Below are 41,485 nucleotides of genomic sequence, written 5' to 3'. Positions count from 1 at the left end.
TTAGTTCACTGAACTTAAACGCAGAACAAAGTCTACATGCAGTCCGTAATCATTGGCAGGTTGAGAGTATGCACTGGATGCTAGATATGACTTTTAGAGAAGATGAATCAAGGATTCGTAAAGGCCGAGGTCCACTTGCTTTTAATGTAATGAGAAAAATAGCGATGGGCTTATTTAAACAAGATAAGACAAAGTCGGCGAGTATAGCTGCAAAAAAAAAGATGGCAGCACTAGATGATGGCTATCGCTCAGCCCTTTTAGAATCAGGGATTAAAATGCGCTAGCCGTGGAGGTTGGGTCTGTTTGATTAGTAAAAACTGATAAAAAACGCCTGCTGTGTAATAACAATTACACAGCAGGCGGAATTACTGCAGATTAAACTTCAATGTCTATATGTTTACCCAGATTACCAACAGGCGCCGGCTTCACTGATTCTAATAACTTCACGGTCTGCTCTTCTGCCTGCTTATTGGCTGTTTTAAGTAAACTGACATTAACTTTTTCCAGGGTACTAATTTTAGCCTGCTGGGTCATTACCCCGCCGACAACACTCATATCCATAATCACCTCTTTCGTCACTCAAAACACCAGCAGCAGACAATCTATGATCTGCTTACTTAGATTATAGGAGTTAACCTGCCTAAAACAACTGAAGCCTCTAGACAGGTAACATCAAAGCATTAAATATTTCTGGCAAAGCGAAGATAAATAACCATCGACAGGACTGCACTTAACGCCATCATTGCAACCATAGGCCAGGCAGACGAACCCGGCAGCAGTGATATACAGGCAGCCATCAGCGCACCGGTTCCAAAACGTAATGTACCGGCCAGCGACGATGCGGTGCCGGCAATATGAGGATACTCACTCAGCAGCAGCGCCATACTGTTACTGCCGATAATTGAAATCGTGCTGACGAACATCATCACCGGGATTACTACGCCCCATAAACCAAGATCCAGAACCTGGGCTGCAACTAATAAAATACCGGCCAGCAGCTGAATACTTAAACCGAAACGGAGCATCCAGTGAGATCCCATTTTTTTGACCAGACGCCCGTTAAAGCTGGTCATCACCATCATCAGCAGTACGTTCAAACCGAATAAATACCCCACGTATTCGATAGCAACACCATAAAGTTCGATATACACAAAAGAGCCGGCAGTTAAAAATGCGAACATGCCTGAAAAAGAAAATGCACCGGTAAAAATCAAACCTATCGCTTCAGGGCGGGTAGACAGTTCAAAATAATTACGCAGCGTTGTCTGCAGGCTAAAGGACGGTCTTTTTTCTACTGCAAGTGTTTCCGGGATAACCAGAGTTGAAGCAATAATCACGACTACTGCAATTAATGCCAGCAGCCAGAAAATTGAACGCCAGCCGAACCACACCGCCATATGCCCGCCGATCATAGGTGCCACTAAGGGAGCAATGGTCATCACTAGAGTTATCATCGACATGGTACGGGCGTAGTCTTCTCTTTCAAACATATCCCTGACTATCGCCTGAATAACGACAGCAGAGGCGGCACCGGCAAAGCCCTGCGCTGCACGTACCCACATTAATGCATTAATGCCCTCGGTCGTTGCACTGATTACCGACGCGACAGCAAAACACGCAGTACCAATCAGCAGTACTGGTTTACGCCCGTAACTATCAGCCAAAGGTCCGTGCACCAGCTGCCCTGCTGCAAAGCCGCTTACATAGGCAGTTAAAGTGATTTGAATTGCCCCGGAGCTTACGCCTAACTCCCGGGCAATACTCGGCATTGCCGGCAGGTACATATCAATGGCTAAGGGTGTAAGTGCAGATATTGCGCCTAGTATAATAATCAGCAGTAAACTTAACTTCGATGAAGCGTTTGAACTCATAGAAATTCCTGGGTGGACGAATTTGACAATAGAATAGAAATTAGTGTCTTAGGATAACACGAGCCAGATCACATGAGAGGTTATTTTTACATAGTTCATATACATTTATGTGCAGAAAAGCAAAAACGAAAAAATGTTTGTCAGACACTTTTTCGTTGTGTTTACAAAGCCGTCAATATTATGCGGCAGCTGTGTTTGCCGGCGCCTTTGTAGATTTACGTTTGTGATGGAGCTTTGACAACATATAAACGAGGCATACCTGAGCGGTAAGTGCAGCGGCTAATACCAGCGGGCTTGCAAATACACCGGCTATGATAAAGCTGGTCAGCGCAATACCACCATTCAATAATGCATAAGGCAGCTGCGTACGGAAGTGTTCAAACTGATCACAACCGGATCCCGTAGAAGACAAAATAGTTGTTTCAGATATCGGCGAGCAGTGATCTCCAAATAAACCGCCGGATAAAACGGCACCGATACAAACATAAAGCGGCGCATCAATAGCAAACGCAGTAGGTATCACCAGCGGCATCATAATGGCAAAAGTTCCCCATGACGAACCGGTAGCAAAAGATATAATGCCCGCCAGCAGAAAAGAGACAGCCGGTACTAACCAGTAAGGAAAACCACTTTGTGCCTGTTCAGCGATATAAGCGGCAGTCCCCAGCTCTTTACCAATACTGCTTAATGTCCAGGCAAGGATCAGGATAATCGCCACCTGCATCATATTACCCATGCCTTTTAGATAAACAGAAATACCATTAGACAGATTTCTGACCTTGTACAGTGCCATCAGACAAATCAAGGTAACAGCAGCAAAGAAATAAGCACTGGACAGTGCGGCTCTAAAATCTGCTCCGGAAATTTTCTCAAAAGGGAAACCTAACGGCAGCAGCATACTAAACAGCACAATCGCCATCATCAGAAGCGGTGCCCAGACAAATGAAGCCTTAGCTTTATCATGGGTAAAGGGCTGCAGCGACTCCTTACTACTGCCTGTACTAATGCCCTTCTGAGCATTTTCTTCTGCGGCAGCCATAGGGCCGAAATCTAATTTTTTAAAAGCCACGAGCGGCACGATGAAAATAGCCAGAAAAGCATAAAACTGATACGGAACAGCAGAGATAAATGCCTGCCAGTCACTAATATCCACATTTAATACACTGAACTCCTTATGTAGAAGTCCCATTATATAAACTCCCCAGCCGATAAAGGGAATAAGGATTGCCACAGGCGAAGAAGTTGAATCAAGAATAAATGCGAGTTTCTGACGAGATATTTTTAACTTGTCAAAGATTGGACGAAATACCGGCCCGACAATCAGCGGTGTTCCTAAGTCAGAGAAGAAGATAATAATACCGCCAAACCATGAAGATGTCTGAGCTTTAAATTTTGTACTGACCCAGCCGGTTACTTTAGAGGCAAAAGCAAAACCGCCGCCGGACTGCTCCATCAGTGCCACAAAGCCGCCGATAAACACCAGCAGAACTAATACGCCGGCGTTATAACTGTCAGTCAGCTGCGGCGCAATATAATCTTTAACCATTAAGCCGACATTCTGCAGCGGGTTAAAACCATTTATCATTACCACCCCTGTTAATACACCGCCAAACAGGCCGATCACAACGTTTCTCGTGGTTAATGAAAGCGCCAGAGTGACAACAATCGGCAGCAGTGAGGTTATATCTATTTCTTGCATTTTATTCTCATTCCCAGGTAAAGTTTTCAACAGCTATATTATTAAGACAAACACACAAAGTGAATATTTACACATAAATAGTGAATATATATTTATTTTTGCGTTATGTATAGTAACAACGCTTCTTCAGTCTAACTATTTAATAATAAGCACAAATAACGTAAATGACCTTTTCTTTAGCATAGAGAGGTGCATTAAAATTTGATGTGTTTATGCAGTAAAAGTGACTGGCATTTTTTCTTAAAATGAACTGGATATTTGCTTATACCAATCGGATTAAGTATGTGATCTACTTTTTGCGTAGGAAAAACTGCTTAGTTCAAGGCGTAAATTGATGTAAATGGTTGTTCCCTTTACGAAATTTACAACGAAGAAATAAGCTGTATTAACCAGTAAAACTGATCAGCTATTTATTCCGATTGGTATTAGAAGTAAAAATTAGAAAAATTACACAGAAGAGGAAAACTGCTCAAACGCCTTAACATCAAGCTGGTCAGTAAACGATCATACCGAGAACGTTACAAAATAAAAAAGGGAGCTTAAATAAGCTCCCTTAGCAAGATGTTCACTTAATACAAAACTTAAGCGACTTTCTTCTCTTCTTGTCCGTTAATCGGCGTTACTTCTGCATCAACCTGATTTTCCGGGTTGAATTTATCCACGATCACAGCACAAGCAGCATCACCGGTGATATTTAGTGCCGTACGGATCATATCGAAAATACGATCCAATGCAAATAACAGCGGTAAACCTTCAATTGGAATACCGGCCGCCAGCAGTACTGCAACAACAAGGAAAGAAGGACCAGGTACACCCGCCTGACCGATTGCACCGATAGTTGCGGTGAAAATAATAGCGGCATACGCGGCAAAACCAAGATCTACATTGAATACCTGCGCAAAAAACACTGCAACTAGGCCGTAGTAAATTGCATTACCACTCATATTAATGGTCGCGCCCAGCGGCAGTACAAAAGAAGCGGTAGAGTTAGAAACATTCAGCTCTTTTTCTACTGTATCTAAAGTAACCGGCAGTGTTGCCATAGAAGATGCAGTTGAAAGTGCAACCGCCTGCGGACGTTTCATTGCAGATAGAAAACGGCTCACTGGAACCTCAGAAAACAGTTTGATAAATAGCGGATAAACAACAAAACCAAAGATGAGAATTGCTGCAACGTAAACAACAAACAGCTGCATTACCGTTGTTAATACATCAAAACCAAAGGTGCCTACTGCTTCAGCCATCAGACCGAATACACCAATCGGTGCTATACGCATAACAACATTGATCATCCATACAAACGCATCAACCAGGCCGTTAAGAATGTTTAATAACGGTTCACTGCGTTTCTTTTCAACTTTAGATAATGCAATGCCCAGAAACAGACAGAAAACCAGAATCTGTAGAATATTGGCGTTATTTAACGACTGGAAGACATTCGTCGGGATCATGCCTAAAATCGTATCGAAAAAGCCGGGGACATTACCTTTATCAGCATACTCATTAGAAAATATTCCCTGCATGCTTGATAAATCTACACCGACACCAGGAGTAAACATCTCTCCCATAAAGATTGCTAAGGCAACAGCAATAGCAGAAGTCAGCATGAAGAAGCCGAAAGTGGTAAGACCAATTTTTCCGGCCGCCGGACTGTCACCAAGATTGGCAGCCCCCGTAATAATAGCCACGGCTACTAAAGGGATCACCAGCATTTTGATTAAATGAATAAATATTGCACCCAGCGGCGCAAACATTGATGCGGCGTCGCCCATGTAAACCCCGACAAGGGAGCCTATAACCATGGCAATAACTACCTGCGTCCCTATGTTGGACAAGATTCCTTTATGTTTCGTTAGCACTTTTTTCATCCTTAAGTATTGTATAAGCTAAATTGTATGTTGAGACTATATATGTCTGCGGACGCAGTTTACCTATCCCTTATTCACTGAGCAATACATTAACTTCATATTGTGTCTGTTCTCACATCTCAATACACTCTGTAGGGATTTATTGGTTTTGTGTCAGGGAGTTTTTCTGCTTAACTGTATTACTTCACTTATTTTTTCCTCCGGTCAGCTTCTTACCAATAAGCAGTATCGGTGCGAGGATAAAAATACAGATAACAAACCACTGGAAATTATTAACACCCGCGACTGCTGCTGTCTGCATTTTTAGCTGACCGCTAAGCAGCATAGCGACACGCTCCGGCGTGACCTCCAGCATGGCGTTTTCCAGAATGCGCACCATTGCTCCCTGATAAAGGACAAAAGCCTGATTTGTTTCATTAAAATTCTCACCCAGCACATTAACAGCGGCAGAGGCTTCCAGACTCATTAAGCGGGAAAACAAAGCAGTTCCTGCCAGCCCGCCGAATGTTCTAAACAGATAAAAGTAACTGACTCCCTGAGGGATATGTTTTTTCTCAAATCCGCCAAGAATATAAATGGTCACTGTTACATTAAGCACACCCACACCAAAACCACGCAGCAGCAGCGCTAACCACATATCACTGGCACCGCTGTAGGCATTACTGGTAGAAAGGAAAGCACTGGAGATCAGGATCATCAATACTCCGACAGGGATCACCACATCAGGTTTTAAGGTCGGATGATTACAGATCCAGACACTTACCAGCAGCCCAAGCAGCATGCTGCTGAATGCAGGAACTTGAATCCAGCCCAGTTGACTATGACTGTACTGCAGTACGCCGGCAAGATAACTAGAAATCAGCATAGAAGTCCCTAATACCGCAAAACCTGCTAACGCGCCGTTATACATAGAGACGATATTCTTAGCTGAAGCCAGTACATCGGAGCGGATATATTCCCCCCTTCCCCAGCGTTTTTTAATCGCGAAAACACAAAGCAGGATCAACGCAGATGTTACCACAGCGGCATTAATTATAACTGAGCTGTCAAACCAGTTATAAAACTGACCGCGCATCAGTACAAAAACGCCCCCAGATATTGAAGCCGTTATTAAAACAGCCTGAAGCAGATTAAATGTAACCAGCTGTTTTTGTTCTTTACAGGGAAAAGGACGTAACCAGACCCAGGTCAAAAAGATAATATAAACAAATATCTGCACGGCAAAAGCTAACTGCCAAAGCTGGCTTTCTGCTAACTCAGCTAAAACCCATGGATAAATACCAAAAGGCACTAAGGTGGTCATCAGCAGCATTAGACTTTCAGCATAAGCAATATAACGGACCGATAAATTGCGCAGCACCAGTACCTGAGCGGCAACAATCATAGCACTGGCTGCAATACCGTGTCCGCCCCACGCGATGAAATGCATCAAAGGCGCATGACTAAAAGTACTGACTAGTGTACTGAGCAGACCAATAACCGCCCCGCTAACCAGCAGACGAACAGCGCCGCATCGGTATGTCAGCCAGGAAGCAAAAGGCAGCATTATTAACTGCGCGCCTATATAGAGAATATTGAACCAGGATGTATCATCTGCCGATAGGTGCAGTGCGGCTGCAATCTCAGCCGAGCTGGCATTATAAACCGCTGAAGTGATACCAAAGGGAATCATCAGCAAAGATACCAGCACAATAAGCTCTCTAGACGCTTTCATCATTAAACTCCTGTCGTCGCGGCATGAATAACAACCTGTGCAGAAAGTCCCGGCACAACACGTCCCTGCAGTTCCTGTGGAATATCCAGTTCAATTTTCACGGTGACACGCTGTACCACTTTTACAAAGTTACCCGTAGAGTTGTCCGGCGGCAGCAGGCTGAACTGCGTTCCGGTAGAGGGAGATATACTGCTGACCCGCCCTTTAATCGCTTTACCCGGAAACATATCCAGCAGCACATCAACCGCCTGCCCTGGTTTAACATTTGTTAATTGTGTTTCTTTGTAATTAGCGTTTAACCAAAGCTCATCGACCGGCACTATCGCTAGAATGCCTGTTCCCGCTTTGACAAACTTACCTACCTGCAGAGAACGGTTACCTACAACACCTGTGATCGGCGCGCGGATTTTAGTGTCCTGCAGCGCAAGTTCACTCAATGCCAGCCCAGCCGCCGCCTGCTGCTGCTGGGCAATAATCTGCGCACGTTCGCTTTGTAGGGTCTGGATAGTCTGCTTAGAGGCCGCCAGCGTAAACTTTCCAGCTTCCAGGTTAGCGGCGGCTTTTGTTGTGGTAGTTTTCTGCAGTTCGTACCTGGTTTGACTTACCGCACCGGTTTTAACCAGCCTGGAATAACGCAGGAGCTCGCTTCTCTGCAGTTTATCTTCGGCCTGCAGCGTATCAAGCTGCGCTGATGCCTGTTTAATATTAAGCTCTTGTAATTCAATACGAGACAGGTTGTTTGCTAATGCAGCCTTGACCACAGCTAAGGCTGCACGCGCCTGATCCCGGTGTGCTATATAATCCCGGTCATCAATAACAGCGAGTAGTTCACCGGCCTGCACCAGCTGGTTATCACTAATCAATATTTTAGTAATTCGGCCGGAAGCCTCTGCACTTATCTGGGTAATTTCTCCATGAACATAAGCGTTTTCAGTTTTTACCCGGTTAGCCTGCAAGGCAAAGGTGTAATAAACAGCAGCCGCACAACCACTTAAAATTAAAGCCGTTAGCAGTGTTTTGATTTTGTTGTTCATATCGTATACTCTCCTTATAAACAACGTACCGTACCGGACAGTACGATAAGTCATTATCCAAAACTGATCAAGTTATATTTACAGGCAGCCCGCAGAAACAGCTAAACTGCATCGCAGGTGCACTACTAACAACAGCTGCTCAGAAATTGCATGTCATCAAACTAACTGTTTTAATATGGATAAAAAAGAGGTAGTTATGCGTCCATCAACCCTATTAAAGCGTCAAAAAATTATTGCAGCCGCCACGCAGCTGTTTTTCAAACAAGGATATCCAGAAACCAGTCTGGATCAGATAATTGAACAATGCGGTGGCTCAAAACAGACTCTTTACCGTTATTTCGGTGATAAAAAAGGGATTTTAAATGAAGTCATTACTCAGGGTACTGAAGAAATGAAAAGCGTTTTTCAGTTTCAAAATGATTCAGATATTCCTCTAACAAAGCAGCTCAATGAATTTGGTTATTTATACATCAAAACCCTGTGTTCACCACAGCTGCTGAACATGTACCGCATAGTTATTACGGAATCTCGCCGCGATCAGGAACTGGCAGAATTTTTCTTGAGCCGCGGCCCGCAGCATTTTCATCACCTTTTAACTGAGTTTCTACTGCAGCAGGCAGAGCAGGGAAAACTGCACATAAATAACGCGTCGTTAGCCGCCACCCGCTTATTAGGATTATTAAGAGGTGACTTTTTCCAACAAGCAATGCTAGGAATGCCCAGCCCGAGCGAACAGGAAATGCACAAATCTGCACAACAAGCAGTCAAATTTTTCCTGCAGGGCTGCAGCATTGCAGATTAACTTAACAGGCTCCTTAAAAAGATCAGATGTGCCTATATTTTTAATCAACAACATAGTAACGTGTCGGGCAATACAATACTTACAGCTTAAAAAGGAAAAGTTTAAATGAAAGGTTTAGTTTTATTATTATCATTAATCATGGTTCCATTCAGTCAGGCTAACAGTCTGATCGGCGGAAAAGGCGTAGAAATCTTAGCCGTTGACGGCCAGAAGATAAAAAGTAATTTTTTCACTAGCGCCGATGCACAGTTGACAGAGGGCAGCCATCAGGTGGTGGTCAAATATGTAAACAGTTTTAGAAATAAAGAGCTGATACACAGCAAACCCTATATTTTTGATATCGAGGTTATCGGAGAGACTGAAATAGCAGTTAAAAATTTCAATACTCAAAGCCAGGCTGAAAATGAGATGCGTAAAGGCTTAACTTGGATTGTTAGTAATGAGCAGGAAACTAAAAAAATTGCCGGCAGTGATACATTACATGGAGAAGGTTATCTGCCTTACAGTGATATCGAAAAACTGATCACAGCTTATAATAACGAGCAGGGAATTACTCTAGCAAATGCACCGGCGACGGCAGCAGTAACAACGACACCAGCGACAGCGGGCGAGCCGAATAACAATTTAAACCAGGCAAAATCAGAGCAGCTGATGCAGCTGTACAACTCGGCAAGCAAAGAAGAACGTAAAGCCTTTAGAATCTGGCTGCTTGAACAAGAAATGAAATAACCCTGCCGTTACTTTCACAGAAACCGTAAAAAAAGGTGTCCATTATTAAAGGGACACCTTTTTATATTTATACCCATGATACTTCAAGATTCAAAGTCAGTAAGACAAAATATTCCAAGATGCTAGGCACAATATACCTGTATTTTTTATGAAGGCATAACCGCCAGTTTAGTGCGGATAAACTCATTATGTCCTACATAAATTAACGCGGCGACTTTTCGAATAATAGACTCCTCTATTGGATCTAAATGATTATCTGCATAAGCCACTTCCCACATTGCACTTATTAATCTGATACGACTTTCACTGTCTAAATGGCTTAGCTGCGAGGTAAAATCAAACAATGAATTCGAAGATTTAATCTCTTCTTTACCAATTTCCAGGAGCTCCTGCGCTTTGTCTGTGTCGATATGCAGGAGTTTACTCAAGGTTCTAACTACAGCCTCTTCCTCTTTATCTGCAATCGAATGATTCGCATTACAAACCTCACACAGTAAAGAAACAATCGCGATCCTGTGATCCTCTTCTGAAGCTGATGCATCTGTTTCTATCATTGAATTTAAAAAATCTTTAATCTTTGCAATCATTACTAACTCTTATATTTAGTATTACTAACTTACACCAACCTGCTTAATGTTCTGTTTTAGCCTCACCTCTTGAATTGCGCGGTTAAAACGCACTTCCAGATAAAAAGCAGTTCAGTTAGTTTGGCGAATTGGTATTACACGATTTAACTGGGCAGCCCCCTTTTGGCAGGGCTAGACGAATAAGTTATGGTTAAACTTAGAGCAGAAAAGGACGAATAAGTTCAATTTACATTAAAAATACATACTTAAAAAAACGCATGCGCACAGTCATTCATGTCCATTTTATAACACAAATGTTGATAGGAAGGAGACAAAAGCCGCCAGGTATTTCTGACTGCTGAATAACAGTTTATTTATACTAATTTTCACACAAGCATTGACAAATGTGACAATGATCACCATATTCTCTTTTCAAATCGAATATGAACAAGTGGTTAATGTCGTGCGTAGTGTAAGAAACGTTTTTATTACTTTCTTATTTTTAATGAGCTTCTGTGCTTATGCCGGCTCATACACTCAGTTTAATACACTGCACAAACCCAATCCGGCTGCACAGTTAGAAAGCAGCTTAACTGCGGTAACATCTGTCGATAACCAACATACGTTATTATCGGACAACGGCTCTGTGCAGGAAGTTATCCTGCTCAAACAAAAACTGGTTAAACAAAATACTACTGCAGTTAAACAGGCAGTCAGCACTGCGGTTAAATTGTTAAGTCAAAAATCCCCGGCGTCAAAACAGCAGCCTAAATTAAAAGACGGCATACATGTCGATCCAGGATTAAGCAGAAACGCTTATCTGCTCAGTGACTATCAGCGCCAGCCAGTTTACCAGCTTGAAATTGAGTTTAATCCCCCGCTTGCCCCTACGCAAAAGTCTACACCTTCATTTGCGGCCAATGATTTTCGTCCCTGGTTTTTATCAACCTGCAGCAGCAGCCCGGCACGTATTGCCGGCTGGAAAGAGAGTAACAGCCTTTACAGCGGCTCCATTACCTACCACAGCTAATTACTTTGTTCTCACCAAAGTAATAAAAATCACCGTCGGCGTTAACTAACGCCGCAGACATTTTTGTCGGCTTTTTTGTCGACTAAGCTGGATAGATCTCTTATGAAAGTAAAACCCAAAGCTGTTAACCGCTATTCAAAATGGCAGTACCTTGTACTTATATTTACCATCTTCATGCTGTTTCTCAGCGCATTACCGAATATTTTCGGTCAGAATGCAGCACTCAATATCCGCGGCAGTTCTGATTCCATGATGCCCGCATCTCAAGTTTACCAGCTGCTGCAGGAGCAGAATGTGGCAGTAAAACAAATCGATATTAACAGCAGCGAATTAACCGTGTTATTAAACGACAACAGCCAGCAGGCTAAAGCACAGAAAGTACTGCAGCAGGCACTCGGCCATAACATAACGGTGGCTATGTCAATGCACTCTGCATCACCTGCCTGGCTCAAAAGCTTAGGCCTGGAGCCGATAAAACTCGGCTTAGATCTGCGCGGTGGTGTGCAGTTTCTGCTTAATGTCGATACCGATCAGGCCGTTGCCAACAAGCTGACACAAATGCAGCAAGAGATCCGCACTTTATTACGTGAGTCTCACATCAGAAACAGCAGTGTGCTGATCAACGGACTCGAATCAATCGAAATCAAACTGCCTGCTGTCAGCAGCCAGGCTAAAACCAGTTTAAAAAACAAACTGGCAGAGCTTTATCCTAATTTAAAAACAGCTGTTCATAGCGGCGGAGACATTTCAGTCATCATCCCGGAGACAGAGCAGCATTTAATTCGTCAGCTTACTCTGCAGGAAAACCTGCATACCCTGAGAGGTAGAATTGAAGCTTTAGGCATCACCGAGGCAGTAACCCAGCGTCAGGGGCAAAACCGAATTCGTATTGAACTGCCCGGCGTGCAGGATCCTGCTGAAGCTAAACGTGTGATCGGTGCAACAGCTTCACTGGAATTTTACCCGGTACTGGCAGGCGGCGGTCGACTCATAAAAACAGCGCGCGGAGAAACCATCTCAATTGCACGCCTGCCTATATTAACCGGCCAGCATATCAGCGACGCACGCAGCGGGCGCGATGAATTTGGCAGTGCCCAGGTAAGCCTGACTCTGGATGCAAGCGGCGGTAAATTAATGTCTAACTTTACCCGTGCTAATATCGGTAAACCTATGGCGACTCTGTATACAGAATATCGTCAGGATCAAGATGGAAACTTAATCAAAGAAGGTAAAATAATTAATGTCGCCACCATTCGCGCACATTTGGGGAGCCGTTTCCAGATCAGCGGTATGGAGGACTCTAAAGCAGCTCAGGAATTAGCACTGCTGCTTCGCGCCGGCTCCTTGTCTGCACCGGTTTCCATTATTGAAGAGCGCACCATAGGTCCTTCATTAGGACAGGATAATATTGAAAACGGCTTTGCCGCCCTGCTCCTTGGACTAAGCGCCATCGTAACCTTTATGGCTCTCTGGTACCGCCGCTTAGGCTGGATTGCTAACCTTTCGCTGCTTACTAACCTGGTCATGCTGATCGGTCTGATGTCTTTACTGCCGGGGGCTGTGCTGACCCTTCCCGGCATTGCCGGACTGGTATTAACTATCGGCATGGCGGTCGATACCAATGTCCTTATTTTTGAGCGTATTAAAGAGGAGTCTAAACGCGGCCGCAGTTTAGCCATGGCAGTCGAGGCAGGTTACCGAGGAGCTTTAACTACCATCATGGATGCTAATATCACCACCATGATCTGTGCTGTGGTTTTATTTTCCATCGGTTACGGACCGGTAAAAGGTTTTGCCGTCACGCTTGGCCTGGGTATTTTGACCAGTATTTTCACCGGTGTATTTACTTCCAGAGCATTAGTGAATTTAACTTTATTGAGAAAGAAAAAAACATCACGCAAGCATGTATTGCAGGGGGCAAAATAATGATTACTCAATTAACCCGATTACGTTTTTACGGCTGTGTATTAGGTTTAGTGGCCGTGCTTTTATCTTTTGCCGGCTTATTGACTTTTGGACTCAATCAGGGCCTTGAATTTACCGGCGGTATTGTTACCGAAATCAACACAACAGAAGTTGTTAATCTACAGGATATGAGCAGTCAGGTCAGTAATCTGCTCGGACCAGAAGCCAGCGTCAGTTTGATTGATGACGGACATACCTGGAGTATACGCCAGCCTTTATTAAAAGATCCGGATTTGTCCTGGTTTGCACAGCTTGGCGAAAATACCGCTAGCGAAACCACACTACTGAACTCCAGTATAATAGGGCCGCAGGTCGGTGATGAACTGCTCGAACAGGGCGGCCTGGCTATGCTGGCTGCTGTTTTGGCTATTTTTATCTATCTGGCATTTAGATTTGAATGGCGATTTGCTTTTGGCGCCGTGCTGGCACTATTTCATGATGTAGTCATAACTCTGGGTATCTTTGCCTGGAGCGGGCTGGAGTTTAACCTTACCGTATTGGCAGCTGTACTGGCTGTTATCGGTTATTCGCTCAATGATTCCATTGTTGTGGCCGATCGGATCCGCGAAATACTGCGCAGCAAACCGTGCCAGGCTGTTTCGCAAAGCATTAATCAGGCGATCTGCTCAACCATGAGCCGTACCTTGATTACCTCGGGGACAACCTTGACCACGGTCGGTGCAATATGGCTGTTAGCAGGAAGGCCGCTGCAGGGCTTTTCGACTGCCCTGTTTTTCGGCATCGTCGTTGGTACTATCTCTTCTATTTGTATCGCACCAACACTGCCTGAGAGGCTCGGTTTAAGGGCCGAGGATTATCAGCCGAAAGAGCCTGTACCTGAATTAGTATAATACTGAGACTGCAGTTTATAACCACCAGCGCTGTTACTGGTGGTTATTTTAAAGCATATACAAAAACTGCATCACAAGTGAATTACGGCATAACTTAAACAATCTTCAAACTAAAAATCCGCCTCAAACACTAAGTGAATGGTATCGCTGTAGGTTCTAACCGGCTGCGCTTTAGATATATCCAGAGAAAACTGCACTTGGCCCTGATAACGTTCAGCCGCACTGCCTGTATTCTTCACATAAGTGTCGGTACCACCGTTGAATTTAATCGGCTCAGACGGTGTATTTTTGCCGGTAAACTGCACACCGTCAACATAAACCGGCTTATTATGCTTTAAGTCCAGGGTGACATTCTGCTGCGGAAAATACACACTGCTGGACAATTCCAGGTCTCCGTCGGCATCAAAATAACAGTTATCTGCCAGACTGCCGCCATAAGTCCCGTACTGCAGGGTAATACTGTATTTCTCATTACTGGCCGCATAAAACGGCAGCTCGCCGCTCATTATTTGATCGGGCCGGCTCGGTGAAGGATTCAATACAACTGCGTCGTAGGGAAAGTCAATAAAAAACACATGCGGTACCGTCAGCAATAAACGAGGAATAATCGGCGCATAAAGGGGAGCGGCAGTTTGACCTGAGTTGCCACCCAGTGTATTTTCACTCATACCTAATACGTCTATGTCAAATGTATATGTCCCCATCCCGTAAACGCCAGGCGTAATAGGGCCTGTATTCATAATTTCGAAAACCAGCGTAAGTTCTTCTTTCCTACTGGTTCCCGGTTTGTATCTGACATACAACGACGTAGTTTCATTAACTGCTTTTTCTGCCCAGAGGTGGGACTTCCCAGCACTAGTTGTTTGGGAGCTGCATGTAGTACCAATAAGTTGATGAGCAGTATGATTAGTCTTACCGTATTTAAGATAACCAACCGGCCGGATAATTAAATCCACCGAGCTGCCGCCGCGCACATTATTGAGCGTCACTTTCTGCGACGGCTGCCCGCCTAAATGAACGGTTCGCATTAAATTAGCAGTTCCCCTTAACCCGGACATGATATAACTTACCGCATAGTCATTTCCACACCGGCTATACGTATTTCCGTTAAGGGGCAGTGCGTAGGATCCTTCACTATTTAACGGATCGTATTGTAAATGGATATCCGGAAACGTCGGAATCCCCGTTGCCGTCGCCAGCCCCGGCAGTAGAGAAAAACCAATAAACAACAGCGCTCTATGGATAAGCATCATAAACAATACCTATTAAAAATTAACGAAAGTGATAAAAAAATAATAAGCCGGCAGCATTAAAAATCCGCCTCAAACACTAAGTGAATGGTATCACTGTAGGTTCTGCCCGGCTGCGCTTTAGATATATCCAGGGAAAACTGCACTTGGCCCTGATAACGTCTAGCTGCACTGACTGTATTGGTTTGGTGATAGTAACCGGTCTCGTCACCAGCCTCATCCAAAATGTCCTTACGCTCCGGCGTATTTATACCGGTAAACTGCACGCCATCCACATAAACCGGTGTATTATGCTTTAAATCCAGGGTGACATTCTGCTGTGGAAAAAACACGCTGCTGGACAGTTCCAGTTTGCGTCGGCATCAAAATAACAGTTATCAGCCGAACTGCCGCCATAAGCACCGCACTGCAGGCTAATACTGTAGCGCTCATTACTGGTGGCATAAAACGGCAGCTCGCCGCTCATTATTTGATCTGGCTGACTCTGTGAAGGATTTAACACCACCGCGTCATAGGGAAAGTCAATATAAAACACATGCGGTATCATCAGTGCCAAAGAGTTAATGATAGGAACGTCAGTACCGAGATGAACAGAGTGCGGACTTACAGTGAAAACTGACTTGTTAAATGCATAACCTGAAATCCCGTACACACCAGGGGTCATATGAGTAGCGTCCACAACTTCGACCCCCAGTATTAATTCGAGATTATTCCCCGCCATTTGATATCTAATGAATAAGGGCTCGGTGCTGCCGAGCATTTTTTCAGCATAAATATCTTCACCTGTCAACATTTCCCCGCAGGTAGTCCCCGTTACAATACGGTCAACATGCTTGGTACCTTCATTGAACTGGGCTTTAAAACCAAGCGGCCATATTTTTATCTTCACTTCCCCCCCCCGCCACGCAGATTTCTCAGGATAATTTCATCTGTCGGTTCCTTGCCTATTTCAATCTCTCTATATCTTTGAGGCTGCCCACTAATCCCACCCACTTTATAAGCGGCCGCAAAAGGATTTCTACAGGCATTTTCGAGAGTTCGTATCGAGCCGTTAAGCGGAGTCGCATAAACAGACGTTGCATTAGCCGGATCATATACAAGATGCATATCACTTATCGTTGCTGCCGCTAGTGCTTTCTCTATAAATAACAAAAATCCAAAAATAGCAAATATAACCTTAAACATATAAAACCTCTAAATTAACCGCGATCACTCCGAAAGGAGTATAGAAATGTCAGCGGGCAAGTTAAATATTAAATACTCGACAGCGTAGGCAGAACATTGTCGAAGCTGTTTTACGGACTGCATTTATATTAACGATTAGATTAAAAAAAACGCATCTTTAGTAAAAAGTGATGCTTTTTCACCAGACTGCACATTTTCTATACAGCTCACATTTTCCATGAATATATTGATTTCACTTGTTTTTTTATTGATTTTTTAAAACCCGACGCCTAACATGAGCCGCACTCCAATACCAAATAAAAACCGGAGTAACGCTTCTGTTATTTTGTCTGTACGACAATCTGCACAGTTAATTTAACTCTTTCTATCACGCATTGTTTTACTAATCGGGAGGTAACCACCCAGCAGATTAAGCAGATAATTATCATTATATTTAACCAGTAAATTTTAACACTAAGGAATTTATATGAAGATAGTGAAATACGCCCTGGCCCTGCTGTTAACACTCAGCAGTTATTGTTATGCTGCTGGCGCAGATAATAAAAACCTGCAGATCGGCCCTCAGGACTATATTGAAAAATGGGATCTGGCAGAGATGGGCTTTCCGGATCAGGGCTATTATGATATCGCTGATCAGCCGCAGTATAACCCCGGATTAAAATCACAGACGATCACCTTTTGGTTCAAAATCCCGCAAGCAGGCAGCGTGCAGCAGCTGGTACAGAAAGGCAATACCAGCAGCGGCGAAGCTGGATGGTCCCTGTTTACCAATAATAACAGTCTCTATTACAGAATTAATATTAACGGCCAGAAAGCGGATCTGCAGGCAGATTTCGCCGATCTGAATCTAGAGCAATGGCATCATTTTACTGCGGTTGTTGACCAGCAGGCAGGTAAACTGAGTGCGTGGATTAACGGTCAGAAACTTGATCAAAACAGCGGGGAATACGCCAGTACCTTTACCCCGGGTGAATTCAGTAATGAAGCGCCGATAAGAGTCCACCAGAAAACCTCCGGTTATATGGTAGATGATCTGCGTTTGTATGACAGAAGCTTATCAGAGCAGGAAGCCAGCTCATTTATTGACAACACTAATTTACCGCCGCAGGCAGTTGTTGACTACAAACACCTGCAGGACACCCAGTATCTATTTTCTGCACAAGACTCTAGCGATCCTGAAGGAGATGAACTTCAGTATATGTGGGACTTTGGTTATGGTGAGATTAAATTCGGAAAAAACCTTAACCATGATTTTGAATGGGGCGGTGACTATCCGGTTAAACTGACTGTTATTGACCCGTGGCGTAATACCGATCAGCAGACAGTCACCATTTCCGTAAGCGGCGAAGAGCGTCCGCTGCGCGAAGTGGTGGTATATCAGCCGGGAACGGAAGGTTATGCCTGCTTCCGAATCCCGACCATTGTTAAAGCAGGTAACGGGGATCTACTGGCCTTTGCCGAAGGCCGAGTTGATAACTGCGGTGATCACGGCAATATTAATGTGGTGTTAAAGCGCAGCAGTGACGACGGCATCACCTGGGGACCTTTAACGGTTATTGCTGAGTTCGGTCAATTAGCAGCGCAGAACATGACCGCTGTTTATGATGAGTATTATCCACATACCCAGGCGGACGGGACTCCTGTTGTCAACTCACAGGGAGAAGCACAATTCGGCCGATTAATGGTGATGTGGAATAACGCCGACGGCGGCGAAGCAGATGTTTCTGATGATGATCACCCGGCACAGCGCTGGGTGCTTTACCGCACCAGCCTGGATCATGGTGTTACCTGGTCGGAGCCGACTGATATCACAGATCAGGTCCGAATTCCCGGTCAGAAAATGCATATTCCGCCGACCGGCCATGCCATTCAGCTCAACACTCAGGAGGCTGCTGAAGCAGGGCGTTTCGGCCGGCTGTTCTTTTCCGGCCAGTACAACCCGGTGGGTGCAACTTCAGCTACCGCTAATGAAAACTATGCTTACTGGAGTGACGATCATGGTGAAACCTGGGAAATCGGCGGGCTGATTGCCGGGGAGTCACTCAACGAGGTACAGGCTGTAGAGCTGGCAAACGGCGACATTATGTTTAACAGCCGTAATTACAGACCGACGGCAGATAAAAGACGTGCAGTAACATTAAGCCATGACGGAGGCAGCAGCTTCGGCGAAACAGTCGATGATGATAATTTAATCGAACCCACCGTTGCATCTGCTGTTATCCGCTACACTCGGGAAGATAGAGACGATAAAAACCGTTTGTTATTTTCTAACCCGCACAGCCAAAGCTCACGAGTTAATATGACCGTCCAGTTAAGCTATGACGAAGGTCAAAGCTGGCCGGTGAAAAAAACCATTAACCCGGGCACTTCTGCCTATTCCGACTTGGTGATTCACGATGATATGCGCATCGGACTTTTCTATGAAGCGACTACCGGAGAGATCCGCTATGCCAGCTTCACGTTAGAATATCTGACCGACGGAGAAGATTTTATTCCTGAATAAATAATACCAGTCAGAATAAGTATCTGATCTTTTATTTAATCAGTTTGCTATAAATTAACATAACCACAAAAGCGGTAAAAATTGTCCGCCGCTTTTGTGATTCTGCTCTAATGATGAATTTATGAACGTTCCACTCGGTATTAACACTGCTTAAACTTATTTATCCCCGTTTTACATCTGTAAATAAAAGCACGCCTGAGCTATAATTTTTCTTAAATCAGCATTGTTCAAAAATAGTTCTTTCTTTAAAGAACAAGGATATAACGTGAAATACTTGCAGAAATTAATCAGCCGACAATTCTACCGTTCCCCTCTTTTCTGGGTTTTATCACTGACAACTGGCTACAGCCTTGCCGGTTTTTTACTGGTGCCTCATCTTATTCACAAAACTGTCGTTGAGCAGGTTGAGCTGCATCTCGGCTGGCGGGCTGAAATTGAAAAAATTGAGTTCAATCCCTATGCCTTAACGCTGACGGTTCATCACTTAGCGGTTGTTGATCAGCAGGGCAAAGAGCAGCTTGCCTTTAATCGTTACCATATGAATTTCGAACTACGCTCTATTATTGAAGGCGCATTTACTTTTGCTGATATTGAACTGGCCGGACCGAGCATCAAAGTAGAAATCGATAAAAACGGGGTAACAAATTTCCAGCAGGCGCTGCTGTCCCAGCAAAGCAAAACAGCACCTGAAGTTCAAACCGCGGCACCAGCAGACAGCGCTTTACCTAAGCTGCTGTTTGATAACATTGATGTCACTGCAGGCAGTATTAATATTGTTGACCATAGTCCGGTTAAAACAGTCAAACACCAGCTGGATCCGGTTTCTTTTAATTTACAAAATTTATCAACTTTTATAAAGGAAGACGGCAGTTATCACCTCGATATTGCACTAGGTGACGAACAGAGCATAAACTGGAACGGCACAATCAGCCTTGCTCCCCTGCGTTCCAGCGGTGCATTGGATATAAAAGGCATTAAAGTACATCAATTCTGGGATTATCTCTCCGAGCATGCCCCCTATACTCTGGAGCATGCCCTTGCCGGATTTAACGGCCAGTATGAGCTAAGCATGGCGGGAGAGTCCGTTGAGCTGAAGATTCAGCAGAGCATGATACAACTTGACCAGATTAACCTGGCTGACAAACAGCAGGCGCAGCGTTTTGCAGATATAAAAACAATCACAGCCGGACCATTGAACTTTAATCTGTCAGAGAAAAAACTACAGATAGACACAGTTAACATTGAGACAGCAAATTTACTGATTGAGCGCGATAAACAAGGACTGCTTAATATATTAGCGCCCTTCGCCGATGGATCTGATTCAGAAAATACAGCTGAAACGGCAGCAGAAGCACAAGAATCGTCTTCTCAATCAGCTTTTCAATGGTCAATTGCAGATGTTATTTTAACCAACAGCCAGGTTAATTTTGTTGATAAATACCCTAGTACAAACGCACAAATAGAGATAAACCGGATTAATTTTAATCTTGAAGGCCTCAACCAGAATTTAGACGCAGATCTGCCTTTTAATCTCTCTTATTATGTCAACAATTCCAACGAAAACTCTGTTCGTGGTCAGGTAAGACCCCTACCGCTTAAACTGCAGGCGCACTTAGGCGTCAATGATTTTGCGTTACCCGGACTGCAGCCTTATATAAACGATGCCGCACACATTAATTTAGAACAGGGAAAACTATCAGTCAGCGGCGATCTTAACTTAAACAAAGATCAGCACGGAGAGATTCAAGGTGATTTTCAAGGCGCCTTTAATATCAAAGAGTTTAACAGTACGGATCAACGTCTTAAGCAGCGTTTAGTCGGCTGGCAGAGTCTCGATATTGCTCCGTTAAAAGTTAACTTTAATCCTTTGAGTATTGCACTGAGCAGGGTCGAATTAACTAAACCTTATGTGCGTTTGATCGTGACTGAAGATCGCAGTATCAATTTTGCTCAGTTAGTTGTTGATAATAAGCACACAGACAAACAGACAATCAGCAGTGGTGAACAGGAAACAGCGCAGCCTTTAGCGGTTAAAATAGATAAGATTGAACTTAAAGACGGCAGCGCTTATTTTGCAGATCTGTCTTTACGTCCGCAGTTCGGCACCAGTATTCAAAATATGAACGGGGCAATAAACGGTCTCTCTTCTGATAACCTGGCTCGTGCAGATGTGAATATCAGCGGTACTATCGAAGAGTACGGAAAGATGCTGCTAAAAGGGAAAATAAACCCGCTCAGCGGCGATCTTTATACGGATATCAATGCGGACTTTGACAAAATAGAACTCACTACGCTTACGCCCTATTCCGGCCGTTATGCCGGTTATGTTATTGATAAAGGCAAACTCAGTCTGCATCTTAACTACAAAATAGCTAAGCGTTTTCTCGACGGTAATAACCGCCTCATTCTGGATCAGTTTGAATTAGGCTCCAGCGTTGACAGCGAGGAATCGCTGGACCTGCCGCTTAAACTGGCACTGGCACTGTTTAAAGACAGCGACGGTATTATTGATATCAGCCTTCCGACCAAAGGTGATATGGATGATCCGGATTTTGCGGTTGGCGGTTTAGTGATGAAGGCATTTATAAATGTACTCACTAAAGCGGTCACTTCGCCCTTTTCTATGATAGCTAATCTGGTCGGCGGTGATCCTGATAAACTCAACTCAGTAGCATTCGAACTTGGCAGTGCCGTCTTAACAAAGGAACAGGTTACTCAGCTGGACACACTCGCAGAAGTATTAAACAAACGCCCGCAGTTGATTTTAGAGATCCGAGCGATGGTCGATGAAAAACAGGACGGTGGAGCATTAAAGCAGCTTAAAATGGATAAGTTGTTAAAAGAATCCGGCGGTGACAGTGAAGACCAGAAAAAACGTATCTCGGTTATGCAGCGTCTGTTAACTGAGTATAAAGGCGAAATAGAACGGAGCAGACTGCACAACGATATGAACACAGAAACAGCAGCAGTGAATGATGACGCAGAAGATAAAACCCAGCAGCTGCAGGCGGTAATGGACAAATATGAACGGTCACTTTATCAGGCTCTGTTAGTCAGACAGCCGCTGTCCAGTCTGGAGTTAAGTACGCTTGCTCAACAGCGCATCAGTATTATCAAAGCACAACTGATCAAACACGATAAAGTACCCAATAAACAGGTATTTGCATTACAACCGTCTTTAACCGGTGAGGCACAAGACAGCCGTATTTCAACGACCTTTACTCTGACAACTAATTAGTCAGAAAAAGAGCTGCACAAAGGTCATTAAAATTTAATGACCTTTTGAAGTTTAGTGGCCGCAGCCGCCGGCGCCATGCACATGACCGTGACTAATTTCTTGATCTGTTGCAGCACGTACCGAGACAATCTCAATAGCAAAAGTTAACGTTTTACCGGCAAAGGGATGATTTAAATCACAATCGGCATTAAAACGCCCTACTTTTACGATAGTTACCTGCTGACGGCCTTGATTTGATTCAACAACCGCTGTCATACCTGGTTTCCATACTTTAGCTCCCTGCAGATGTTTAATTGGAATACGCTGCAGACCGCCTTCTCTACGCTGACCGTAAGACTGCTCTGGTGTCAGTGTCACCTGCAGTTTGTCGCCAATGGTTTTACCATCGAGTTGTTTTTCTAAGGTTTCAAACAGACCATCATGACCATGTAGGTAAACTAGCGGATCACTCTGGAAACTGTTTTCAAGCTCCTGCTCTGCTTCACTTAAAGCATAATGGAACTCTACAACCGTGTTTTTACTAATAAGCATAATAATTCTCTTTTTAAATGAATCTGCATTGTACGGGTTAACAGCATGATAACCAATATCATTATAAGCAAGTGTAAAAATTTCAATTGACGCATACACAAAACCGACGCAGCCAGGCTGTGCCGGTTTTAGTCACTCCAGTTAAAGATTTCTAGTCTGACGAGCCGCCTAGACGAACCTGCAGTTGATTAAATAAAAAGAAGCACAGATAAGCAACAGAGCAGCCGAATATAAGAATAGCTATTTCAGCCGTATTAGGAAGATAGCTCTGCACCGCACCTAGCCAGGTTTGTTTCGGCCCTAAGACCTGCAGCTGCCCCTGAATCACAAAGAACAGCTCCACCAGCAGCAGCGTCGGCAAGGCGATCAGCGCACTCACCGCCGGTTTTGCTTTATAAACCAGCATCGACGCTAACAATAATAACGGCATCCACAACTGTACCCAGGCTATGTCAGCCAACACCGTGCTGCGGGCAGAATATAAATACAGGGTCAATAAAAACACTGCAAGACCGGCAAGCAGCCTTCTTCCCGGCAGCAGCAGTACTTCTCGCGCCTGCTCTTTAAACAGCAGCGGCGCTAAACTCAAGCCGCTTGCCAAAGCACAGAGCAGCGTTAGAACAGAAGCATCTGCACCTTGATAACCAGTGCGTCCGACTGCGGTCCCGAATACACTGCCTAATACTAAAGCGGCCGCCACCGCCACACACAATGCGGCTGACGTTAACCATTGCTCTGAATTAGAGGGGCGTCCGCGCAGTAAAAGGTAATATTTAAAACCAAGCAGCAGCAGTTCAACGGCGTACAGTGTGCCCATCCACCAAATTGGTGAACTGAGGTTCGGACTAAACAACAGCCAGATAACATGAAACGGGGATCCCATTTCTGTAGCTAATGCAGCAAAAGCCCCAATCAGCAGAGACAAGGCGGCAGTCAGCAGCGACAACTTGTGCGCTTTGACAGCCTTGTTGTCCAGCAGTTCTCCTGCTGTCATTAAGATTGATATGCCGGTGCTGGTCAAAGCCAGGAATATGTAGGCTACTAGAGGTAACGTCCAGAACAGACCGTCATTAGCGACATAGCTTGGGCCAACGAACCATTCCATGGAGGCAAAATAGCCTCCGAACAGTAACCCGGCAACAGACAGTGCCAAAAACATTATATTGCAGTTTGCAGTTTTCATGGTTCCTCTCTTATCAGCGGTTTTCCGGAGTATATCGACGGATATAAAAGACCTTGCTTCCCGTACCTAACTCAGGTTTAAGCGGCTTACCGTCATACTTGCGGATCAGCTTCGAGACTTCACTGTTCGGATCATCGAGATCCCCCACTACCCGGGCATTCGAAGGACAAGCATCCACACAGACAGGATTCAATCCGACCTTAAGGCGATGATCACAGAAGTTACATTTTTCAACTACGCCGCGTTGTCGTTGTATCGGATAACTACTGCCGCGTTCAGGGTTGCTCAGGGGACTTCCTTCCCCGCCAGCCTCTGCAAGCATAGCGGACGGCGTAAAAGTTCCAGCAGCCAGACCTTTGTTTTCCTGCCATTCCTGATGCGGGCGCTGCCAGTTAAAGCTGATCACCCCATAAGGACAATTCTCCATACAGGCTTTACAGCCGATGCACTTTTCCTGTTCGTGAAGAGTCAGACCTCCCTCCGACTTGTGCATTGCCTGAGTCGGACAGCCCTTGACGCAGGGAGCATCCTCGCAGTGATTACACATGGTTGACAGATATTCGAAACGAACATCCGGAAATTGACCGCTGCTTACAATCAGCTTGTCACACCAGTTGATCTCGGGCGGCGTATGGTTTTCAGCCTTACAGGCGAAAACACAACCAGCACAACCCACACATTTTTGTTGATCGATCACCATTCCATAACGCATTGTCAGCCTCCTATACTTTCTCTACCCGGACACCGATCTGGCCATAAAAGGCAGAGGATCCAGGCAATTGCTCATATACCGGCGGCAGCAGTTCATTATTATTGCCTCCGAAGGGGGGTTTGCCAAACTGTTTAGATGCAATGCTGCCGTAAGCCCAGTGCCCCTGACCAAATGCCTTGGCAACTGTACCGGGACGTACACCTTCATAAAGGGCTGCCTGACAGGTTATGCTTCCCTGCAGTGAAGTAATACGGATGGTTTATTTCGTTGTCGCCCTCGAAAGTTTTTAGCTATAGAAATCGCACTTTTTCCTTTCAAATAGCCAACAACATTTGCAACTGCAAATTTTGGAGGAATACTCAGGCAAATATGAACATGATGCTTCATTAAATGCCCTTCTTCGATTACTACTCCTTTTCGTTTCGCTAATTCATGAAACGTCTCACCTAAGTGTTTTCTGATCGCTCCATATATCAGCTTTTGTCTTTTTTTAGGGATAAATACAATATGGTATTTACAATCCCAACGAGTATGAGACAAACTCTTATAGTCTCGCATAGGTTTTTCCTCTTTACTTTTGGTCGAGCAAAGAAGATACCCCTACTGTTGTTACGGTTAAACCTATGCGAGTCACCCCAGCTGAGCTGGGGGTTTATCAATGTTTAATTAATAACAAAGCAGTTAAAACATCAGAAAGATAAGACGAATGATTAGCATTCTTGATATGGGTTAAACAGGTTTACACAGATACGTGGCGAATTATTTACGGGGAGTCTATTTACTCATTTATAAAGTAATTGAGTGAACAATAAATACAAACAAGCAGTCAACATTTTATGTTGACTGCTTTTGTTAGATTCAAACTGCCAGTTAACTGATCGCTTTAAACTGTCCAGTCTAAAACGACTTTACCAGACTGACCGGAACGCATCATATCGAAACCTTCCTGGAACTGCTCAATAGGGTAAGTATGGGTTATCATCTTGGTCAAATCTAAACCAGACTGGATCAGACTGGCCATTTTATACCAGGTTTCAAACATTTCTCGCCCGTAGATACCTTTAATAATCAGCCCTTTAAAAATCACCATGTTCCAGTCAACGGTCATATCCGCAGGAGGAATACCCAGTAATGAAATCTTACCGCCATGGGTCATATTGGCAAGCATGCTGTTAAAAGCAACCGGCGCTCCGGACATTTCCAGCCCCACATCAAAACCTTCTGTCATGCCTAATTCGGCCATAACATCTTCGAGTTTCTGCTCAGCTACATTTACTGCACGCGTCACGCCCATTTCTCTCGCTAAAGACAAGCGGTATTCATTCACATCGGTGATCACCACATGGCGTGCCCCGACATGTTTGGCAACAGCCGCCGCCATAATTCCGATGGGACCGGCTCCTGTGATAAGCACATCTTCACCGACAATATCAAAAGACAGTGCCGAATGAACAGCGTTACCCAGGGGATCAAAAATGGAGGCTAAATCATCAGAAATACCATCAGGTATCTTAAATGCATTAAAAGCCGGGATCACTAAATACTCAGAAAAAGCACCGGTACGGTTAACACCGACACCCGTTGTATTACGACAGAGGTGGGTTCGCCCGCCGCGGCAGTTACGACAATGACCACAGGTTATATGTCCTTCCCCTGAAACACGGTCACCAACGCTGAAACCTCTGACTTCCTGGCCCATGCCGACCACTTCACCAACGTATTCATGGCCGACAACCATTGGAACAGGAATGGTTTTTTGTGACCAGTCATCCCAGTTATAGATATGTACATCCGTACCGCAGATAGCTGTTTTGCGGATTTTAATAAGCAGGTCATTATGGCCCGGTTCCGGTTTATCAACTTCAGTCATCCATATGCCGACTTCCGGCTGTAACTTTGCAAGTGCTTTTATTTTCATGGTCATGGCCCTTAAATTAATCCCATCTCTTTACCTACTTCAATAAAGGCGGCAATCGCGCGATCCAGCTGCTCAGTTGAGTGAGCCGCTGACATCTGAGTACGGATACGCGCCTGTCCCTTTGGTACAACAGGGAAAGAGAACGCAACTACATAAATGCCCTTCTGCAATGCTCGTTCAGCAAACTCTGCCGCCACTTTAGCATCACCCAGCATAATAGGAATAATCGCATGGTCGCAGCCTGCCATGGTAAAACCGGCTTCAGTCATGCTGGTACGGAAATGCGCCGCATTTTCCCATAATTTATCACGCAGACTGCCGCTGTCCGCCAGCAGATCAATCACTTCAATGGATGCAGCTACAATGGCAGGTGCTAATGAATTAGAAAAAAGGTAAGGACGAGAACGCTGACGCAGCCAGTCAATCACCTCTTTTTTACCAGCGGTGTAGCCGCCGGATGCACCGCCCATTGCCTTGCCCAGCGTACCGGTAATGATATCAATGCGCTCAATCACATCGTGATATTCGTGTGTGCCGCGGCCGTTATCACCCATAAAACCAACTGCATGAGAATCATCAACCATCACTAATGCATCGTATTTATCAGCCAGATCACAAATAGCAGGTAGATTTGCCACCACACCATCCATAGAGAAAACACCGTCAGTCACAATCAGTTTATGGCGAACGCCTGCCTCAACAGCATCAATTAACTTCTGCTCTAACTCAACCATATCGTTATTAGCATAACGGTAACGTTTAGCTTTACATAAACGTACACCATCAATAATTGATGCATGGTTGAGTGAATCAGAAATAATCGCATCCTGTGCATCAAGAATGGTTTCGAATAAACCGGTATTGGCATCAAAACATGAGGTATACAGAATAGTATCTTCCATGCCCAGAAATGTTGATAACTTAGCTTCTAACTCTTTATGTTTATCCTGCGTTCCACATATGAAACGCACCGAAGCCATACCAAAACCCTGTTCGTCTAATCCTTTTTTTGCAGCATTAATCAGCGAGCTATTATTAGCTAAACCTAAATAGTTATTAGCACAAAAATTCAAAACCTCTTCACCGGTGCTGACAGAAACACTTGCACTCTGTGCTGATGTTATAATACGTTCTGATTTATACAGGCCTTCATTTTTTACTTGTTCAAGTTGTTGATTAATTTGCTCATAGAATTTTTTAGACATCACATACCACGCATTAAAAGAATTAGGATAAAAGAATAAGTCCTGTCCGCCGAAACAGGTAAACGGCGACAGAGTTTAATAGTGCCTTTATAACAAAAAAAAGCACTCGGTGATAATGATTTACACTACAGATTTTAAACTGCATCACATATCTCCATATATAACTCAGACAGGTCTGCTTATAACGGGTAAAAAACCTTCTAAAACATCAACATTACAAGGTTTACGTTAATAGTAATACGGTGCTGAACAACACTCGATTTACACACTTTACAGCACCGCAGTATGGTACAAAAATGGCGGCTGACGCGAACTTATGAAATGCTTCTATTGCACTTGAACTGCGCAAAGGCCTACAGCTGTTTTAGCATTGTTCAACAGACAAACATATAGATACAAAGTCCATTCAAACAAACTAACACCCTGCACAATATTATCGGCATCCACTGTGCCGGTTAAAATAGCTGATTTCGACTGTATTGACAGTGAGATGTATCATACCTGCTGTTTTAATTTATTTTATAGCAAATATTTTTAGTTTGAAAGATCTTACCGCCGTTCAAAAATACACCAAAAGTCAACGAAAGACCAACAAAACAAGAGCCACCATTTATTTCACAGAAACCATTGATCTAACTCATTTAATACATCATTAGCTGGCTATTTACTAGACAGAAGACATGTTACATTAATATCACAATAGGGTTATTTAGTTTACTTTTAACAAAGGGGGATAATATGAAAGTTTCGGTACCAACTGAACATTTCAGTTCAGCGAGTAAAATTATACACATTGTTTCGGCGGCCGCATTTATTGTGTCTATGTTGCTTATATTGGTTAACAGTGATCCAGATTCAAGCGCTTTTGCGCTTCATCAATCACTGGGGATAGTGGTGCTTCTTTCCTATGTAGTCAGAATAATATGGCTTAACTGGACAGGTCACCCTAAACCTTTAGGCACCAAATTCGAAAAATTTGTAGCGGCTATGGCGCACACTGTAATGTACGCAATCGTACTTTTAATGCCGTTAACCGGGTTACTTATAAGCCTGGCAAAAGCTAAAGATACAGTAGTATTTGGAATGTTCACTATACCGGGCTTTGCAGAGCGTAATGCAGGGTTGATTGATGTGGCATCAACTGCTCATTCATTTCTTGAAATCGTTTGTTACATTTTAGTATTTGCACACATTGCAGGAACCTCTTACCACCACTTCGTATTAAAAGACAGCACCTTAACCCGCATGATGGGGAGAAAAAATAATGACAACTAATATTAAACTCAGCAGCCTGGCGCTGCTGCTGTCAGGCGTATTATCTACAGCCGCCACTGCATATCAAATGAACGTCAATGAAATTGAATCCAGCATTAACTGGCAGAAAGTACCTGTAGTCGAAAAAACTCTTTTTTTCCCGGGAATGATAACTTATGACTGGATCAACTCGCCAGCACATAAGGGTACAACTAAAGATGATTTTGAAAATAAGACTTGTTCTACCTGTCATCAAGATGAAGAGCAAGGTCTTGGTAACCTATTGATTGAAAATGATCTACTGGATAAAGCTGCTGGTAAAAAAGGGTCGATACAAACTCAGTTCCAATTTGCAAATGATCAACAGCACCTATACGTAAAAGCAACTTGGGAAACGGCATCCCCCTTTCCTGCGCGTATGCATGATGCAGTGCTGTATGAAAACGGCAAGTGGACAATTGTAGGAGGAGATATAGGTAAGAATCCTTATACACCAATTTATGAAGATCGTTTTTCAATCATGATTGATGACGGCGCTGTTGAACAGTTTACCGAGCAAGGCTGCTGGATGTCCTGTCACCGAGGCTCAAGAGATATAGGCCAGGCAACCAAACGCGATGTACTAGCATTACCTGTCATTGGAGCCGATGGATTAGGCAAAAACGATATTCGTAAATATCTTCCAGACACTCGTACAGAGCGTTACGGCTTGAACTGGGATAAATTAAAAACACAGATAGAGATAGATAAACTTAAAGCTGAAGGTAAGTTTGTTGATCTGATGCAGTGGCGTTCAACACGTAGTGCACCAACAGGCGCCGCCGATGACGGTTACGTGCTTGAGTATCGTCATAATGATGCAGGTAAAACAGTCTTCACTTGGAACTTCGATAAAAAGACTGGTGAACCTAAGTACATGTACGATAAATCAGTAACTGGTTTTTATGCACTTGATAAAACTGATTTTAATGACTTAAGCAAACATATTGCGATGATCGAAGGTGTAAATACTATACCCTATGACGCCAGCAAAATTAAAGAAGGTCAGTATCTTCAAGGCCGCTTAAACCGTAAAGGTGAAGGCTCTGCAGGTACTAATCAGGAAATTGCATCCTCATGGAAGGATGGTAAATATACTGTGATCTTTAAACGTAAACTTGATACTGGTTTCCCTGAAGACGATAAAATCATGAAAATAGGCGGTACCTACGACTTCAATATCGCTATTCATGACGGTCAGACAACGACCCGCTATCATTACGTAACATTACCATTCACACTAGGTATTGGTGAAAATGCACAAGGAAGCGTGTTAAGTACTCAGCAATAACATCTAATTTAATACCGGTTTTACTATGAAGAATAAGACCGGTATTAATCATTTCCAGCAGCATCAACACACATAATCGAATTTCGCGCATAAAATCTGTAATTACTTCTAAGCTTAGCCTATCAATTTAATACCAAAATCCTATGCTATACCCGTTATCATTCAAGATGCAAAAATCAGCAAGTCATAAGGTGAACAGATTCTAGGCGTGAAGGTGAAGATCTAACGGGTTCAATCGAGACTTCACAACGAATTGTTAAATGCTTGCATTTAACAATGTCGATAGAGGAATCACGAAGTGAATCGCTCGAAAGACAACGAAGATGATTGCCTTAAGGCTTGCCCTGAGGGTCGCCAGCTCGAAAACCAAGACTGCGTTGCAGCATTCGATAAGGGCTAGCCATTTAAAGATTAAAGTCTTTATTTTAATCTTACCGACAGAAGATTAACGTAGTTAATCGCTCGAAAGGTCATTATGCTTCGCCTTGTTTTGGTGTCCGAGCTAGCGACTGATAAATGCATTTTGATTGGTAACGGGTATATATATAATGAAAAATTAGAATTCGCTATTGATGCTACAATATAATCACTGCAAATGATTATCGGCATTTTAAAAGGATCTACTATGCAGAAAAAAAGTACCGGCTCCCCCACCCGCTGTCGTTCATATATAAAACTACTTAACTTACTAATTCAACAGAGTGATTTAGAAGAACAAATAAAATGTGCACTAACAATCAACGGATTTGGAACTTGGAGCTGGGATTTAAAAAACAATTATATATATTTATCTGACGGCTTGTTTACATTAACTGGTACAGATAAAAAACATTTCGACAACAGCATTACCTACATCACAGAGCATATCATTCACCCCGACTATAAAGAGAAATTCACACAGATTGTTGAAGCAAAGCTGCACAGCGGCTTTATTGAAACCAGTATATTCCGCGTAAACCACCCCTGCAATGAAGAATGCTGGGTACGCATCATTGGTGAAGTTATAACTGATGGACAAGGAAAACCGCTAAGGGCGCTGGGCACCATACTGGATATTACCGCAGAGCATATTCACAACAGAGAATTAAAAAGCAACCTCAGTTTCTTGAAATCGTTAATGGAAGCGCTGCCTAATCCAATATTTTATAAAGATAACCTAGGATTGTACCGCTTCTGCAATAATGCCTTTCTAGACTATATCGGTTATACACAAGATCAGGTGATCGGTCATAGTGTTTATGACGTTGCACCACACGATCTGGCTGATATATACCATAAAGCGGATTTAGAGCTGATGGCAAACAAAGGTCAGCAGGTTTATGACGCGAATGTAAAGTATGCGGACGGATCAATACACGATGTTATTTTCAATAAAGCCACACATGTAGGGGATGAAGGACAGGTGCTGGGGCTGGTCGGTATAATACAGGACGTTACCGAAAAGAAAACGACAGAGAGACAGCTGCAGATGCTGCATAAAGTAAAAGATATATTACTGGAACTAAATCATTCAGTCATTTCCTATAACAATGAGTCAGAGTTCTTTGACGTTTCCCTTAAACAATTTCAAACTCTTTTTGAACACTGCCGAATATCAAAGGTGTACAAACTGGATCAAGAAAATAATCTTACAGTACTGGCCTGCAGCGGAGCGAATGCCTGGCACTCTCCTGTTAAGCTTGAACAGTCATATTTGAGATCTTTAGTGACAAAAGGGTTAAACCACGCATACATAGCCAATAACCTTAGACCAGAAGAAACACTGCTAAGCGCAGAGTTAAACTGCGGAGAATCACATGTTCTCCTGAGGTCATCACTCGTTATACCCGTTACGATTGATAGTAAACTAATGTGTATTTTTTCCTTTGACAGTAACAGTAATAATTCATACAGCAAAAATGACATAATTATCGCTGATTATATTGGTCAGCAGCTGCCGGTTGTGTATCGCGTTTTTGAGCTCTACCAAAAAACATTAATACTATCGCGCTATGACAGCTTAACCGGCCTTATGAACCGTGGTTATTTTGATACAATTGTCACCGATAGACTCTCCGTCGCCAATAGAAAAAATCAGACGCTGGTGATCATTACATTTGACCTAGACGGGCTTAAAAGCATCAATGATAGACACGGACATAATGCCGGTGATCTTTACATACAAACTTTTACCCGTTTACTGACCAGAAAATTCAGAATTTCAGACGCATTTGCAAGAGTAGGCGGTGATGAATTTATCGGTATTTTTAGCGATACTGATGCAGATACACTCAAAGAAAAAATCCTCGAACTCGGATCTGACTTTGAATTGCATCAAATGAATGCCCATGGACAAAGTTTCTCTGGCAGTTTTAGCTTTGGTTTGGCGGATTTTCCGGTAGATGCTGATAATATCGCCATGCTGAGTAAATTGTCTGACGAACGAATGTATCTAGACAAAAAAAGGAAGAAATGACTATTTATCAGCCCTCCCGACGCCTATAATTGTCAAACAGTTTTGCTGAGGCAGACTGATATGAACATTTTTATCCTATCCACCCCTGAAAATAACCCTAGGATTAATAAATTGACTAGATTAAATCCAGCCGAAAATGAAGTTTTCTTAGCATTCCAAGTTATTCCTCGACTTAAAGAAGGTAACAATTTTGAAGTCGTCGATAAAGCGATCGAAGTTGTCAAACAAGCTAACGTACCCTATCAGGTAGGTGCAATGGAAACGACAATGACCGGGGAATTAAACCTGCTGCTGGATATTGTTAAAAATGCACAGCAGGCATGCTACGACGCAGGCGCCTTAGAAGTTATTACCAATATCAAAATTCACAGCCGAACACCTGAAGCGACGGATACATTTTGTACCTATCACCGCGGCGTTACCCCGGCAAACCATATGTTTGTTAAAAAATAAATTTCAAGATAACTCAGTTAGTTAGAATTTATTTAAAGATATTTAAAATAAACATGAAATTTATTGTGATCTGACACGTTCTTTTATTGTGTAAGAAATACATTTCTTGTGTATTTCTTTAGTTCAAAAAAAGAGAGGTGATTATGATTAGGTTAATTAGTTTATTTGCAGCGGCTGTTTTAGGCGCATCACTTTTTACCGCCCCCGCTTCAGCTTTATCTGATACACAGCAGATTAATAACGACATCGTATACTCTGAATGTGTATTAAAAGTTGGTGCTGAGAAATTTACATGCCTACGTAAATTAAGCGGACGTGACCGTAAATAATAATTCAATAAAGCTGTCAGTCAGCTGTTCAATTAATAGATTCATCTGAGTAATTCCGCAGACACTTTGCCCTGCTGATTTAACTGCTTCGCCGGACACTCAACGCCGGCGACTTTTAATTTCCTCGATATATCAGTACCTCCCATGAATCAAAACTTTCTACAGGTGAATTTATTTTCATTTATGGCCTATCACATTTAACAACATATTTTGTAAACGATTACAGGTCACCCTCGAGTATTACTCATTCTATAGAGCCAGATCTCATTTTCTGTGCTGTTGAATAAATAGACTGCCTGCAAATAAGCACTGATCACGGCTGTTCAGTGCAGATAAAAACATCACCGTTGACGGTTTTGTTTAAAAAATAATTAGTTAATGGCAATAAGGGTAATCATGGAAAATCGTTGGCAAATCGCGTTATCAGCAGGAATTCTAGCAGCAGTCTGGTGCGGCATCGCAGATCTGTTTCATCTTGTCACCTGGATAGGTTTTTTAGGCTGCAGTACCTATTTTGCGCAGCCGAACTCCAATTTTAAGGGCGTTGTTGTTACCTGGTGTACAACGCTGTCCGGTGTTTTATGGGCATGGTTAATTATCAACGGCAGCAGTTATTTCGACACACCGTTTATGGGTTATATTTTCACCGGTATCGCGACTTCAGCGATGTGTTTACAAGCCAGCCACCAAAAATTCTCTTTCATTCCCGGCGCATTTATCGGCTGCTGCATAACATTTGCAGTAGGCGGCGATGTGGTAATTATTGTTCCTGCATTAATTATCGGCGCACTCCTTGGTTACTCTATGACATTATTTACCGGTCAGCTGATCAGCATCACCCATAGATGGCAAAAAATAACTGAAATGAGCAAAATAACAGCAAAGGCAAAAACAGAGTAATATACGAATTTTGCACTATACTCCGGTATAAGTACTTATGCTCAAAAGAGTTTTTGTAACACGTTATACTACTATTATTTAAATGGAATTACGTTGGTAGCCAATATGAAACAAATTGAATTTAGAAAAATTGACGCGCTGATGATAAAGCTGAGTCTAAATGGAAAGTTTTTTCTACTATGTTCTCTGGTGACAGTGATCACCACCAGCATTGCATTGTTCAACTTAAATCAGGTAAAACAACAAACCGCCGTAAACTCACAGGCCAGGGCCCAGGCGATGGTGGACAGCTTCGCGCAGGTCGCATCTAAACAAAGCCTGGACGCTGATGCACTGAGCAAATTTGCCAGACAACATGGGCTGCAGCTGACATCGCAGTTAAATACTTCCCGTCAGGGCGATTCAGTAACGGTAAGCGCGCCGGCAGGCCGCAGCTATCTTCAACTGAGCACTGATGTCGGCAGCTGGGAACAGCAGGCTTTAGATGATGCAGGAATGATGCTATGGGTAGCCCTGCTTGGATTACTGCCGTTATTTCAATTAAGTTACTGGACATCTACCTCACTGGGGGGCGGTTTATGGGACATGTATATCGCTATCAAACGCTTAGCCGACGGTGACTTATCACAACGCCTTAATTTCTTTGGTGTTGATGATTTCAGCATGATAGCCACTGAAATAGACCGCAGTGCCGACAATATGAGCGAAATGGTCATTGCCATTGGTAATAATGCGGCCAGCCTTGCTGAAGCTGCTGATGAATTTAACCAGCAGGCCAACCAAAGTGAAGAATTGATTAGTCTGCAGCACCAGTTCTTAGATACGGTATCAGTTGCTATGGAACAGATGACAACGGCCATAGAGGATGTCTCCCGCAACGCGGCTAATACTTCTCTACAGACCAAAGATAACTCAAGCCAGGCTGAATCAAGTAAAGAGCAGATTTCGCAGGCAGTGGTCAGAATATCAAGCTTAGTGAGTAAAATTGACTCAGCCTCTGAATCAGTTTCACAGCTGTCAAATAATGCCTCGGAAATTGGTGCGGTAGTCACCACCATTAACGCTATCTCTGAACAAACTAACTTATTAGCATTAAATGCAGCCATTGAAGCGGCACGTGCAGGCGAACAAGGCCGCGGCTTTGCTGTTGTTGCCGATGAAGTGAGAACTCTTGCAGGACGGACACAACAAGCCACGGTAGAAATTCAATCTATGATTGAAGGCCTGCAGTCCGGCTCGACAACACTTTCCAAAGTAACCGAAGAAATTGTTGAACAGGCAGATAAAGGACGTAACTCGATAGTTTCAGTTGGTGATGATGTTGAATCGATGGCATCTTCAACCAGTGATGTGTTTGACATGAGTTCACAAATTGCAGCCTCTGCTGAAGAGCAGAGTGTATCCGCGCGAGAGATCAGCTCGCAGCTTAATGATATTAGAGAGCAGTCAGAAACCATTCGTCAGACAGCGCAGCGTTCGGTGACCTTAGCGTCGGATCTGAGTAAATCATCTGTGCAGCTGGAAGGAATACTTTCACAATATCAACTGCCTGAAAATAGTTAAATCCCCCCTTTCAACACAGCTTCCTTTTTCTTATCAATATAAAAAAGGGAGCTGCCGCTCCCTCTTCCTGTCTTTGTTTAAATGTGTAAATAGCGTTTTATTTTTTTAGTCGGTGTTTTAATAAACGGTTCACGCTGTTCCACTACGCGAGTGATTTTCGAATAACTGGAAAGCTGTGTGTTTACTTCAGTTCTAATCTCTTCTAATAAGGAGAGAATGTCATCATGCAGAGCGGAATCACTGGTCTGGTTGATATTATGCGCTTCGTCAAACTGGTCATAATCAATATGTATTTTAGCAACTACTTTATGATCAACTTCGTAAACCATAGAATCTAATACCAGCGGATTCTGATTGATTACCGATTCCACCGCTTCAGGATAAATGTTCTCTCCGCTTGCACCGATAATCACATTTTTACTGCGCCCGTTAATGGTCAATACACCATTGTCATCGATATAACCCAGGTCTCCTGTATTGAACCAGCCGTCTTCATCTAATACCTCAGCCGTACGTACAGTATCTTTATAATAACCCATCATAATATTAGGACCGCGTACGTGAAGCTCACCATCACGGCTGTCTTCAGACTGTTTTTCAAAGCGGCATTCGATATGCGGCGCAATAATGCCGGTCGTCCCGACTTTGGTACGCCCCGGAACTGCGCCGGCGATAATAGGAGCCGTCTCGGTCAGACCGTAACCAATCGCATAGGGAAAATCTGCTTCCAGTAAAAAGGCTTCTACAAAAGGAGATAATTTTGCACCTCCGATACCAAAAAAACGTATCTGACCGCCGAAACTTTCCTGCAGTTTTTTACCTGCAATCTTATTTAATTTTTTACGCACACAAGTAAGGTTTTCATAAAGAAATTTAACGGCTCTATTTTTATTAAAACCAGCCTGTACTTTTGATTTGTATATTTTTTCAATCACCAGCGGCACACTTAACATACATGTCGGACGTACTTTCTGCATAGCAGCGAGAATGATTTTCGGTGACGGTACTTTGTTAATATAATGAATGGAGGCACCGTTTGAGAAGGGTACTAAAAACCCAACAGAACATTCAAAAGTATGCGCCAAAGGTAAAATTGACAAAAATTTATCGTCAGTAGTAATTTTAACCAGACTTTCAGCCTGTTTTATCTGCGCAATTAAATTTTTATGCGACAGCATCACCCCTTTTGACTGTCCGGTTGTACCCGAAGTATAGATAATTGAAGCGAGATCATTTTCATCAATTACCAATGTCTGACTGTCACTCTGTCGATTCGTCAGCTGCATCGCTTTTGCCTTAAACTGGGCAATTTTTTCTGTCCCTTTAATTACCAGCTCCGACTGCTTGGGGGTTTTATCTTCGAGTATTTCTAAGGACTCAAGTGAAAATACATACTGCAGGGATGAACTAAAATCATCTTCATTGAGTTTCGCACTGAGTTTTTTTGAAACAAAAATGGCGACAGCTTCGGAGTGTTTAATTATGTGATGCACTTCATTGCTGTGAAAGTCGGGTAAAATAGGTACTGCAATCGCACCAAGAGAAGTAACAGCAAGATAGACAATTCCCCAGTGAGGCATATTCTCACTGCAGATAGCCACTTTATCACCCTGTCTTATTCCTAAGTCCTCGAAAATGCTATGAATATGAGCAATCTTTGCTTTGGCCTGAGCATAGGTTATTTCAATTTCTCCAATATTTGAGACTAAAAGTTTGTCTTCATAAAGAGAAGTAGAGCGCTCAGTTAACGCTGCCAAAGTATTATTTTCAAGCTGTATGGTCATTCAGGATCCTTAGTTAATCCAGGGTAATTCGGTTGACGCGGCCTGGCGTCTAAAATCTGCGGCAAAAAAGCGCGACATTATACTAAAATAATTTAAATAATGCAGCTGCCGGAAGAGGAAGTTTGATAAATATTAAAAGCCCAAAGCGGCTTAGACGCAGTATCTTGTTTGGAAAGTTTAGCCCCTATGAGAACAATTGTAATGGAGAGACGACAGGTATATAAGGCTACAGGAATATTCCGGCAGCAAAGCGCTCAACGCACAGCAGCCGGAATTATCATTATAAACAATGTTGCTAACAAAAGCTGAAGCCTCTGATAGGTTGAACGATTAATCGTTTAAAAGGTATTTTATTCGCGTTTTTAAAATATCCGTTGCGATACGGTTTTTTCCGCCACGGGGAATAATGATATCAGCATGCTGTTTAGAAGGTTCAATAAACTGCAGAAACATAGGACGAACTGTTGCCGTATACTGAGCCAGTACATTTTCCATGGTACGACCGCGCTCTGCAATATCCCGTGCTAAGCGACGCATCAAACAGATATCAAGCGGCGTATCAATAAATATACTCGCATCAATCTGCGCTCTGACTGCAGGATCGGTCAGCAGTAAGATGCCCTCAAGTATAATGACCTTTTTAGGTGTTAATACATGACTTTCCTGCATACGGGTATGCTCCGTATAACTATAAACAGGAATATCCACTGACTCGTTATTTTTTAATGCTTTCAAATGATCACATAGAAGCGCATGATCAAACGCTTTCGGGTGGTCATAGTTGGTCTGCATACGTACATCTAAGGTCAAATGGCTCTGGTCGCGATAATATGCATCTTCAGAAACAATACCGATCTGGTCGGTACCAAGCTCCTGACATAACTCCTCAAATATCGTATTTGCGATAAGACTTTTACCCGATGCTGAAGCCCCAGCAATAGCAATAACGACACAATGTTTTGAACTCAACGACATATAACCTCAGATAAAATAAGACGAATGGGATAAAAAACGCGTATGGTATACGAGTAAACGAACAACGACAAACACAACGGCGCTTTAGATTGACTTTAAGCACAATAAGCGAACAAATTCACAGAAAATTGTCATTAAAATAATAATTAATAAACGATATTGCCTGCAAGTTTTACTTTTTGTGCAGTCAGAAATAATACACCGCGTATTTCTATTATAAATGATTCAGCTGAAAGCGCTGAGCATCTTTACGCATCTGCGTATATTTAGTAATAAGTTCATCCCTGGTTAGTTTCTCATCACCAAAGAAAAATGCATTACTCTTGTTCAGCTGCTCAAAATTACCGCTTAAAAAAGTTAAAACCAAATCTACTTTTTTAAGCGTATAAGCAGTGCACGACTGACCATGTAGATCATCAAGCAGATCCAGCACGTTTGAACGGAAGCTTTCTACTAAATACAGCTCCCTTAAAGCGCAGTCACACCCCAGCGCTTTTTCCCAGCTAAGGTTAATATTCAGCTGTCGGTTAATAACACTAAGCTGTGCATCGGCATCACGTAATTTCTGCAGTTTGTACTGATAAGCCGTCAGTGCGCACTGCTTTTCCTGTCTATATAATTCAAACAGTGCCTGCTCACTGAGATTAAGCGGGTTTTTCATTAAATAATCAAAAAAGAAACGCGTCTCAAAACGCTCTATCCCATGAAATAAAGGTGTGGCCTGACCGTTACTGTTAAAGTGTTCCGCAGGGTCAAACTGATACATATAACCAAAATCAAACAGTTTAATTATATTATTTGTATCGACTAAAATATTTCCCGGGCAGAGGTCCCATTCAAATAATCCGTTTAACTCCAGATTAATGATGCAGGAAAAAATCTGCTCAAGCAGGGCTTGACTGAAAGTCAGCAGGGACTCTCCGGCAATCCACGGCGAGAGAATGATACCATCCGTAAATGATGCAAACTGTGTGTCGACTATATTTTCAAATGCATGTGGTTCACTTTGTTTGAGTGCAGTCAAGTCACGACGTCGCTGCACTTCATTAAGAAAGGAAGTCTGCCCGTCAATATTTTTTACCAGACTAACGGGTCTTTTTAACTTTAAAGTCCAGTGTTGCTCGCCAAACTGAAGATGGTGCACGACCGCGGTCAGGCCTGAATTAAACGATTCTACAACATAATCAGATCCACTGTTTGTTGCTTTTAACTGCGCTAGTGTTAATGGAAACTCCTTAAGGTCCCCTACTTCAATATTTCTGCCGCTTTCTGCAAAAGACTTCTGCACCTGCTGGCGTTGTTGTTCAAAATCCATTTTATACTCCTCATCGACTCAGATAAATAAGATCGCATAAATACTCATGAACTACTAACCCCGCCCCCTGCTTTTTTTAACAATCAGCAGTGGGATAAAAAATAATATGAGAGCATTACAGCAATTATCAGTGTCAAAAACAGACATATACACCCCTTAATACACTGCTAACACTAGGTTTTAAACTAAGCGGTGCACTTTTAAGACAGCAGCCATGTTTTTAACAAATAAGCAGCAATTAATAGCTAATCAATCCTGTATAAGTGTTAATTTTTAGCTTCAATAACGGATGTCGTCTACATTAATAAAAAGGAGACACTATGAGTAAAATATTATCGGCATTGTTATTTTGCTGCGCCTTCGCTTCTTCCTTTAGCCGCGCAGATACTTATATTCATTTTCCAGATAGAAATACATTCCCTGAACTGTCCTATATCAGTATTACAGAGCTTAGAGAACAGCTTGCCCAAAGTTTATTGATTGATGTACGTTCACCTTTAGAATTTGACACCGTGCATATTCATAAAGCAGTCAATATCCCCCTATCTAACCTTGGTTTTTTAAACCGAATTAAAAGGCTAAGTGAACAGTTTCCAAACAGACAGCTGGTTGTTTACTGTAACGGCCATAGATGTCAGAAAAGTTATCAAGCAGGCAGGTTATTACTGGATCACAAAATTAACAGCCGGGTTTTTGATGCTGGAATTACTGACTGGCTGAATGCTTATCCGGAGCTTTCCGTACTGCTGGGGAAAAGTCCGGCTGCTCCACAAGACATTATCTCAGAAGTTGAATTCCAAGCACATCAACTTGACTCAGACAGCTTTATAAAATCCAGTAAAAGTCATTATTTAATTGATATTCGAGATATTACCCAGCGTACACATATTTCAGTTACCGCCGTTACACATCAACGTTCGATTACTATGGCTAAAATGTATAAGCAGATAAAGCAAGGTAGACTAAAAGACAAAACCTTATATATTATGGATGCAACCGGACGCCAGGTGCGCTGGCTGCAGTACTATTTAAAGAAATACCACTATACAAATTATTATTTTCTCAAAGACGGCGTACTGAGTTTTCAACGGTAATAATAGGGAGTTTCTATGTACTGCAGCGCTTTGGTTACAGCAGTTATTTTATCAGCCGGTATTTCCTTTACTCATGCGGCTCCAAATATAGTAAAGGTGATAACTTTACACGATTATGCCCCTTTTTGTATGACCAGTGGTGAATATGAAATCAATCAGGTCATAGAACCGGGTCATGA

Annotated in this window: 35 protein-coding genes and 2 pseudogenes (1 of these 37 running past the window's edge); 17 read left to right on the top strand and 20 right to left on the bottom strand. The window is 43.0% G+C overall.

All coding sequences use genetic code 11. The features are described from left to right. Positions 1-284: pseudogene (locus G327_RS24280) on the top strand (ISAs1 family transposase); the annotation flags it as partial. A gap of 91 nt (positions 285-375) precedes the next feature. Here the strand turns inward: G327_RS24280 and G327_RS0108680 are convergent. The 6 genes from G327_RS0108680 to G327_RS0108655 all read right to left on the bottom strand — a co-directional run bounded on the left by G327_RS0108680 (position 376) and on the right by G327_RS0108655 (position 8,186). Beyond that, positions 376-561 carry a hypothetical protein gene (locus G327_RS0108680; protein ID WP_019614374.1) on the bottom strand — a complete coding sequence of 62 codons (186 nt, stop codon included), beginning with the start codon at positions 559-561 and terminating at the stop codon, positions 376-378. A gap of 119 nt (positions 562-680) precedes the next feature. Beyond that, positions 681-1,871: a Bcr/CflA family multidrug efflux MFS transporter gene (locus G327_RS0108675; RefSeq protein ID WP_019614373.1), complete on the bottom strand. Its 1,191-nt coding sequence runs from the start codon at positions 1,869-1,871 to the stop codon at positions 681-683. A 178-nt stretch (positions 1,872-2,049) separates the two neighbouring features. Continuing rightward, entirely contained in the window at positions 2,050-3,570 is a 1,521-nt protein-coding gene (locus tag G327_RS0108670) for a Na+/H+ antiporter NhaC family protein (RefSeq protein ID WP_019614372.1), read from the bottom strand. Between the two features lie 581 nt (positions 3,571-4,151). Further along, positions 4,152-5,429, bottom strand: coding sequence for a dicarboxylate/amino acid:cation symporter (locus G327_RS0108665; protein WP_281167226.1), 1,278 nt, complete (start codon positions 5,427-5,429; stop codon positions 4,152-4,154). A 193-nt stretch (positions 5,430-5,622) separates the two neighbouring features. Further along, positions 5,623-7,155: an MFS transporter gene (locus tag G327_RS0108660; RefSeq protein ID WP_019614370.1), complete on the bottom strand. Its 1,533-nt coding sequence runs from the start codon at positions 7,153-7,155 to the stop codon at positions 5,623-5,625. Further along, positions 7,155-8,186: an HlyD family secretion protein gene (locus tag G327_RS0108655; protein WP_019614369.1), complete on the bottom strand. Its 1,032-nt coding sequence runs from the start codon at positions 8,184-8,186 to the stop codon at positions 7,155-7,157. Before G327_RS0108655 ends, G327_RS0108660 begins: the two co-directional genes overlap by 1 nt. Positions 8,187-8,382: 196 nt before the next feature. Between G327_RS0108655 and G327_RS0108650 the strand changes: the two genes are divergently transcribed. Further along, on the top strand, positions 8,383-8,988 hold the full coding sequence (locus G327_RS0108650) for a TetR/AcrR family transcriptional regulator (RefSeq protein WP_019614368.1): 606 nt from the start codon (positions 8,383-8,385) through the stop codon (positions 8,986-8,988). A gap of 105 nt (positions 8,989-9,093) precedes the next feature. After that, the gene (locus G327_RS0108645; RefSeq protein ID WP_019614367.1) at positions 9,094-9,717 is read left to right on the top strand and encodes a DUF2057 domain-containing protein; all 624 of its coding nucleotides are present in this window, start codon (positions 9,094-9,096) and stop codon (positions 9,715-9,717) included. Between the two features lie 146 nt (positions 9,718-9,863). On the opposite strand, the gene G327_RS0108640 is transcribed toward G327_RS0108645, so the two are convergent. Beyond that, positions 9,864-10,304 (bottom strand): tellurite resistance TerB family protein, encoded by a 441-nt coding sequence (locus G327_RS0108640; RefSeq protein ID WP_019614366.1) that lies wholly within the window; start codon positions 10,302-10,304, stop codon positions 9,864-9,866. 385 nt (positions 10,305-10,689) lie between these two features. Here G327_RS0108640 and G327_RS0108635 point away from each other — a divergent pair, with 385 nt between their 5' ends. The 3 genes from G327_RS0108635 to secF all read left to right on the top strand — a co-directional run bounded on the left by G327_RS0108635 (position 10,690) and on the right by secF (position 14,129). Beyond that, on the top strand, positions 10,690-11,313 hold the full coding sequence (locus tag G327_RS0108635; RefSeq protein WP_157601047.1) for a hypothetical protein: 624 nt from the start codon (positions 10,690-10,692) through the stop codon (positions 11,311-11,313). 102 nt (positions 11,314-11,415) lie between these two features. Next, on the top strand, positions 11,416-13,239 hold the full coding sequence (gene secD / locus G327_RS0108630; protein ID WP_019614364.1) for a protein translocase subunit SecD: 1,824 nt from the start codon (positions 11,416-11,418) through the stop codon (positions 13,237-13,239). Next, the gene (gene secF / locus G327_RS0108625; RefSeq protein WP_019614363.1) at positions 13,239-14,129 is read left to right on the top strand and encodes a protein translocase subunit SecF; all 891 of its coding nucleotides are present in this window, start codon (positions 13,239-13,241) and stop codon (positions 14,127-14,129) included. Before secD ends, secF begins: the two co-directional genes overlap by 1 nt. A 110-nt stretch (positions 14,130-14,239) precedes the next feature. On the opposite strand, the gene G327_RS0108620 is transcribed toward secF, so the two are convergent. The 4 genes from G327_RS0108620 to G327_RS0108605 are packed head-to-tail and all read right to left on the bottom strand — an operon-like array spanning position 14,240 to position 16,564. After that, positions 14,240-15,382: a hypothetical protein gene (locus G327_RS0108620; protein WP_019614362.1), complete on the bottom strand. Its 1,143-nt coding sequence runs from the start codon at positions 15,380-15,382 to the stop codon at positions 14,240-14,242. A gap of 56 nt (positions 15,383-15,438) precedes the next feature. Further along, on the bottom strand, positions 15,439-15,711 hold the full coding sequence (locus G327_RS0108615; protein ID WP_019614361.1) for a hypothetical protein: 273 nt from the start codon (positions 15,709-15,711) through the stop codon (positions 15,439-15,441). Further along, on the bottom strand, positions 15,675-16,268 hold the full coding sequence (locus G327_RS0108610; RefSeq protein WP_019614360.1) for a hypothetical protein: 594 nt from the start codon (positions 16,266-16,268) through the stop codon (positions 15,675-15,677). Before G327_RS0108610 ends, G327_RS0108615 begins: the two co-directional genes overlap by 37 nt. Next, positions 16,265-16,564 carry a hypothetical protein gene (locus G327_RS0108605; protein WP_019614359.1) on the bottom strand — a complete coding sequence of 100 codons (300 nt, stop codon included), beginning with the start codon at positions 16,562-16,564 and terminating at the stop codon, positions 16,265-16,267. The genes G327_RS0108610 and G327_RS0108605 overlap by 4 nt, the downstream gene beginning before the upstream one ends. A 466-nt stretch (positions 16,565-17,030) precedes the next feature. On the opposite strand from G327_RS0108605, the gene G327_RS0108595 reads away from it, so the two are divergent. Further along, positions 17,031-19,067 (top strand): exo-alpha-sialidase, encoded by a 2,037-nt coding sequence (locus G327_RS0108595; protein WP_019614358.1) that lies wholly within the window; start codon positions 17,031-17,033, stop codon positions 19,065-19,067. A 265-nt stretch (positions 19,068-19,332) separates the two neighbouring features. Beyond that, positions 19,333-22,305: a DUF748 domain-containing protein gene (locus G327_RS0108590; RefSeq protein WP_019614357.1), complete on the top strand. Its 2,973-nt coding sequence runs from the start codon at positions 19,333-19,335 to the stop codon at positions 22,303-22,305. Between the two features lie 51 nt (positions 22,306-22,356). On the opposite strand, the gene G327_RS0108585 is transcribed toward G327_RS0108590, so the two are convergent. The 6 genes and pseudogenes from G327_RS0108585 to G327_RS0108560 all read right to left on the bottom strand — a co-directional run bounded on the left by G327_RS0108585 (position 22,357) and on the right by G327_RS0108560 (position 27,854). After that, positions 22,357-22,836, bottom strand: a complete 480-nt coding sequence (locus G327_RS0108585; RefSeq protein ID WP_026339268.1) for an FKBP-type peptidyl-prolyl cis-trans isomerase — start codon at positions 22,834-22,836, stop codon at positions 22,357-22,359. A 151-nt stretch (positions 22,837-22,987) separates the two neighbouring features. Beyond that, complete coding sequence (locus tag G327_RS24275) at positions 22,988-24,019, bottom strand: hypothetical protein (protein WP_019614355.1); 1,032 nt, start codon at positions 24,017-24,019, stop codon at positions 22,988-22,990. A 13-nt stretch (positions 24,020-24,032) separates the two neighbouring features. After that, positions 24,033-24,731: a 4Fe-4S dicluster domain-containing protein gene (locus G327_RS0108575; protein WP_019614354.1), complete on the bottom strand. Its 699-nt coding sequence runs from the start codon at positions 24,729-24,731 to the stop codon at positions 24,033-24,035. A gap of 261 nt (positions 24,732-24,992) precedes the next feature. After that, positions 24,993-25,289: pseudogene (tnpA, locus tag G327_RS0108570) on the bottom strand (IS200/IS605 family transposase); the annotation flags it as partial. Positions 25,290-25,614: 325 nt separating this feature from the next. Further along, positions 25,615-26,643 (bottom strand): L-threonine 3-dehydrogenase, encoded by a 1,029-nt coding sequence (gene tdh / locus G327_RS0108565; protein WP_425413784.1) that lies wholly within the window; start codon positions 26,641-26,643, stop codon positions 25,615-25,617. A 17-nt stretch (positions 26,644-26,660) separates the two neighbouring features. Then, on the bottom strand, positions 26,661-27,854 hold the full coding sequence (locus G327_RS0108560; RefSeq protein ID WP_019614351.1) for a glycine C-acetyltransferase: 1,194 nt from the start codon (positions 27,852-27,854) through the stop codon (positions 26,661-26,663). Positions 27,855-28,592: 738 nt separating this feature from the next. Between G327_RS0108560 and G327_RS0108555 the strand changes: the two genes are divergently transcribed. The 7 genes from G327_RS0108555 to G327_RS0108520 all read left to right on the top strand — a co-directional run bounded on the left by G327_RS0108555 (position 28,593) and on the right by G327_RS0108520 (position 36,138). Further along, positions 28,593-29,129: a cytochrome b gene (locus G327_RS0108555; protein WP_019614350.1), complete on the top strand. Its 537-nt coding sequence runs from the start codon at positions 28,593-28,595 to the stop codon at positions 29,127-29,129. Further along, positions 29,119-30,438, top strand: coding sequence for an ethylbenzene dehydrogenase-related protein (locus tag G327_RS0108550; protein ID WP_019614349.1), 1,320 nt, complete (start codon positions 29,119-29,121; stop codon positions 30,436-30,438). The genes G327_RS0108555 and G327_RS0108550 overlap by 11 nt, the downstream gene beginning before the upstream one ends. Before the next feature lie 625 nt (positions 30,439-31,063). Next, positions 31,064-32,893, top strand: coding sequence for a sensor domain-containing diguanylate cyclase (locus G327_RS0108545; protein WP_019614348.1), 1,830 nt, complete (start codon positions 31,064-31,066; stop codon positions 32,891-32,893). A gap of 111 nt (positions 32,894-33,004) precedes the next feature. Then, positions 33,005-33,346, top strand: coding sequence for a thiamine-binding protein (locus tag G327_RS0108540; protein WP_019614347.1), 342 nt, complete (start codon positions 33,005-33,007; stop codon positions 33,344-33,346). Positions 33,347-33,489: 143 nt separating this feature from the next. Further along, positions 33,490-33,675 carry a hypothetical protein gene (locus G327_RS0108535; protein WP_019614346.1) on the top strand — a complete coding sequence of 62 codons (186 nt, stop codon included), beginning with the start codon at positions 33,490-33,492 and terminating at the stop codon, positions 33,673-33,675. A 396-nt stretch (positions 33,676-34,071) separates the two neighbouring features. Continuing rightward, positions 34,072-34,575 (top strand): DUF1097 domain-containing protein, encoded by a 504-nt coding sequence (locus G327_RS0108525; protein ID WP_019614344.1) that lies wholly within the window; start codon positions 34,072-34,074, stop codon positions 34,573-34,575. Between the two features lie 105 nt (positions 34,576-34,680). Further along, the gene (locus G327_RS0108520) at positions 34,681-36,138 is read left to right on the top strand and encodes a methyl-accepting chemotaxis protein (RefSeq protein ID WP_019614343.1); all 1,458 of its coding nucleotides are present in this window, start codon (positions 34,681-34,683) and stop codon (positions 36,136-36,138) included. Positions 36,139-36,215: 77 nt separating this feature from the next. Here the strand turns inward: G327_RS0108520 and G327_RS0108515 are convergent, their stop codons facing one another. The 3 genes from G327_RS0108515 to G327_RS0108505 all read right to left on the bottom strand — a co-directional run bounded on the left by G327_RS0108515 (position 36,216) and on the right by G327_RS0108505 (position 40,212). After that, complete coding sequence (locus tag G327_RS0108515) at positions 36,216-37,922, bottom strand: AMP-binding protein (RefSeq protein ID WP_019614342.1); 1,707 nt, start codon at positions 37,920-37,922, stop codon at positions 36,216-36,218. A 330-nt stretch (positions 37,923-38,252) separates the two neighbouring features. Continuing rightward, positions 38,253-38,891 (bottom strand): uridine kinase, encoded by a 639-nt coding sequence (gene udk, locus G327_RS0108510; protein ID WP_019614341.1) that lies wholly within the window; start codon positions 38,889-38,891, stop codon positions 38,253-38,255. A 220-nt stretch (positions 38,892-39,111) separates the two neighbouring features. After that, complete coding sequence (locus tag G327_RS0108505; protein ID WP_019614340.1) at positions 39,112-40,212, bottom strand: protein kinase family protein; 1,101 nt, start codon at positions 40,210-40,212, stop codon at positions 39,112-39,114. A 320-nt stretch (positions 40,213-40,532) separates the two neighbouring features. Here G327_RS0108505 and G327_RS0108495 point away from each other — a divergent pair, with 320 nt between their 5' ends. Continuing rightward, positions 40,533-41,306, top strand: a complete 774-nt coding sequence (locus tag G327_RS0108495) for a rhodanese-like domain-containing protein (RefSeq protein ID WP_019614338.1) — start codon at positions 40,533-40,535, stop codon at positions 41,304-41,306. A gap of 15 nt (positions 41,307-41,321) precedes the next feature. Next, positions 41,322-41,485 carry the 5' portion of a substrate-binding periplasmic protein gene (locus G327_RS0108490; protein ID WP_019614337.1) on the top strand. 622 nt of this gene lie beyond the right edge of the window, so 164 of the gene's 786 nt are visible here — the first part of the coding sequence; it begins with the start codon at positions 41,322-41,324; its stop codon lies beyond the right edge, outside the window.

Source organism: Psychromonas ossibalaenae ATCC BAA-1528 (assembly GCF_000381745.1).
Taxonomy (GTDB): Bacteria; Pseudomonadota; Gammaproteobacteria; order Enterobacterales; family Psychromonadaceae; genus Psychromonas; species Psychromonas ossibalaenae.
Note: the sequence above shows the minus strand (reverse complement) of the source record. Positions and strands in the feature narration are given on the sequence as shown.

Bases quoted from the DNA above. Each gene is read 5' to 3' on its own strand.
- G327_RS0108680 (WP_019614374.1), bottom strand. From the start codon at position 561: ATGGATATGAGTGTTGTCGGCGGGGTAATGACCCAGCAGGCTAAAATT.
- G327_RS0108675 (WP_019614373.1), bottom strand. From the start codon at position 1,871: ATGAGTTCAAACGCTTCATCGAAGTTAAGTTTACTGCTGATTATTATA.
- G327_RS0108670 (WP_019614372.1), bottom strand. From the start codon at position 3,570: ATGCAAGAAATAGATATAACCTCACTGCTGCCGATTGTTGTCACTCTG.
- G327_RS0108660 (WP_019614370.1), bottom strand. From the start codon at position 7,155: ATGATGAAAGCGTCTAGAGAGCTTATTGTGCTGGTATCTTTGCTGATG.
- G327_RS0108655 (WP_019614369.1), bottom strand. From the start codon at position 8,186: ATGAACAACAAAATCAAAACACTGCTAACGGCTTTAATTTTAAGTGGT.
- G327_RS0108650 (WP_019614368.1), top strand. From the start codon at position 8,383: ATGCGTCCATCAACCCTATTAAAGCGTCAAAAAATTATTGCAGCCGCC.
- G327_RS0108645 (WP_019614367.1), top strand. From the start codon at position 9,094: ATGAAAGGTTTAGTTTTATTATTATCATTAATCATGGTTCCATTCAGT.
- G327_RS0108640 (WP_019614366.1), bottom strand. From the start codon at position 10,304: ATGATTGCAAAGATTAAAGATTTTTTAAATTCAATGATAGAAACAGAT.
- secD (WP_019614364.1), top strand. From the start codon at position 11,416: ATGAAAGTAAAACCCAAAGCTGTTAACCGCTATTCAAAATGGCAGTAC.
- secF (WP_019614363.1), top strand. From the start codon at position 13,239: ATGATTACTCAATTAACCCGATTACGTTTTTACGGCTGTGTATTAGGT.
- G327_RS0108620 (WP_019614362.1), bottom strand. From the start codon at position 15,382: ATGATGCTTATCCATAGAGCGCTGTTGTTTATTGGTTTTTCTCTACTG.
- G327_RS0108605 (WP_019614359.1), bottom strand. From the start codon at position 16,564: ATGTTTAAGGTTATATTTGCTATTTTTGGATTTTTGTTATTTATAGAG.
- G327_RS0108595 (WP_019614358.1), top strand. From the start codon at position 17,031: ATGAAGATAGTGAAATACGCCCTGGCCCTGCTGTTAACACTCAGCAGT.
- G327_RS0108585 (WP_026339268.1), bottom strand. From the start codon at position 22,836: ATGCTTATTAGTAAAAACACGGTTGTAGAGTTCCATTATGCTTTAAGT.
- G327_RS24275 (WP_019614355.1), bottom strand. From the start codon at position 24,019: ATGAAAACTGCAAACTGCAATATAATGTTTTTGGCACTGTCTGTTGCC.
- G327_RS0108575 (WP_019614354.1), bottom strand. From the start codon at position 24,731: ATGCGTTATGGAATGGTGATCGATCAACAAAAATGTGTGGGTTGTGCT.
- G327_RS0108560 (WP_019614351.1), bottom strand. From the start codon at position 27,854: ATGTCTAAAAAATTCTATGAGCAAATTAATCAACAACTTGAACAAGTA.
- G327_RS0108555 (WP_019614350.1), top strand. From the start codon at position 28,593: ATGAAAGTTTCGGTACCAACTGAACATTTCAGTTCAGCGAGTAAAATT.
- G327_RS0108550 (WP_019614349.1), top strand. From the start codon at position 29,119: ATGACAACTAATATTAAACTCAGCAGCCTGGCGCTGCTGCTGTCAGGC.
- G327_RS0108545 (WP_019614348.1), top strand. From the start codon at position 31,064: ATGCAGAAAAAAAGTACCGGCTCCCCCACCCGCTGTCGTTCATATATA.
- G327_RS0108535 (WP_019614346.1), top strand. From the start codon at position 33,490: ATGATTAGGTTAATTAGTTTATTTGCAGCGGCTGTTTTAGGCGCATCA.
- G327_RS0108525 (WP_019614344.1), top strand. From the start codon at position 34,072: ATGGAAAATCGTTGGCAAATCGCGTTATCAGCAGGAATTCTAGCAGCA.
- G327_RS0108520 (WP_019614343.1), top strand. From the start codon at position 34,681: ATGAAACAAATTGAATTTAGAAAAATTGACGCGCTGATGATAAAGCTG.
- G327_RS0108515 (WP_019614342.1), bottom strand. From the start codon at position 37,922: ATGACCATACAGCTTGAAAATAATACTTTGGCAGCGTTAACTGAGCGC.
- G327_RS0108505 (WP_019614340.1), bottom strand. From the start codon at position 40,212: ATGGATTTTGAACAACAACGCCAGCAGGTGCAGAAGTCTTTTGCAGAA.
- G327_RS0108495 (WP_019614338.1), top strand. From the start codon at position 40,533: ATGAGTAAAATATTATCGGCATTGTTATTTTGCTGCGCCTTCGCTTCT.